The 57671-nt window shown below is 33.6% G+C and carries 56 protein-coding genes and 1 tRNA gene (2 of these 57 cut by a window edge); 27 read left to right on the forward strand and 30 right to left on the reverse strand.

Translation table 11 applies throughout. The annotated features are described in order from the left end of the window. The 4 genes from C8C85_RS12440 to dnaA all read right to left on the reverse strand — a co-directional run. On the reverse strand, positions 1–291 hold the 5' portion of the coding sequence (locus C8C85_RS12440; protein ID WP_116797342.1) for a methionine aminotransferase. It extends 837 nt beyond the left edge of the window; only the first 291 of its 1128 coding nucleotides appear in the window; its start codon is at positions 289–291; the stop codon falls past the left edge of the window. A gap of 248 nt (positions 292–539) precedes the next feature. After that, on the reverse strand, positions 540–1262 hold the full coding sequence (locus tag C8C85_RS12445) for an SAM-dependent methyltransferase (RefSeq protein WP_116798478.1): 723 nt from the start codon (positions 1260–1262) through the stop codon (positions 540–542). A gap of 106 nt (positions 1263–1368) precedes the next feature. Continuing rightward, positions 1369–1836: a low molecular weight protein-tyrosine-phosphatase gene (locus C8C85_RS12450; RefSeq protein ID WP_116797343.1), complete on the reverse strand. Its 468-nt coding sequence runs from the start codon at positions 1834–1836 to the stop codon at positions 1369–1371. Positions 1837–1844: 8 nt separating this feature from the next. Then, the gene (gene dnaA / locus C8C85_RS12455) at positions 1845–3272 is read right to left on the reverse strand and encodes a chromosomal replication initiator protein DnaA (RefSeq protein WP_116797344.1); all 1428 of its coding nucleotides are present in this window, start codon (positions 3270–3272) and stop codon (positions 1845–1847) included. A gap of 183 nt (positions 3273–3455) precedes the next feature. On the opposite strand from dnaA, the gene C8C85_RS12460 reads away from it, so the two are divergent. Next, positions 3456–3860 carry an acyl-CoA thioesterase gene (locus tag C8C85_RS12460; RefSeq protein ID WP_116797345.1) on the forward strand — a complete coding sequence of 135 codons (405 nt, stop codon included), beginning with the start codon at positions 3456–3458 and terminating at the stop codon, positions 3858–3860. Positions 3861–3890: 30 nt separating this feature from the next. Here C8C85_RS12460 and C8C85_RS12465 read toward each other — a convergent pair whose 3' ends face one another. The 3 genes from C8C85_RS12465 to ribD all read right to left on the reverse strand — a co-directional run bounded on the left by C8C85_RS12465 (position 3891) and on the right by ribD (position 6341). Continuing rightward, entirely contained in the window at positions 3891–4520 is a 630-nt protein-coding gene (locus C8C85_RS12465) for an IMPACT family protein (protein WP_116797346.1), read from the reverse strand. Between the two features lie 179 nt (positions 4521–4699). Further along, complete coding sequence (locus C8C85_RS12470) at positions 4700–5305, reverse strand: HAD family hydrolase (RefSeq protein WP_116797347.1); 606 nt, start codon at positions 5303–5305, stop codon at positions 4700–4702. Beyond that, positions 5298–6341 carry a bifunctional diaminohydroxyphosphoribosylaminopyrimidine deaminase/5-amino-6-(5-phosphoribosylamino)uracil reductase RibD gene (ribD, locus tag C8C85_RS12475; protein ID WP_116797348.1) on the reverse strand — a complete coding sequence of 348 codons (1044 nt, stop codon included), beginning with the start codon at positions 6339–6341 and terminating at the stop codon, positions 5298–5300. Before ribD ends, C8C85_RS12470 begins: the two co-directional genes overlap by 8 nt. 305 nt (positions 6342–6646) lie before the next feature. Here ribD and C8C85_RS12480 point away from each other — a divergent pair, with 305 nt between their 5' ends. From C8C85_RS12480 to C8C85_RS12490, 3 genes are all read left to right on the forward strand, one after another. Next, a complete protein-coding gene (locus C8C85_RS12480) occupies positions 6647–7153 on the forward strand; it encodes a GNAT family N-acetyltransferase (protein ID WP_116797349.1) in 507 nt (168 codons plus the stop codon). Positions 7154–7162: 9 nt separating this feature from the next. Continuing rightward, positions 7163–8023, forward strand: coding sequence for a peptide chain release factor N(5)-glutamine methyltransferase (gene prmC, locus C8C85_RS12485; protein ID WP_116797350.1), 861 nt, complete (start codon positions 7163–7165; stop codon positions 8021–8023). Between the two features lie 139 nt (positions 8024–8162). Beyond that, a complete protein-coding gene (locus tag C8C85_RS12490; RefSeq protein WP_116797351.1) occupies positions 8163–9869 on the forward strand; it encodes a hypothetical protein in 1707 nt (568 codons plus the stop codon). 184 nt (positions 9870–10053) lie between these two features. On the opposite strand, the gene C8C85_RS12495 is transcribed toward C8C85_RS12490, so the two are convergent. Next, on the reverse strand, positions 10054–11298 hold the full coding sequence (locus tag C8C85_RS12495; RefSeq protein WP_165818120.1) for an ABC transporter permease: 1245 nt from the start codon (positions 11296–11298) through the stop codon (positions 10054–10056). Positions 11299–11797: 499 nt separating this feature from the next. Between C8C85_RS12495 and hisS the strand changes: the two genes are divergently transcribed. Beyond that, positions 11798–13168 (forward strand): histidine--tRNA ligase, encoded by a 1371-nt coding sequence (hisS, locus tag C8C85_RS12500; RefSeq protein ID WP_116797352.1) that lies wholly within the window; start codon positions 11798–11800, stop codon positions 13166–13168. Between the two features lie 150 nt (positions 13169–13318). On the opposite strand, the gene C8C85_RS12505 is transcribed toward hisS, so the two are convergent. After that, positions 13319–14011, reverse strand: a complete 693-nt coding sequence (locus tag C8C85_RS12505; RefSeq protein WP_116797353.1) for a prolyl oligopeptidase family serine peptidase — start codon at positions 14009–14011, stop codon at positions 13319–13321. A gap of 636 nt (positions 14012–14647) precedes the next feature. On the opposite strand from C8C85_RS12505, the gene C8C85_RS12510 reads away from it, so the two are divergent. Further along, a complete protein-coding gene (locus C8C85_RS12510; protein ID WP_116797354.1) occupies positions 14648–16411 on the forward strand; it encodes an Ig-like domain-containing protein in 1764 nt (587 codons plus the stop codon). A 77-nt stretch (positions 16412–16488) separates the two neighbouring features. Further along, positions 16489–18510, forward strand: a complete 2022-nt coding sequence (locus C8C85_RS12515) for an OmpA family protein (RefSeq protein WP_116797355.1) — start codon at positions 16489–16491, stop codon at positions 18508–18510. A gap of 119 nt (positions 18511–18629) precedes the next feature. Here the strand turns inward: C8C85_RS12515 and C8C85_RS12520 are convergent, their stop codons facing one another. Then, a complete protein-coding gene (locus tag C8C85_RS12520; protein WP_116797356.1) occupies positions 18630–18887 on the reverse strand; it encodes a hypothetical protein in 258 nt (85 codons plus the stop codon). 673 nt (positions 18888–19560) lie between these two features. Here C8C85_RS12520 and C8C85_RS12525 point away from each other — a divergent pair. Continuing rightward, positions 19561–20508: an Abi family protein gene (locus tag C8C85_RS12525; protein ID WP_116797357.1), complete on the forward strand. Its 948-nt coding sequence runs from the start codon at positions 19561–19563 to the stop codon at positions 20506–20508. 92 nt (positions 20509–20600) lie between these two features. On the opposite strand, the gene C8C85_RS12530 is transcribed toward C8C85_RS12525, so the two are convergent. The 5 genes from C8C85_RS12530 to C8C85_RS12550 form a co-directional block, all read right to left on the reverse strand. Then, entirely contained in the window at positions 20601–21422 is an 822-nt protein-coding gene (locus tag C8C85_RS12530; RefSeq protein ID WP_116797358.1) for a hypothetical protein, read from the reverse strand. 4 nt (positions 21423–21426) lie between these two features. Continuing rightward, positions 21427–22311 (reverse strand): DUF488 family protein, encoded by an 885-nt coding sequence (locus C8C85_RS12535; protein WP_116797359.1) that lies wholly within the window; start codon positions 22309–22311, stop codon positions 21427–21429. Between the two features lie 269 nt (positions 22312–22580). Continuing rightward, positions 22581–23564, reverse strand: a complete 984-nt coding sequence (locus tag C8C85_RS12540) for a DUF3644 domain-containing protein (RefSeq protein ID WP_116797360.1) — start codon at positions 23562–23564, stop codon at positions 22581–22583. A 209-nt stretch (positions 23565–23773) separates the two neighbouring features. After that, positions 23774–24337 carry a hypothetical protein gene (locus tag C8C85_RS12545; RefSeq protein WP_133243386.1) on the reverse strand — a complete coding sequence of 188 codons (564 nt, stop codon included), beginning with the start codon at positions 24335–24337 and terminating at the stop codon, positions 23774–23776. Between the two features lie 214 nt (positions 24338–24551). Then, a complete protein-coding gene (locus tag C8C85_RS12550; protein WP_116797362.1) occupies positions 24552–25154 on the reverse strand; it encodes a master DNA invertase Mpi family serine-type recombinase in 603 nt (200 codons plus the stop codon). A 37-nt stretch (positions 25155–25191) separates the two neighbouring features. On the opposite strand from C8C85_RS12550, the gene C8C85_RS12555 reads away from it, so the two are divergent. After that, positions 25192–25839, forward strand: a complete 648-nt coding sequence (locus C8C85_RS12555; protein WP_116797363.1) for a TaqI-like C-terminal specificity domain-containing protein — start codon at positions 25192–25194, stop codon at positions 25837–25839. Here C8C85_RS12555 and C8C85_RS12560 read toward each other — a convergent pair. The 3 genes from C8C85_RS12560 to C8C85_RS12570 form a co-directional block, all read right to left on the reverse strand. Next, on the reverse strand, positions 25817–29554 hold the full coding sequence (locus C8C85_RS12560; protein WP_116797364.1) for a class I SAM-dependent DNA methyltransferase: 3738 nt from the start codon (positions 29552–29554) through the stop codon (positions 25817–25819). The genes C8C85_RS12555 and C8C85_RS12560 overlap by 23 nt on opposite strands. Before the next feature lie 248 nt (positions 29555–29802). Further along, positions 29803–30063, reverse strand: coding sequence for a hypothetical protein (locus tag C8C85_RS12565; protein WP_116797365.1), 261 nt, complete (start codon positions 30061–30063; stop codon positions 29803–29805). A gap of 95 nt (positions 30064–30158) precedes the next feature. Then, positions 30159–30584, reverse strand: a complete 426-nt coding sequence (locus tag C8C85_RS12570) for a helix-turn-helix domain-containing protein (RefSeq protein WP_116797366.1) — start codon at positions 30582–30584, stop codon at positions 30159–30161. A gap of 171 nt (positions 30585–30755) precedes the next feature. Here C8C85_RS12570 and C8C85_RS12575 point away from each other — a divergent pair, with 171 nt between their 5' ends. The 4 genes from C8C85_RS12575 (at position 30756) to C8C85_RS12590 (ending at position 33770) form a co-directional block, all read left to right on the forward strand. After that, on the forward strand, positions 30756–31607 hold the full coding sequence (locus tag C8C85_RS12575; RefSeq protein WP_116797367.1) for a hypothetical protein: 852 nt from the start codon (positions 30756–30758) through the stop codon (positions 31605–31607). Positions 31608–31624: 17 nt separating this feature from the next. Beyond that, positions 31625–31993 (forward strand): hypothetical protein, encoded by a 369-nt coding sequence (locus C8C85_RS12580; protein ID WP_116797368.1) that lies wholly within the window; start codon positions 31625–31627, stop codon positions 31991–31993. Positions 31994–32014: 21 nt separating this feature from the next. Then, positions 32015–32353: a hypothetical protein gene (locus tag C8C85_RS12585; RefSeq protein WP_116798480.1), complete on the forward strand. Its 339-nt coding sequence runs from the start codon at positions 32015–32017 to the stop codon at positions 32351–32353. 940 nt (positions 32354–33293) lie between these two features. After that, complete coding sequence (locus C8C85_RS12590) at positions 33294–33770, forward strand: hypothetical protein (RefSeq protein WP_116797369.1); 477 nt, start codon at positions 33294–33296, stop codon at positions 33768–33770. Between the two features lie 7 nt (positions 33771–33777). On the opposite strand, the gene C8C85_RS12595 is transcribed toward C8C85_RS12590, so the two are convergent. Further along, a complete protein-coding gene (locus C8C85_RS12595; RefSeq protein ID WP_116797370.1) occupies positions 33778–34095 on the reverse strand; it encodes a DUF6922 domain-containing protein in 318 nt (105 codons plus the stop codon). 168 nt (positions 34096–34263) lie between these two features. Here C8C85_RS12595 and mobA point away from each other — a divergent pair, with 168 nt between their 5' ends. The 4 genes from mobA to C8C85_RS12610 all read left to right on the forward strand — a co-directional run bounded on the left by mobA (position 34264) and on the right by C8C85_RS12610 (position 38177). Beyond that, positions 34264–34701: a conjugal transfer protein MobA gene (gene mobA / locus C8C85_RS12600; RefSeq protein ID WP_116797371.1), complete on the forward strand. Its 438-nt coding sequence runs from the start codon at positions 34264–34266 to the stop codon at positions 34699–34701. A 1-nt stretch (position 34702) separates the two neighbouring features. Then, the gene (mobB, locus tag C8C85_RS12605) at positions 34703–35998 is read left to right on the forward strand and encodes a conjugal transfer protein MobB (RefSeq protein WP_116797372.1); all 1296 of its coding nucleotides are present in this window, start codon (positions 34703–34705) and stop codon (positions 35996–35998) included. Between the two features lie 449 nt (positions 35999–36447). Further along, positions 36448–36624, forward strand: coding sequence for a hypothetical protein (locus C8C85_RS18465; RefSeq protein WP_165818122.1), 177 nt, complete (start codon positions 36448–36450; stop codon positions 36622–36624). After that, positions 36621–38177: a recombinase family protein gene (locus C8C85_RS12610; protein WP_116798481.1), complete on the forward strand. Its 1557-nt coding sequence runs from the start codon at positions 36621–36623 to the stop codon at positions 38175–38177. The genes C8C85_RS18465 and C8C85_RS12610 overlap by 4 nt, the downstream gene beginning before the upstream one ends. Here C8C85_RS12610 and C8C85_RS12615 read toward each other — a convergent pair. Continuing rightward, positions 38137–38210, reverse strand: a tRNA-Met gene (locus tag C8C85_RS12615). The two genes, C8C85_RS12610 and C8C85_RS12615, sit on opposite strands and share 41 nt — an antisense overlap. 162 nt (positions 38211–38372) lie before the next feature. On the opposite strand from C8C85_RS12615, the gene C8C85_RS12620 reads away from it, so the two are divergent. Together C8C85_RS12620 and C8C85_RS12625 are read left to right on the forward strand one after the other, a co-directional pair. Further along, entirely contained in the window at positions 38373–38765 is a 393-nt protein-coding gene (locus C8C85_RS12620; RefSeq protein WP_116797373.1) for an START-like domain-containing protein, read from the forward strand. A 65-nt stretch (positions 38766–38830) separates the two neighbouring features. Then, a complete protein-coding gene (locus tag C8C85_RS12625; protein ID WP_116797374.1) occupies positions 38831–39670 on the forward strand; it encodes an aminotransferase class IV in 840 nt (279 codons plus the stop codon). Here C8C85_RS12625 and C8C85_RS12630 read toward each other — a convergent pair. The 5 genes from C8C85_RS12630 to C8C85_RS12650 all read right to left on the reverse strand — a co-directional run bounded on the left by C8C85_RS12630 (position 39667) and on the right by C8C85_RS12650 (position 44238). Further along, positions 39667–40227 carry a YqgE/AlgH family protein gene (locus tag C8C85_RS12630; RefSeq protein WP_116797375.1) on the reverse strand — a complete coding sequence of 187 codons (561 nt, stop codon included), beginning with the start codon at positions 40225–40227 and terminating at the stop codon, positions 39667–39669. The genes C8C85_RS12625 and C8C85_RS12630 overlap by 4 nt on opposite strands. Before the next feature lie 127 nt (positions 40228–40354). After that, entirely contained in the window at positions 40355–40627 is a 273-nt protein-coding gene (locus tag C8C85_RS12635) for an HU family DNA-binding protein (protein ID WP_077375548.1), read from the reverse strand. 182 nt (positions 40628–40809) lie between these two features. Then, a complete protein-coding gene (gene fmt, locus C8C85_RS12640; protein WP_116797376.1) occupies positions 40810–41757 on the reverse strand; it encodes a methionyl-tRNA formyltransferase in 948 nt (315 codons plus the stop codon). Next, positions 41757–43652, reverse strand: a complete 1896-nt coding sequence (locus tag C8C85_RS12645; RefSeq protein WP_116797377.1) for an ATP-dependent DNA helicase RecQ — start codon at positions 43650–43652, stop codon at positions 41757–41759. Before C8C85_RS12645 ends, fmt begins: the two co-directional genes overlap by 1 nt. 52 nt (positions 43653–43704) lie before the next feature. Beyond that, a complete protein-coding gene (locus C8C85_RS12650) occupies positions 43705–44238 on the reverse strand; it encodes an AAA family ATPase (protein ID WP_116797378.1) in 534 nt (177 codons plus the stop codon). Between the two features lie 391 nt (positions 44239–44629). Here C8C85_RS12650 and C8C85_RS12655 point away from each other — a divergent pair, with 391 nt between their 5' ends. The 4 genes from C8C85_RS12655 to C8C85_RS12670 all read left to right on the forward strand — a co-directional run bounded on the left by C8C85_RS12655 (position 44630) and on the right by C8C85_RS12670 (position 48045). Beyond that, the gene (locus C8C85_RS12655; RefSeq protein ID WP_111410678.1) at positions 44630–44926 is read left to right on the forward strand and encodes a DUF493 family protein; all 297 of its coding nucleotides are present in this window, start codon (positions 44630–44632) and stop codon (positions 44924–44926) included. A gap of 2 nt (positions 44927–44928) precedes the next feature. After that, positions 44929–45639, forward strand: a complete 711-nt coding sequence (locus tag C8C85_RS12660; RefSeq protein WP_116797379.1) for a DUF4290 domain-containing protein — start codon at positions 44929–44931, stop codon at positions 45637–45639. 125 nt (positions 45640–45764) lie between these two features. Further along, a complete protein-coding gene (gene murA, locus C8C85_RS12665; protein WP_116797380.1) occupies positions 45765–47081 on the forward strand; it encodes a UDP-N-acetylglucosamine 1-carboxyvinyltransferase in 1317 nt (438 codons plus the stop codon). Between the two features lie 88 nt (positions 47082–47169). Next, the gene (locus C8C85_RS12670) at positions 47170–48045 is read left to right on the forward strand and encodes a cation diffusion facilitator family transporter (RefSeq protein ID WP_116797381.1); all 876 of its coding nucleotides are present in this window, start codon (positions 47170–47172) and stop codon (positions 48043–48045) included. Positions 48046–48117: 72 nt separating this feature from the next. Here the strand turns inward: C8C85_RS12670 and C8C85_RS12675 are convergent, their stop codons facing one another. Together C8C85_RS12675 and aroQ are read right to left on the reverse strand one after the other, a co-directional pair. Then, a complete protein-coding gene (locus C8C85_RS12675; RefSeq protein WP_116798482.1) occupies positions 48118–50583 on the reverse strand; it encodes a DUF5686 and carboxypeptidase regulatory-like domain-containing protein in 2466 nt (821 codons plus the stop codon). An 88-nt stretch (positions 50584–50671) separates the two neighbouring features. Further along, on the reverse strand, positions 50672–51085 hold the full coding sequence (aroQ, locus tag C8C85_RS12680) for a type II 3-dehydroquinate dehydratase (RefSeq protein WP_116797382.1): 414 nt from the start codon (positions 51083–51085) through the stop codon (positions 50672–50674). A gap of 446 nt (positions 51086–51531) precedes the next feature. Between aroQ and C8C85_RS12685 the strand changes: the two genes are divergently transcribed. From C8C85_RS12685 to C8C85_RS12695, 3 genes are all read left to right on the forward strand, one after another. Then, complete coding sequence (locus C8C85_RS12685) at positions 51532–52134, forward strand: outer membrane beta-barrel protein (RefSeq protein ID WP_116797383.1); 603 nt, start codon at positions 51532–51534, stop codon at positions 52132–52134. Between the two features lie 77 nt (positions 52135–52211). Next, positions 52212–53108 carry a site-specific tyrosine recombinase gene (locus tag C8C85_RS12690; RefSeq protein WP_116797384.1) on the forward strand — a complete coding sequence of 299 codons (897 nt, stop codon included), beginning with the start codon at positions 52212–52214 and terminating at the stop codon, positions 53106–53108. 85 nt (positions 53109–53193) lie between these two features. Beyond that, entirely contained in the window at positions 53194–54696 is a 1503-nt protein-coding gene (locus C8C85_RS12695; protein WP_116797385.1) for a PAS domain-containing protein, read from the forward strand. 277 nt (positions 54697–54973) lie between these two features. On the opposite strand, the gene rny is transcribed toward C8C85_RS12695, so the two are convergent. The 3 genes from rny to C8C85_RS12710 all read right to left on the reverse strand — a co-directional run bounded on the left by rny (position 54974) and on the right by C8C85_RS12710 (position 57336). Then, complete coding sequence (gene rny / locus C8C85_RS12700; RefSeq protein ID WP_116797386.1) at positions 54974–56536, reverse strand: ribonuclease Y; 1563 nt, start codon at positions 56534–56536, stop codon at positions 54974–54976. Between the two features lie 207 nt (positions 56537–56743). After that, entirely contained in the window at positions 56744–57037 is a 294-nt protein-coding gene (locus tag C8C85_RS12705) for a cell division protein ZapA (RefSeq protein ID WP_116797387.1), read from the reverse strand. Positions 57038–57045: 8 nt separating this feature from the next. Next, entirely contained in the window at positions 57046–57336 is a 291-nt protein-coding gene (locus C8C85_RS12710; RefSeq protein WP_116797388.1) for a hypothetical protein, read from the reverse strand. Between the two features lie 266 nt (positions 57337–57602). Here C8C85_RS12710 and C8C85_RS12715 point away from each other — a divergent pair, with 266 nt between their 5' ends. After that, positions 57603–57671: the 5' portion of a M23 family metallopeptidase gene (locus C8C85_RS12715; protein ID WP_116797389.1), read on the forward strand. Its footprint extends 1629 nt past the window's final position; the window shows 69 of its 1698 coding nt (coding positions 1–69); it begins with the start codon at positions 57603–57605; the stop codon falls past the right edge of the window.

Consider the following 57671-nt stretch of genomic DNA (forward strand, 5'->3'; position numbering starts at 1 on the left):
GAAAATGGCTTGAGTTGCACCTGCTGTAATGAGTATTTCGGTTTCGGGGGAAATAGTGCGATTATATGACGATTTTACCAATGTTGCAATTTTTGCCAACAATGGAGGATATCCCGACATGGGCGTGTATTGGTGGACGTCTTCAAGTGTCAATCGAGAAACAATTTTGGTTAATCTTTCGTCAACTGGGAAGTTTGGGAATCCTTGGGAAAGATTGATTGCATTGTGTTCTGCTGCCATTTTGGACATTACGGTAAAGATGCTAGTTGTTACATTTGGTAATTTACTCATGTAATAAATAAATTTATTTAGGAGTATAAAAGTAGTTTTTTTAAGCCGATTTTTCCTTTTTTGAAGGAATGATGTTCGGAAAAATTAATGGTCTGGTGTAAAATGAATGTTCTTGCGAGTTGCGTGAGGGGTAAGAGCTGGTTACCTTGTAACGCGGATGACCCGACAGCATAAAAGAATGGGCCGACTCAACAGTGATGAGTAGGCCCATTTTTTTTATGGTGGCACGCCCAAAAGGACTTTGGTATTTACATTTTATGAATGATGAAAATGGTGGGGCGTTTGTGTAAATCGATTGTTTCTTTTTTCCATGCCGAAATTTTCTTTGTTTTGATGTATTCCGTAGGTAAGGTGATATCGGTAGCTATGCATAGATGTGTTTCAGGGTGCAAGGTTTGGATTAAATCTTCGAGTAATTTATTGTTGCGGTAAGGTGTTTCGATGAAAATCTGAGATTGATTTTTCTCGAAAGATATTCGTTCCAAACTTTTGAAACTAGCTCTTTTTTCGTCTTTTTCAATGGGTAAATAACCATGAAAAGTAAAGCTTTGACCGTTCATTCCGGATGCCATCATAGCTAATAATATTGAGGATGGACCAACAAGCGGAACAACTTGAATCCCTTTTTCGTGAGCTATTTTTACAATTACAGCACCAGGATCTGCTACACCTGGACATCCTGCTTCGCTCATAAGTCCCATGTCTTTACCTTCCAAAAGCGGTTTGATAAACTCCTGATGTTCTTTAGTTTCAGTATGTTTATTGAGTATGAAAAGTTTTAGTTCTGACTGTTTTTTCTCTGGATTGGTCAGCTTGATGGATTTTCGAGCGGTTTTGTCATTCTCGACCACATAGTAATCAATTAGATCTACGCATCTTTTTATGGTTTGCGGTAATACGTCCATTGGGTCGCAATCGCCCATAGTGGTTGGGATTAAATATAATTTTCCAAGAAGAGGTGTTGATTTCATTTGATTGCTTTCAATTTTTGAAATAAGATTTTTTTTGCCGTATTTGAATGACATTGGAGGGAAAAGTTGTCATTTTTAACAAAGATAAAAAACTTATTTAGTTTTCTTAGGAATGTTTGGTGATCAACCTTTGTGCAATTACTTCACAAGCTTCGTCGAGCATTTGATAAACCATATCAAAACCATTTGAAACGCCATAGTATGGGTCTGGAACATCGACATTTTCATTTGGGAAAATGGCGTCCAAAATGAGTTGGACTTTTTCTTTTTGTTTTTCGTTTTGAGCAAGGTGAATCACATCATTGTAATTGTGGTTGTCCATTACAAAAATGTAGTCAAAAGCATCGAAATCGGATCTTTGAAATTGTCTTCCTTGTTGATTGGCAATATTTAAACCATTTTTTTTGGCGGTGGCTATAGAACGATTATCTGGAGCACGACCAATATGCCAAGAACCTGTTCCTGCGGAATCTACATGGAATTTATCACTGGGAAGTTTGGAAGCTAAAATGCCTTCTGCCAGTGGAGAACGGCAGATATTGCCCAAACAAACCATTAAAATTTTAACAGGCATATTGCTTTTTATAGCGTTAATTTTGAATTAATGTCCTCGACATACTTTTTGAATTGTTTGTCGGTTGCTACTAAATTATCGACTGTTTTACAGGCATGCAACACTGTGGCGTGGTCACGATCACCTATTTGGGAACCGATATTGGCCAATGAGGCTTTAGTGAATTTTTTGGCAAAAAACATTGCCAGCTGCCTCGCCTGTACAACGTGCCTTTTTCTGGTTTTGGATTGTAGAGTCTCTAAATCCAATTGGAAATAATCGGAAACAATTTTTTGGATGTAATCGATTGAAATTTCTCTCTTTACATTTTTTACAAATTTTTCTACGACACTTTTAGCAAGTTCGATGGTTACTTCTTTTTTGTTGAAAGAAGATTGCGCAATCAATGAAATGATAGCGCCTTCCAGTTCACGAACATTTGATTTAATGTTGCGGGCTACATATTCTATAATGTCATCTGGCATCTCAACACCATCACGATATAGGATATTTTTTAGGATAGAAATTCTAGTTTCATAATCCGGTTGGTGTAATTCGGCAGATAATCCCCATTTGAAACGAGATAATAAGCGTTGTTCAATATCCTGCATGTCAACAGGAGCCTTGTCTGAGGTCAAGATAACCTGTTTTCCGTTTTGGTGCAAGTAATTAAAAATATGAAAAAATACATCTTGTGTTCCTGATTTACCAGAAAGGAATTGAACATCGTCAATGATTAAAACATCGATTAACTGATAGAAATGAATGAAATCATTTCTGTTATTTTTCTTTACCGAATCAATATATTGTTGGGTAAAAATTTCAGCAGAAATATATAAAACTGTTTTTTCAGGATATTTGTCTTTAATTTCAACACCGATAGCGTGGGCTAAGTGTGTTTTTCCCAATCCAACACCACCAAAAATCAATAATGGGTTGAAAGATGTTCCACCTGGCTTATTGGCAACTGCCATACCTGCAGAACGTGCTAATCTGTTAGAATCCCCTTCCAGGAAGTTGTCAAAACTATAATTTGGATTCAGTTGGGATTCGATTTTTAAATTTCGAATGCCAGGAATAACAAATGGGTTTTTTAATTCTGGATTTAGGTTTTTAAATGGAGCATCCACTTCTTGAGCTTTCATTGGAGCTCTATTGGCACTTGGCAACTGTTCCGTAAACGGTTGTTTGTTACCATAAGTGTTTTCCATTTTGATTTTATAGAGTAACTTTGCGTTTTTTCCAAGTTCTTTGGTTAGGGCCACTTTTAATAATTTTACATAGTGTTCTTCTAGCCATTCGTAGAAAAATTTACTTGGTACTTGAATATATAATGCATTATCGGTAAGTTCAACTGATTTAATTGGTTCGAACCAAGTTTTATAGGCTTGATCTTGAATGTTGTCCTTTATGAAGGACAAACAGTTTTCCCATACTGATTGTGCAGTCTTGTTCATATATCTAGTTAAATTTTTTTATTTGGGTACTTATTGTCTTACAAAAAGAATGTGAAATAGATTCTTTTTTCGGGATAACAAATATGTGAACAATTATCTGTAAAAAAAAATATTTTAGGTTATAATTTTTGAAAATATTGTTGTAAGGAGCTTTTTAAAATTTAAAATTTTAATTCATAATTAATGAAAGATCATCAAATTCAAGTTCGTGTTCGTTATTCAGAAACAGACCAAATGGGGGTTGTTTATCACGGAAATTACATACCCTATTTTGAGATAGGAAGAGTCGAATGGCTTAGAAACAAAGGGATTTCATATAAAAGTATGGAAGAAAGTGGTATTGCGTTGCCAATTGTGAATATGAATATCAATTATAAAAAATCGGCGCGATATGATGAGTTGTTAACGGTGCATACAGTTTTCAAAAGTCAGACGTCCGTGAAGATAGAATTTGATTGTGCAATATACAATGAAGCTAAAGAGTTATTAACAACTGCCCAATTTATGTTGGTTTTTGTGTCCTTAAAAACTGGCAAGCCAACAGCACCGCCAGATTACATTTTGGAACTACTAAAAACTTTTGAATAATAGTCAAAATGAGTTCTTTTAAATGATAATTTATAGTTTTTTTATGTCAATTTCAAACAAAGATTTAAAAGTGTCGAATACCATTTCGGCATTTTTTTTTCTGGTTTTTACTACAATTTTTCCGATTGGTAAATTTGTTTCTTCATCTATCTCCATTTCTTGAGAAGCAATATCCAGTTTTTTTTCTTTGATCACTCGCATTACTTTATTCATGTTTTTATAATCAAATGAAATTTGAAAAGCAACGTCAATCGTTTTTTCGATAATTTCGCAAGATTCCAATGTGATTTGTGCCGAGGTTTTATAAGCAGAAATTAATCCGCCCACTCCTAATTTTATTCCGCCATAAATTCGAACCACAACTACAAGTACATTCGTAAGTCCGAAGGATTGTATTTGACCATATATAGGAGTCCCTGCTGTATTACTTGGTTCACCATCATCATTGGCTCTGTATTGAATGGTTTCGGTTCCTATTTGATAGGCGTAGCAGTAATGAACAGCGTGCGGATGTTGTTTTTTTAAGATTTCTATAATGGGTTTTACCTCTTCCTCTGACTCTATCGGAAAAGCATAGCCGAAGAATTTGCTGCTTTTTTCCTTGAATAGGGATTCTTCAGAGGGAAATGCAATGGTATTGTAGGTGTCTTTCATGTTCAATATCAAATATCAATGGCAAAATTCAATGTCAATAGCAATGTCAATGTCAAAATTCAATATCAAAATTTAACTACTGGCGTTTGAATATATTAAAGAGGTTATTGTTTTTTTTTCATTGCTATTGACATTGAATTTTGCAATTGTCATTGTAATTGATTTTGCCATTGTCATTGCCATTGCTATTGTATTATTCTTTTATCAAACAAATCAACTACATCTTCTTCGCCCACTTGTAAGTTCCAAACGATAAGTCCAAGTGCCAATGCAGCATCGGTATTTTCTTTTTTGTCATCAATGAACAATGTATGTTTCGCTTGGAGTCCATTTTGATCCAGTACAAAGTTGTAAACTTCCGGATTGGGTTTTCTCATGCCAATTTCAAATGAAAAATATACTTTTTCAAAACATTGATAAAAATCACTGTAAAATGTAGTCCCCGATTTTTGTTCGAAAGTGTCAATATGAATGGCATCGGTATTGCTCAACAAAAATAAACGATACTTGTTGGAAAGCATTTGAAGAAATTCCAATCGATACAACGGGAAGTCCAGTAAGATTGCATTCCAAGCTTTCGAAATGTCTTCGATTGAAGCATTGTTGGTGTGTTTTTGAATTCCTTTCAAGAAATCTTCGTTCGACATAGCGCCTAATTCAAACTGTATGTTCAATTGGTCCAAATCTTCGTTCCATTGGAAAATGCCAAGATTTTTTAAACCATCCGTAGTGGCTTGTTTATCTAAATTGATAAACACATCTCCAAAATCAAAAATAATAGCATCAATCATGGTTTCTGATTATTAAAAATTCATCGGTGTCAATTGTGTGTTTTTCGGAATTTGTTTTTGGTATAAAAGGCGCTTTGATTCCTTTTTTCAAAAAAGTTTTTCCTGCAAAAATTCTAGCTTCATCCCAAAGATTCTCATCGATAAAGGTCTGTAAGGTTTGGAGTCCACCTTCAATTATAACCGATTGAATGTTGTGTTTGTAAAGCGAATCAACGATTTGTTGGGCTATATTTTGTTTAAAATCAATTACTTCAAAGGTAGTGTTTTCTTTGGAAATAGTGTTTTTCGAATTGCTAAAGACAATTGTCTTGGTTTGATTGTCAAAAACAGCATTCTCTTTTGGAATACGATTGTGTTGGTCCAATACGATTCGAACTGGATTATTTCCGTGCCAATCTCTTGCATTAAGTTTGGGGTTGTCGTCAATAACGGTTTTTGTTCCTACCAGAATAGCTTGTTCCTCGGTTCTCCATTTGTGAACCAATTGTCTGGAATAGGTGTTGGTAATCCAAACTGGTTTTTTCTCCAATTTTTCAATCGGGGCAATAAATCCGTCTTGACTTTGGGCCCATTTCAATATTATGTAAGGTCTTTTCTTTTGATGAAAAGTAAAAAAGCGCTTGTTGAGTTCGTTGCATTCATCTTCGAGTATTCCAATAGTGACATGAACACCTGCTTCCATTAATTTTTTGATGCCATTTCCGGCGACTTTGATATTTGGATCTACGGTTCCAACAACGACATTGGGGATTTTGTTTTTTATGATCAAATCGCAGCAAGGTGGTGTTTTTCCAAAATGGCTACACGGTTCCAAGCTCACGTAGATAGTGGCTTTTTTTAGTAACGATTTATCCTGTACTGAATTTACTGCGTTGACTTCGGCGTGGGGTTCGCCTGCTTTTTTGTGCCAACCTTCGCCTATGATTTTGCCTTCATAAACAATGACGCTTCCAACCATAGGATTGGGATAGGTCGTTCCCAGTCCGTTTTTGGCCAAGGCTATGCAACGGTTTATATATTTCTCATGTATTTTCACTTAGCAAAAATACTAATTTTGGAATTAGGAATTTGCTTCGACATATAAGATGTAGTGTATTCGTTTGAAAAATATAGATATTAATCATATTTGGATTTTTTAGAATCTGCGTAAATCTGCCAAATCTGCATGCTAATTTTTTCACGCAGATTTGGCAGATTTACGCAGATTTATAAGAGGGAATTTTGAATAATATAACTATCAGTCTTTAATGAATATTTTTTTAGAAGTGAGTGTATTGCTTTTGATGTTTTCCCATTTACAATGGCTATTTTTGTGCATCAAATTAATAATAGAGCATTTATATGGACAATTGGATTATTAGAAAAATACAAAAAGAAGACAATCAAGCGGTTGCTCAATTGATAAGAGATGTTTTTGACGAATTGAATATCCCCAAAGTAGGAACAGCTTATGAAGATCCATATCTTGATTTGATGTTTGAAGAATACAATAAGCCAAGATCGGTTTATTATGTGGTGGAAAGTGATGGGCGAATTGTTGGCGGAGCAGGAGTGGCACCATTGGCAAACGAGGCGGAAGTTTATTGTGAATTACAAAAAATGTATTTTCTTCCAGAAACTCGAGGAAAAGGAATTGGAAGCCAAATGATGGAAAAATGTTTGCAAAGCGCCCGTGAATTTGGTTTCGAAAATTGTTATCTGGAGACAATGCCTTTTATGTTGGATGCCCAAAAGTTGTATAAAAAAGTTGGTTTCGAATATATCTGTTCGCCAATGGGAAGCACTGGTCATACAAGTTGTCCGGTTTGGATGCTTTGCCCCCTAACCCCCGAAGGGGGAATAAAATAATCATTGAATATGAAAATAAAAGAATATAGAACCCAATTTATTCAAGCGCTTACTTCACAGTATGGAGAAGGCGAAGCAGAGAGTTTTTTCTATTTGATATTGGAAGAAAAGCAACAACTGAAAAGAATTGATTTGGCTTTACATCCCGATTTGGAAATTTCGGAGGAGGAAATTGTGATTTGGAATTCGATTTTAGAACAATTGAAATTGGAAATTCCGATTCAGTATTTGTTAGGCAAAACGAGTTTTTATGGATTGGATTTTGAAGTTAATGAAAATGTCTTAATTCCGAGGCCGGAGACGGAGGAATTGGTGGATTGGATTGTTTCTAATGTTCTTAAAAACGGAAGGTCTAAGAGTCTAAAAATTCTCGACATTGGGACGGGAAGCGGATGTATCGCAGTTTCGCTAGCTAAGAATCTCCCGAATGCAGAAGTTTTTGCAATTGATGTTTCCGAAAAAGCATTGTCAATCGCCAAAAAAAATGCCGAGCGCAATGAAGTGGAAGTTACTTTTATTGAGCAAAATATTCTTGAAACGCTGGATTTAGGTCAAGAGTTTGACATTATTGTTTCGAATCCTCCTTATGTGCGGAATTTGGAAAAAGAGGAAATCAAGAAAAATGTTTTGGACAATGAACCTCATTTGGCTCTTTTTGTGGAAGATAACGATGCCCTGATTTTTTATAGAAAAATAGCCGAATTAGCTCAGAAGAATTTATCAAATTCAGGACAATTGTATTTTGAAATCAATCAGTATTTAGGGAAAGAAATGATTTCGTTATTAGAAGAGTTGAATTTTAAGAATGTTGAATTGAGAAAGGATATTTATGAAAATGACAGAATGACGTTGGGGACTCGTTTGTTGTAGTTATTTCTTGTTCTTAGTGATTTGTGTGAGGGAGTTATAGTAAATAAGAATAATTGAAAAATATGAATTATGAATTCGGGATGTTTATGTTTATTTAAATCAAAAAATATAGAATAATTATGTACTATATATGTTATAGATGAAAATATCAACTAATCAAATTGAGATCGTTAAAAAGATTTTTACTGAATATTATGCAAATAATTCAAAAGTTAGGTTATTAACTATAAAAGATATTTTTGATAATTCTGAATGGAAAGGAAGTGTTGGAATAAGTAGAGTGGAATTATTGTCACGGGCTGGAATTAACCCAGATTGCGTACTTACATCACTAAAAGGCAGGTATTCAAAAGATACTTCGTTTTTAAAATCATTAATGCACGATTTATCTGAAATAGTAGGGAGAGAAAATTTGAATGACAATTCAATGAATTCTAAAGAGTTAATTGAAATCCCTAATATTTTACGATTAAAAGGTCAATTTGATTTAAGTGATAAATATTCTGTTCCATTAAGATTAGTCACGAAACAGTCCATTTATGCTTCTTTAATTAGAACTTTTGATAATTGTAGTTGGAACGAAATTTTACGTTTATCAGGTTATAATCTCAGTGAAAGAAAAAAATCAAAATTTGGAATTGATGAAATTTTGGAGCTGCTTAGGTGTGAAATTATACAAGAGTATAAAGAATTAGATTTAACTACGTTCAATTTTTTTCTAGATAATTTAAATTTAAATGATTTCAGGGAAGATAATCCTCAATTATTTAAACTAATTCATAGAATTCCTCAAAAAATAAAAATAAACTCGAATAAAGTAAATCAATTTGTAGTAGGTATTTTTTTCTTTAAGTTTTTTATTGAAGAAAACGGCAATGAAGACTATTGCGTTGAAAATTTTGAAAATTATTTTAAAAGTAACATAGATATTGTTAAAAAAATTTCATCTTCTTCAAGAACTATTAAAGATAGAAAAAACAGCAAATTTGAAATTCAAGAAAGTATTTTAAGAGCTTATTCTGATGGTTATTTTGGACATGGAGATGCTTTTGGGGATACTACGCTAATGAGACATATTCATCATGATAAAAAAAACAGCACATTATCTTATTTAGAATCAGTAGGTATTATTCAATCAAGTTTAAGAAGTTTAAAAATAATAATTGAATCAAAGTATAATTCAAAAGAAAAAATTTGGAACAGATTTAGAGAGCTTGTCAAAGAATCATTAGAATCCAATGAAAATCGTTTAACAAGAGAGTATATTTCTAAAGTTGATCCGCAATTTATTAGAGATTGCTTCAGATTAGAAAATATTAAAAATGCTAGTTGGTCGGATGTACTTCGAATTTACGGGTTAAATCCAGATATTTGGTCTAATACATATTCAACTGCTTCAAAAAGAGGGTTGATTTTTCAAGATGCTATTTATAAGATTTTTAAATCATTTTTAATTGAAGTAAATACAATTGATGAACTCAATTTAACTCCAAATTCATTTATTCATAATAAAAAATTAGGAAAAGGGATTAAGCCAGATTTTGTATTTAAAAATTTTATAATTGATTCCAAGTTTTCAGTTTCTATAGATAAAAATCAAATGATTCAGATTGAAAATATTCAAGTAGAAAAATATATTACTGAATTAAATTTACCAGTATTAGTTCTGACTTTTAATCAGAAGGGAAATGTTTTCAAAACTCAAAGTGGAATAGAAATAAAAAATATCAATTTTTTGAAAGATTTTAAAAATTGGATAAAGCATGAATTTAAAGTCGAATTATCAGATGCTGATTTAACAAAAGCTATAAAAAGAATAAATAGTATACCATTTTGGAAAAAATAAATTACATTCAGAAAAATTTGTAAAAATCCGCGTGAGGGGTAGGAGCAAGTTACCGAAGTAACGCGGATGACCCGACCGCATTAAAAAAAGGGGCGACTGGCACGTATGCTGAGTTGCCCCTTTTTTTAATGTGGTCACGCCCAAATAATTATTTTAAAAAGTATTTGTTGCTAAAAACAAAAACCTACTCATAACGCAACGCCTCAATAGGATCCAGATTTGCCGATTTTATAGCAGGATACAAACCAGAAACGAGTGCCACGATAAAGCTTACGATAAACGCCGCTATCATTGCTCCCCACGGAATTACAAAAACAAAGTTCATTGCAGTCGAAAGTCCAAATCCGATTAATATTCCAAAAATAATTCCGACCAAACCGCCTATTTGCCCAATCAGTAGTGTTTCTATAAAGAACTGAAAGGCAATGGTAGTTTTTTTGGCTCCTAAAGCTTTTCGAACCCCAATTTCACGGGTACGCTCGGTTACCGAAACAATCATAATGTTCATCAAGGCGATAGACGACCCAAGTATGGTAATAATCCCGATGAGCCACGATGCAAGTCCAAGATATTGGGTGATGCTCAGGATTCGGTTAATCAAATCATCACTTCGCACTATGGCAAAATTATTGTCTTTTATGGGGCTCAATTTTCGGACTCTGCGCATCGTGCTGTTGGCGTTGTCAATAGCTTGGTCCAATAATTCCTTTTTGCCTACCATAACACTCAAAGTATAGTTGATATTGGGAGCCGTAAATAAGGAACGGGCAACTTGTATTGGGATTAATACCCTTAAATCTTGGCTCTTTCCAAAGGTGGAACCTTTTTCTTTTAGCACGCCGATTACTTTAAATTTAGCGCCTCTTATCGAAAGGGTTTTGCCAATTGGGTTTACGTCTTTCAGAATTCCTTTTTTAAAATCGGAACCTACCACGCAAGTATAGGTATTGTTGGAAATGTCAAAATTGGTAAAATTTCGCCCCATATCGGTTTCGAGTCCCGAGTTGGTCAAAAAATGCTCGTCAACACCCAAAACATTTATTTCGGGATCCGTTTTCAGGGCTTCGTATTTTACTTCGGCGGTCGATGTCGCGGTAAATGACAGCGACGTTTCGGTCAATGGGTAATTGTATTTATTCTTGAAAGCCACCGCCTCGGGATAGGAAATGATAGGATTTATGATTTCACGTTCCCCGCCACCGCGTCTTCGAGAGGTGTTTTCGTATTGATTAATGTTGAAAGTATTGGCTCCCATCGAGGCAAAATCGGAGGACAGCGTATTCTCCAGCGCCGCAACAACGGTCAGAATTCCAACTAAGGCAGTTATACCAATGGCAATAATCATTACCGTCAAAATGGTTCGCAACAATTGAGTTCGGATGGAACCAAAAGCGATTCGGATATTTTCTTTGAATAATTTTAGCATCATAGTCGTTTGACACGAAAATACAATTTTTGTTACAAATACCATTTGAGAAATTAGCATAAATAGTTGTAAGGAGCTATTTCCAGCTATCCGCTATATCTTTTATGCCGAACCCCGGCATAAAAGGATACCGCTTCTATCTGGGCTAAGGCATTCCGTTGTTAAATCTGCTTTGCCTAATGGCACACGGATGACACAGATTTAACGGATTTACACAGATTGAAATTGGTTAATTTATTATTCTAACTTTTTAGTTTGCCCCCAAAGAATCAGTGTCGATCTGTCTAATCCGTGTCATCCGTGTCCCATTATGACGTATATTTTGTAACGACAGGGCATTTCGTCATTAAAGAAGCTTTAAATTAAATCACAAATTTTTCAAAAGGAATTATTTTAAAAGTAAGATATTTGCAGAGTGATATAGAGGATTCCGTTTTCGATTAAAAAAGTTTTACTTGAATCTAATAATCTATAAATCCAAAAATCTAATAATCTAAAATAAATGGCTTCAAAACCGAGTATTCCAAAAGGAACCAGAGATTTTTCACCTGCTGAGGTGGCAAAAAGACAATACATTATCCAAATCATAAAAAGCAATTTCGAGAAATTTGGATTCCAACCTATAGAAACTCCTTCATTCGAAAACTCCGAAACCTTAATGGGGAAATACGGAGAAGAAGGCGACCGATTAATTTTTAAGATATTAAACTCGGGAGATTTTTTGGCAAAGGCCAATGAGACTCACTTGGAAGCCAAAGACAGTACACGATTAACGTCAAGTATTTCGGAGAAAGCCTTGCGTTATGACTTAACTGTTCCGTTTGCACGTTATGTGGTGCAACACCAAAACGAAATCGAATTTCCGTTTAAAAGATACCAAATCCAACCTGTTTGGCGTGCCGATCGTCCGCAGAAAGGGCGTTTCAGAGAATTTTTTCAATGTGATGCAGATGTTGTAGGATCTAAATCTTTGTGGCAAGAAGTAGAGTTGGTACAATTGTACGATTCTGTTTTTACTGCTTTGGGTCTGGCGGGTGTTACGATAAAAATCAATAACCGAAAAATACTTTCCGGAATTGCCGAAGTGATTGGTGCATCAGATAAGTTGATTGACTTTACAGTAGCCTTGGACAAATTGGACAAAATAGGTGAGGACGGCGTAAAGAAAGAAATGATTGAAAAAGGAATTGCCGAAGAAGCGATTGCCAAAGTACAGCCGTTATTCAATTTCACGGGAACCATCTCGGAGAAAATCGAAAAACTATCTGTTTTACTTTCTGCATCTGCCGAAGGAATGAAAGGTGTTGAAGAACTGCGTTTCATTTGCGACAATGTTATCAATTTAGGATTGTCAACTGCTAGTTTAGATTTGGACGTAACATTGGCCAGAGGACTGAATTATTATACAGGCGCTATTTTTGAAGTGGCAGCTCCAAAAACTGTTGCTATGGGTTCCATCGGTGGTGGTGGTCGTTATGATGATTTGACCGGTATCTTTGGATTAAAAAATATGAGTGGAGTAGGAATCTCTTTTGGATTGGACCGAATTTATTTGGTGGTCGAAGAGTTAGGATTGTTTCCAGAAGCGGTAACATCTACTTCAAGAGCTTTGTTTATCAACTACGGTGAGAAAGAAGCTTTTTATTCGATGAAAGCCATCAAAGAATTGCGTGCCTCGGGAATAAAAGTAGAATTGTATCCTGATAATGCCAAAGTAGCCAAACAATTCCAACACGCCGATAAACGATTCATTCCTTATGCGGTAATCGTGGGCGAAGAAGAAATGAATGATAATCAATACAGTTTAAAAGACTTAGTTTCTGGAGAACAGAAAAAAGTAAGCTTAGAAGAGCTGAAAGTGATTTTAAAATAATAAAGAGTTAGACACTAATTGCACTAATTGGCACGAATTAGTTTGTGGAATTAATTTCACAAATTAAGTCAATCTCAAGGTTCGTGTTAATTCGTGCAATTCGTGTTCAAAATTGACTGTTAATTGGCTATCAAATAAGATAGCCTTTTTTTATGGAATAAATTTAATTTGGCTTAACATCCAGTTGTAGATTTTGTCTTCTCTAAAATAGCGCTCCACACTACCGTGATTTCCGCCCTTAACAATGGTAAAAGTAAGATTGGCATCGGGATTGCAAGTCTGTATGGCTTTGACCATTTTTCTGGATTCAGATAATGGTACGATATAATCTTTGTTTCCGTGAATAACCCACAAAGGAACTGTTGCCAGATTGCAGGCGTCTTTTGTGTTTCCGCCTCCACAAATGGCTACTGCTGCAGTGATTTTATCGGGATATTTGCCTGCAAAATCAAAAGTACCATATCCGCCTAAACTCATTCCGCATACATAAACTCTCGATAAATCGGTGTTGTAATTGTTTTGCACATATTCCAAAAGTTTTAAGAGCTTGTCTGGATCCCAAGCACCGTGAGCTACCTGAGGCGCAATAACTATTGCCGGTATTTCTTTTCCTCTTTCGATGGCCCGAATCACACCGTAACGTTTTACTCGGTCCAAATTGGTTCCAGACAGGCTTTTTCCGTGAAGAAATAAAATGATAGGCGCTTTTTTGTCCAACACCTCCTGATTGGGCAGATTGATCCAGAAAGGGTATTCGGTTTGGTCTGTAATTGCTTTTAGTTGCGCTTGTGCAGTAGGAACGCCACAAAGCATAAGTAGGTAAAGTAAAATATAAAATCGCATTAGTTTGGGGGTAATGTTTTGAAATGGGGTCGCAAATTACCTTTTATAATTTAAGGAGGCAACTTTTTACGGATAAAAACAAAAAAGCAAAATTTCTTCCTTTAGCCCAATGTCATTAAGTTAAGAGATTTCAGATTTTTGATTTCAGATTTGTTGTTGCTAAATATTAGATTGTCGATTTACGAAGTCTGTTACATCTTAAATCAAAAATCGTTAATCAAACATCAGCAATCATTTTATTATTTGAATCCTTAACTTAATGATATTGTTCTTTAGCCCCAATAGTAATGGAAATCCTTGTGAGCCGGGGTTCGGCTCGCAAGATTGCAATGGATTGCTTCGCCAGTTCGGCTTTCAGCCTCGTGTGCGGGACGATATTTTCTAAAATGCCACCCGAGCGATAGCGAACGGGCGAAGCAAATCTTTCTGCTCCAAAAAAATATAATTGAATGTAACTGGTGTGAACTACGGATAGTGATCTTGTCTTTAAATTATTGACGATAAATCATTTATTTGGTTTTAAAAAACAAAATAGTGTGAATAATGTAAGTCTTGTTGTGAATTGTATAATATTTTTTGAGGATAATAAAATCACCTTTGTTGAATGAAATTATTTAATTCCTAAAACAAAATAAAATGAAAGCTAAAATTTTACTATTCACCTTTGCGATACTATGTATTGCATTAATTACCGGATGCGAAAATGACGATTTTAAAGAAGTTGTTGGTGTATGCCCTATTGTCGCGTCGACTACTCCTTTGAGTAATGCATTAAATGTTCCTTTGGGGCAAGTCATTACCGCAACATTCAATGAGGAAATGGATCCAAGTTCAATTACTTCGACTTCATTCATGGTAGTTGGAGCTGCACCCATAGCGGGAACGGTTACTTATACAGACAACACTGCTTCATTCACACCAGCAGTTCCGTTGGCAGAAAACACCACTTATACAGCTAGAATTAGCACAAAAGCAAAAGACGTGATGGGTAATTTTTTGCAGGCAGAATATGTGTGGGTATTTTCAACAGGTACAGTTTTAAGACCTGTAGTGATTACAACAGATCCAATTAATAATGCCATTGCTGTGAAATTTGATAAAACAATATCGGCGACATTCAATATGGCGATGAATCCATCAACATTCAGTGGGACAACTTTTAAAGTTAATCAAGGCGTTAATGTTGTGGCAGGAGCAATTTCCTATACAGGTTCAACGGTGTCTTTTGTTCCAACAAATCCTTTATTGGCCAATAAGATCTATACGGTAACTATAACGAATGGAGTTAAAAATTCATTGGGTACCGCAATGGTTGCAGATTATATCTGGAATTTCACAACAGATATTGTGCCAACAGTAACCGCAACAGATCCAGTTAATAATGCCATTAATGTTGCCTTAAATCAAACTGTAACCGCAAATTTCAGTACCATAATGGATGCTACTACAATCAATGGGACTACGTTTACTTTGAAACAGGGAGCAACAACAATTCCTGGTACGGTTTCTTATTCGGGTACTACAGCATCGTTTAATCCAACCAATTCACTTGTGTTAGGAACAGTTTATACCGCTACAATTACAAGTGGTGCCAAAAATGTTGCAGGAACGGCATTGGCCAGTGATTATGTTTGGAATTTTACAACAATATCGACTCCTCCTGCTGCTATAGTAATAGATCTAGGTACAGCCTCTGTATTTGGTGCTTTTGGTGGAAACGCTGGAATAACAAATCAAGGATTGAATACAGTAATCAATAATGGAAGTATAGGAACAACTGCTGCTTCGACTCTAATTACAGGATTTCACGATAGTGTTGCAATTTATACAGAGACCCCTCTTAATGTCGGAAACGTGAAAGGCAGTATTTTTTCTGCGCCTCCAGCGCCCGGAAATGCTACTTCATTTGCAACAGCACAAAAAGCATTGCTTGATGCAAATGCAGCTTATTTAAGTATTTCGCCAGCTTCAAAACCAGGTGGTTCTGATCCAAATGCAGGTGAATTAGGAGGATTGACATTAGCTCCGGGTGTTTATAAATCAGCCAGTGGTACTTTCAAAATCAGTAATGGCGACCTTACGCTTGACGCACAAGGTGACCCAAATGCAACTTGGATTTTTCAAACTGCATCATCACTTACTGTTGGAATTGCAGGGCCTACAGGAGCTAAAAGTATAATAATGAAAAATGGTGCATTAGCCCAAAATGTGTTTTGGTACGTAGGTAGTGACGCAACTATTAATGGTGCAGGTGGGGGAACAATGGTTGGAACCATAATCGCTAATTCAGGTGTTACTTTTTCTACTGCTGGAAATGCAAGCCAAACCGTACTCAATGGTAGAGCAATATCTTTAGTCTCATCTGTGACTATGGTAAATACAACTATTAATGTGCCATAATAACATTTCTAAACAGTATATCCCGTTTTCGGACGGGATTCTTCTCAATAAAAAAATAACATCTAAATAGACATAAAATGAAAACTAAAATTAGTTTTAAAACGGAATCATATACAACGTGGATTTCAGAGAATATTCTCTTAAACAGCCTTTTCTTATTGACCTTGTTGTGCCTAAGTGCTCAAACAAAGCTTCAGGCACAAGAGGTTAGTTACACAAAACCTTCTTGGTACTTTGGTGTTGCAGCTGCCACCAACTATAGTTTTTACCGTGGTTCGACACATCAGCTTAATTCGAGTTTAACTCCCCCGGTGACTTTTCATAATGGAGAAGGAGCAGGGCTTTATTTGGCACCGCTTATTGAATTTTATAAACCGAATACAATATTGGGATTTATGTTTCAGGCAGGTTATGACAGTAGAAAAGGTTCTTTTGATCAGAAAGCCACTCCTTGTAATTGCCCCGCAGATTTATCTACTGAATTAAGTTATATCACTGTAGAGCCAAGCATTCGTATTGCGCCTTTTAAATCTAATTTTTATATATACGGAGGTCCGCGTTTGGCTTTCAATGTGGATAAATCATTTAAATATCAGTTAGGAATTAATCCTGCTTATCCCAATCAAGAAGCATCGCCTGAGGTAAGAGGTGATTTTGACAATATTGACGAAACGCTTATTTCAATGCAAGTTGGAGCGGGGTTTGATATTCCATTATCTTCACAAAAACATAAAACACAATTTCTTTTGTCTCCGTTTGTGAATTTTCAGCCTTATTTTGGACAACATCCACGTTCAACCGAGACTTGGAGTTTAAGCACTCTTAGGGTAGGTATGGCGCTTAAATTTGGACAAGGAAGTAAAGCGGAAACTCCAGAAGTGGTAGAATCTTCGGTTCAGTTTTCGGTCCATGCGCCTAAGAATATTCCGGGAGAACGTAACGTAAGAGAGGTATTCCCTTTACGTAATTATGTTTTTTATGATCTTGAATCAAATAAAATACCAAGTCGTTACAAATTATTGCAAAAAGAAAACGTAAAAGATTTCAATGAAGATCAGATAGGAGGAGTTACGGCTTCTGTGAATCCATCGGGTCGTTCTGCACGACAAATGACGGTTTATTATAATGTAATCAATATTTTGGGGAATCGAATGGTAAAAAATCCTTCAACAACTATTACACTTGTTGGTTCTTCAGAAAAAGGATCCGAAGATGGTGTTGTGATGGCCGAATCTATCAAAACATATTTAGTTAATGTTTTCGGAATAAATTCGACAAGAATAACTACGAAAGGGCAGTTAAAACCCAATATCCCATCTGAACAACCTGGAGGGACAAAAGAATTGGAATTGCTTCGCGAGGGCGACCGTAGAGTTTCCATCGAAAGTAATTCGCCTGAATTATTGATGGAATTTCAAAGCGGTCCTGATGCTGTATTAAAACCATTAGAGTTTGTCACTGTTCAAGAAGCACCTATAGACAGTTATGTTACCATTGATGCAACTGGTGCAGGACAAGCGTATTCGTCATGGTCTTTGGAAACTACTGATCCAGACGGGCAAATGAAAACTTTTGGTCCTTATACGCAAGAAAAAGTAAGCATTCCGGGTAAAAGTATCATGGGAACTCGTTCTGAGGGGGATTATAGAGTAAAAATGATTGGGAAAACCAAAAGTGGTAAAATTGAAGAAAAAGTAACCACTACTCATATGGTGCTTTGGACACCGTCTAAAACAGAAGAAGGTCTTAGATATAGCATAATTTTTGAATTTAATAAATCAAAAGCAATTGCCATGTATGAGAAATATTTGAGAGAGGTTGTTACGCCTAAAATACCTAAAAACGGTGTTGTCATCATTCATGGTCACACGGACATCATTGGTGAAGAGTCTTATAATTTGAATTTATCTTTGGATAGAGCCAATGAAGTAAAAGGTATTATGGAAAACGCATTGTCGAATTCAGGCAGAAGTGATGTGAAATTCGAAGTGCATGGTTTTGGAGAAGACGAAAGTATGTCTCCTTTTGAAAATAAACTTCCTGAAGAACGTTTTTATAACCGTACCGTGATAATTGACATTATTCCTGCAGCAAAATAAAAATAAATAAATTTGGTTGGTAGTACTCTTTTAGAGTTTAAAAAGACAGGGATTTTAAGTTCCTGTCTTTTTTTTGTTTAAAAGGTTTTGTCCAAAAAATAACTTAACCGGTAATTTTTTTATTCCTTCTTTTCTAAATCGATAACTTCATTAATCTGGTCAAGTATATTCGTTTGATTGGGGGAAATATAATTTTTCACTTCGCTGGTATTTTCTTTCTTGAATAGAAGATCTAACGCATTGTACAGTCTTAATAAAACGTCTCGATCGGCTGCCTCAATCTCTAAAGCAGTATTGAAATTAAAAACATAATTATTCGAATTGCGAACTTCTACTTTTATCGTTTTTGACGTGATTTTAAATTTGACTATATCCATATTGTTCCATTGCTCTTTTTAGGGATTTGACATTCTCTTTTCGAGTTCTGCTTTCTATTATATTTTTGCCGAAAATACTATTTTGATTTGATGTAAACACAAATTCTTCTATAAAAGAGTATTGTTTAGCTCGAAAAGCTCTGTCAGCTTAGGAAATTAAAGATATAGACAAAAAGCTCGATTTCATTTATATCTTTATTTTTGTTTAATATTTACATCTCAATTTATAAAATTCCTCACTTCAGTTTCTCACTCCGAGTATACAACAAATGAAATTTTAAGACATTGTACAAATAAAAAACCCTCAAACAATTGATGTTTAAGGGTTTGTTTTTTGTAGCCCTGACGGGACAATTTTCGAACCATTTTATAGGCGATTTAAAAAAAATTAACATTGATGTTGGAATTTAAAAGAATAAGAACATTTAAAGATAAAAATGCCTGTTTAAGTCAAGAATATAAGGAACTTAAGTAAATATACTTCGAAAAACAAGAGCGTAAATGTTAATAAGTCACTTTGTTTGTTAAAAAGTTTGTGTATTAAAGTGCACTTATATATATTTGCACCATACAAAACAGATACTCAAAACGTTTTTACGTTTCAACATAACGTGGTTGCCCTGCCTCTTAACAATGCACACTGGGTGACCCTTTTCAATTTTAAAAGGTAGCTATGGCAAAAAAAATATACTCAAAACTGCCATTAACTTATCAAGAACAAGTTCAGACTTGGATTGATAGAGGTCTTCAAGTTCCTGATTCGCTCCGTGCTCAAAGTTATCTTTCTCATATTAGTTATTATAGGCTTAGTGCTTATTGTCTTCCTTTTCAAACTGAAAAAGATAAATTCAATGAAAATACAACTTTTGATGATGTATTAAATTTGTATCTTTTTGATAGAGAGTTACGTTTGATAATGTTTGATGCTGTTGAAAGAATTGAAATTGGTTTAAGAACTCAAATAATTTATCAATTGGCTCATAAATATGGTTCGCATTGGCATAATGATGCAAATTTGTTTATTAAGCCATTTGTGAACAGAAATGGGTACACAATCGACCCATTTAGTGAAATGCAGAAGTTTCTTCATAAAGAATACAATTCAAAAGATCCTGAAGTATTTATAAAACACTATTTAGATAATTATCATACGCCCGTTACACCACCCTCTTGGATGTCAATTGAATTATTGACTATTGGTGGTTTGTCAAGGTTGTATAGTAATTTATCGGATGTTCAAAATAAGAAGTTAATAGCAAAGGAGTATAAGATTCCTTATCAAGTGTTTCAAAGTTGGCTTCATTCATTGACACATTTGAGAAATCTATCTGCACACCATTGTAGGGTTTGGAATAGAGAATATCATATTACTCCAATGATACTAAATAATCCGCGATACAATTGGCTGGATTCTAAATTCCAATTAAATAATCGAACCTTTTATTATTTAAGTGTTTTAAAGTATTTTTTAAATATTATCAACCCCAATAATACTTTTAAAAATAAACTGGAATGTCTTTTAGCAAAATATCCAAATACTAGAATTGAATTCTTAGGTATTCCAACAGATGCAGCGGGTAAACTTTTAGACTGGAAATCACAACCTCTTTGGAAAATATAAAATAGACTATTTTATTTTAGAACTAGGAGAAATACTAGTCTTTTAAACTGTTTTAGATTTATTGTTTTTATAAGAAATAGTGAAAATTTAGTTTAAAACAAGCTCAACTGACCTTCAAATTTTGGATGAAAAGTTCCAATAATAATGAAAGGATTTTTTGAAGCGAAGTGGTGCATCGCTGTAGTACCAAAATAAAAATGTAAATCTTTAGTTTTAGCAAAATCTTCAAAATATTTTTGTTTAACATCTTGAATTGCTTTTGCCTCATTTCCTTCGTGTCTTGCCAAACAATTCCAATATAATTGACCAGTTTCCCAGTCTTCAATCATTAAAGTGCTTGGAACTCCCTTTTCATCTTCGAATTTGAAAGAAAATTTATAGGGCAATTTCTTTACTACTTCAAATGGGTCTTCAGGGTGTTCAAATAAATTGGTTTGGTCTCTATTAGCTTTCAGTTGGTCAATTTTCTTTTTATCCCATTCTCTTTCCACGGGTTCAGCAATAAAATCAATAATTTTTGTTGGTTTAAAAACTGCTAATGATGTACAAATTGATTTATTATGAGCATCAGCAATTAATGCTTTTAAATCCGTATGGACTTTATTTAATGCAACTTTTTTTCTTTCTGACCAGCAGTTATGGGTTTCAATATGGCCGATAATAGTTATATCAGTGTCTATAGAATATGGGCGGTAACTTTCAGGTCTTATATCGCTTTTGTTTTTTACTAAATCAATTTCTATCCAATCGTATTTTTTGTATTGTTGTTCATACGACTTTTTTCTAAAAGGGATAGGGTAAATTCTAATCCAAGAGCCATCTTCTAAAAAACCAGCCGTACATACTAATTCGTCATATTTACCCGAAATAGTAGGATAGGTTTTAACAGTGATAAGTACTCTTGTTTTAGCCATATTTCTATATGTGTTTTACTTGATAATCAAATATAGGATTTTTTTCAATTGATTCAGCTAAAGGTTTTCTATGGCATTGACAAATATCAGCTTCAAAACAAGTTAATGCTATACGCTTGTATTTTACTAATAATTCTATTATATTTTCTTGATAGGTATTGGTTTCTTTTAGTGTGGTTTTCGTGTACACATCGAATAGCGCATCATAATCTTCTTGTGTGTTTAATTCTTGTCGTTGGTCTGAATTGATACCTACTTCTGGAATATGAATGTACTCTATACCTAAACTTTCACAATACTTTTTTAATAAAGTTTTGCTAAATCCAAATTTCATGCTTAGGGGATTTTTTCTAACATCAACTAATAATTTTACATCATTAGTTACTAATTTATTTAAGTATTTTTCTAAAGAAACACCCTCGTAACCAATAGTAAAAAGGATAGTTTCTGTACCTCCTTTTTTTAGATTTTTGACCTTTTTAAGTTGTGTCTCGTCTAAAACGGTGTCAACTATTGTACTATTTATTGCGTAATAAGGGAAATTAATATAGGTGTGTTTTATGAGGTTGCCACTATTCATTTTACCATATAGTTGTACAACTTCATTAAGTATTTTTTTGTCTTCGACTTTTAAAGTTTTTATAAAATCATCAGCAATGTTTTTAATATAGAAGTTTTCATTTTCCAATAAACTACTATTTTTGACCATTGTATTTAGGTCTGCATTTGCCGAAAATGAATAGCAACCGAATTTATATGGAATAAACTCGTATTCAGGATTTTTCTTTTTTTGACTGTATAGGAATAACAATTTTTGGATACGAATTTTTTCTAATTCTCCACCCAGCATTTGTATTAAAGCTAATATAATTTTTCTTCTGTAAAACATTTTGCAAATTTAGGCAAAACGACACTTAAAAGAATCATTCTGTTTTTTTATTTTAACTCAAAGATAAATTAGAGAATTTTCTTTTAGTTTAGTTAAATATATCAATAAATGTATGGATTAGCCAAAGTTCTGTCTTTGTCTTGGTTTGTTAGATCTTTACTTAAAATCAACTTGTGCTATTATTTATTTGTATTTAGCTTTGTCTATTAATGTAGAAAAACTATCTTCTTTTATCTTGTAGTGTTCACACGCTTAAAAAATGTTTTAATCTATTTAGTTTTTTTGGTGTAAAATGAATCTAATTCTTTCCATATATTTGAACTATAATAGGGTTTTCCTAATGATTTTGCATTAGCGGAATCGAGTTTTCTGTAATGAAAAAGATTTGGATTTTCCTTAATTTTTTTCATTCGATTATTAAAGATTTTATCTCTTTTACAATCAATATACCTCTCCTTAATTTTTTGCGTTATTTGTTCATAAGTCAAAGGGTATTTATTTCTAACGTCTTCTTCTGTTACATTTATAGAAACGCCATTTGGGTCATACTTCATTCCAATTCCTTCAAAACTATTAGACTTGTTAAAACTAATATCAATAGAAATTGCAATAGTAAAATCTTCATCAGTTTCTTCGCTTTTTGAAACTTTATTTTTTACAAAATCTAAATATTTTTTAACTTCATCAGTAATAATTGAATCTACTTCTATTTTAGAATCAACATAAGCCAATGGCATTAGGTAAAAGTTATAGTTGCTTAAATTAATATCGATATTCCATATTTTGATGATTCCCATATAGTTTTTTATACATGCAAATCCTAATTCTTGTAATTCTTTAGAAATCTGTTTTTCATTGTGAAAATGAATGGCATTATCTCTTAATTCAATTATTGATTCAATACTAGCTTTTAAATTTTCACTGAACTTAATGTTTAATTCTTCTAATTTATTAATTACATCAAAAATTCCTATTGTTGTTGGATTACCAGTTCTATTTAATTTAGGCTTTTTCCTAGTTGAGTTTTCTCCATTCTTTTTTTTAACAAATTCCATTTTATACAATGCATCCATTTTGTAAGAACTAGATTTAAGTAAATATGCTTTGAGCAACAACTCCCAAGAATTGACTGCTAAAATTGCAAATGTTTCTTCTCTATATGAAAAATTAGGCTTGTTATAAATTTCAATTGCTGATAACATTGAATTTATAGATTTATCCAATAGACTTCTGTATGTTTTATTTATTTTCATAATCCCTTCCACATTCTTATTTTTTCCTCGCTCAAAGCCTAAATTTTTTAATCTTAAATCTATTTTATATCCTTAGGTTTAACTATAATCTTTGGCTTCAAGATGTTGGCAGTACCCTTCCTGCTGTAACTTTAGGCTCTTCTTTTTCGGTCTTAAATATCATATTCATTGAATCTAAAAGCTTATTTGTTTTTTCATTCATAATAGAGTTATTTTTTCGGATTATTAGAGGGTTTAACTTGCGGAGGCGCTGGTGTTGTTCTACCTCTATTTTTTTCCTCTGTTGAGGGTTTAGGTTGTTGATTGGGATTAGAATTCGGCTTTGGATTATTGTTCATATTATAAATATTAATGGTTACAAATAGTATTATTGATAAAACTCCAGTAATTAATGAAGCTAATGATATAGAATTTAGAGTGTCAATTATTTTATTTCTTCTTTCGACATTAATAAAAACAGCATCATAATTTTTGTTATTAATTTCCGAAATTGTTAGTTCTGAAAATTTAACTGATTTAAAATGTGATAATAAATTCATCAATAAAGTAAAAGCCAATAAAAACCATCCTAAAACAATAATCCATAAGCAAATAGCAATGTCAATTTGAACAATTTTGTCAAAAAAGGCTATAGTCAATCCCAATCCGCCTGAAGCAATAAGATTGATGTATTTTTCAAAATCGTCTTGGCTTTTACTTTTTATTTCATAGACAGATTTACTAAACTCTAGCCATTCATTTTCTATTCGCTCCGCATCTTTTTTCTTCCCCATTTTTTTTTGTTTATCACAATCAATTACCATTCCCTTTCTTCTAATCACTTTATTAGGTCTCTAAAATTTGGGGCTATATTAGTCATTATAATCTCACTTTTATATTTAACAAAGTTTGTAATTATAAATTAGAATTGAAAGGCAGACTTATGCACATTTACTATGAGTTCTTAACATTAATGTTTATATAACTAGCTACATAAATTTTTGTAATTCAATTTATTAAAATTCTTTCTTTGGCAAATTTCGTTACTGTAATCCTATTAACTCCTAGAATTCTTCCAATCGCACTATAAGAGATATTTTTATTCAAAAGTTTTTGAACTTGTAATTCTTTACCTGATAATTTTACTTTTGAAGATTTACTACCAATAGGTCGTCCTAAAATTACCCCTTCGGCTTTTTTTCTAGCCAGTGCTTCTTTTGTTCTTTGAGAGATTAAATTTCTTTCAATTTCAGCTGAAAGACCAAAAGCAAAAGCCAAAACTTTGGATTGAATGTCTTCGCCCAATCTATAATTATCTTTTATGGTCCAGATTTTAACTTCTCTTTTCATGCAAAAATTTAAAACTTCCATTATCATAAAAAGGGAACGCCCCAATCTTGATAATTCTGAACAAATTAAAATGTCATCTTTTTTTGTTTTTTTTAGAAGCTTTCCAAGCGTTCTCTTATCCACTTCTTTTGTTCCAGAAATTGTTTCTTCAATCCACTTCTCAATAACTAAATTATTTTTCAAGGCGAATTGATTAATTTCAAATCTTTGATTTTCTACTGTTTGTTTGTCAGTACTAACTCTGATGTATCCGTATATCATTTTTTTTGTAAAAATAGTTAATATTAAATGACCGTTATTGAGAGGACGTGATGTTAAGCGATATTCTCATGAATTTGCGGATTTTTACATTATTGCAACATTTCCAAGTTTAAAAATTGACATTGAAGAATATCCGTCTGTGAAACAGCACCTTATGAGTTTTGGATATGATCGAATAAAACAAACAGGAGAAGCAGGAGCTAGAAAAAAGACTAGTAATAAGTGGTTTGAAACACAAGATAGTATAAGTTATTGGGAGGATTTTTCTAAACAAAAAATTGTGTGGGCAGAAACAATGCGTATTCATAAAGACACGTCAATCAAGTTTCCTCGATTTGGCATTGATAATGGAGGTGAGCTGTTAACCGATAAGACTTGTTTTTTTGCAACAGGACAAAACATTAAATATATAATGGCCATTTTAAACTCCACATTAGGGCGTTATTTATGCTCAAAATATGTTTCTATTTTAGATGATGGAGGATATTTAATGCAAAAGATATATCTTGAAAAAATTCCTATACCAAAGGAAATTCCCAAGGTTTTAGAATTAATTGATGAACTTTTAACTAAAAGTAACTGCAAACAAATTGATGAAATCGAAGACGAGATTGATTCTATTATATTTGCTGCAATTCAGCTTTCTATAGAAGAAATCGACTTTATACGCTTAACCCTTCAATAAAATTAATCTCTTCTTCATCTAATTCATAAAGTTTGTAAATGAGATTGTCAATCTCTTTTTCTATTTGAAAAGTATTTTTATTTTGTTTGATTGCATTTATTACAGCATCAGTTAAAGAGATGAATTGTAATTGTAAATTTTCCGTCAAGAGGGGAACTGGTAGTTTTTCAATAAACATAGGCTTATATTCAAAATATCCACCGTTACGTGTCACTCCAAGATTTCTTATATAGTAATCAGCTAATTTTGAGTTGAGAGTTGCTAACAAGTATTTGTTTGCTGGAACTATTATTGGACTTGGTGCATTAATAAACATACCGGGTTCGGCAATTGTGTATGAAGCTCTCAAATTTAGATTTCCCCACACAATTTTTTGTTTAGAAAAATCCTCCATATAAGCACAGTTCCTTAAATTATATGGAGTTTCTCCTTTGTCAGATCGTTTTTCAAGATCCATGTAATACTTGTCAAGATGTTGTTTAATGACTGGATAATCTTCTATTTTTATTGATTTTAAGCCACTTTCCTTAATGCCATTGTGCGTGTTAATGAGCCACAAATCGCCAAACTCGTATCCATATCTTTTTATATCCCTGCCACGTAAAATCGGTCTAATAATCTCTACACTTTTTGGGTCTTCCTTAATTAATTCGTCTCTTTTTTTTCCATCAATGATAAAAGCCTCATTGTAGCCTGTCAAAATCCCTCTATAAATATTAATATCCCAGTCTTTTAAAGGAGTTCCTATCTTTTCAATTTTCTCTTTTATATTTTTTTCAATAGGTGAGAGAATAACCCAACTATTACTTTTGAAATAAGTAGGAGTGGAATTGTTTTTGACAAAATCTTCCAATAGATCTGATTTGAAATCTTTGTTTAATAAGCATGCATATGTTTTCTTTTCATATTTTGTTTTCGTTCCCATGAGTATATTGGTGTCAACTGTAGCGGAATCAAATACTTGTACTCCGCCAAAATCAATTAACAGGATCGGATTTGTTTTTTCTACAAAATAGTTACGCAAACTTTCTCCATATCCAGCCCGCATCCATTTGTTTGAAGTAATAAAAGTTAGTATTCCTTTTGTGCTAAGAATATTAAAACCTAATTCATAAAAGAGACTATAAATATCCCCTGTCTTGGCATAAGTTTCAAAATTCATTTTTTCTAAGCTACCACTATCTTGTCCCATTTTTTGCAGTTGTACATAAGGAGGATTACCGATTATAGCATCAAAACCAACGAAATCCCCACTGTCATTCAAAATATCAGGAAACTCAAAACGCCATTCAAAAGCATTTTCATATATTTTGTTGTTTTTTATATCTTCAATATCAGTATCTAGTTTTCTAATATCTTCTATAATTGCTTTTACTTTCTTGTTGCGTTCCGTTTCTTCTTTTTTACTTAATTCAAACAATCCCGTTTGAGATGTAAGGACAAGATGGTCTCCCTTAAGTTTATAGAGTTTAATAAGTTTAGGGTCATTGGCATTAATCTCACTTCTAAAATTGGTTTTTATTTCGCCAATTAATACTTCCATTTCTCGTTTTTGTTCCTTACTGTCTGCATTACGGTAGGTATTAACTGCCTTTTTATACGCATCTATAGAAAGTTTACTTTTCTTTAAGGCTTCTTTTAAATCTGCATTCAATGCAAAACGGCTTATTAACGAGTTGCCACATTTTATATTAATGTCAATGTTGGGTAAAGTTTCAAGCTCATTGGTATTGGGTCTGTAATAGGCGTTCTTTAATAACTCAATCCATAAACGCAAACGGCATATTTTTACAGAATTAGGATTAATGTCTACACCAAACAAACAGTTTTCAATAATGGTTTGCTTCTCATGAAACAACGTTTCCTGTATGCGCTGGCTTTCTTTGGTTTTAGGATTGTATTGATAGGGGATACCATCTTCATCGGTTACCATTAATTCATCATTAACTACTTCAAATTGGTATTCTTTCAAACGCTGTCCATCATGGTCTTGCAGTACTCTTAAATCATTTTTTATAGCAATAATTTCATTTAATGCTGATACCAAGAAATGTCCGGAACCTACTGCAGGATCACAAATTTTTAAAGTATTAATAATGTCATTAGCTTCTTTTCTATCAGAGATTTTCTCGTACAGTTCTTCAAAACTAGATACTTCCCAATTTTTGGTTTCATTAAATTTTTGTACAACAGCTCTACGCAGTGTTTCCTTGCACATATACATGGTAATGAAACTAGGGGTAAAGAAAGATCCGTCTTTGTACCCGTTAATTTTTTCGAAAATCAAACCTAATACCGAGGCATTGATTAAGGTTTTATTTTCCTCTTGAATGTCTTCACTTCCTTCGCTTGCAAAATCATAAGCATCAAGAAATGATAAGAAATAGGCGAGTGGGTTTTTTACCCCTGTTTTTTTCTTTCCCTGATTGTCCTTAATTACGGTATTCGTAATTAATGGTAGGGTAACATTATCTTCTAGTTGGGATATAAATAGTGTTTGATGCTCTAAGTCAGTAGGCTCAAAAAGAGAACTGTTTAAGTAAGGAACTTTTGAATAAATGCTTACTCGATCAGTACGCTCGTCTGCTTTTCTGGCCAAAACCTGAAAAAATAAAGTATTCAGACTATCATAGTCATTAATCAAGTCTGAATTTAAGAAAGCATAACTTTTATCTCCTTTATGATATGTTATGAGTTGTGCTTCGAGTAATTTTAAGAATAAGATACGATTAACCCATGTAATCGTTAATTCGAGTGCCACAGTAAATAATCGTTCGGTATGAGTATCTCCGTATTGTTTAACATTTTGCAAACGTGAAATTTTATCCAAACTGTCGAGTTGGTCGATAGCATTTTCTAATAATGAACCTGAATTTCTTTTTCCCTCTTTATGGCGTTGAATGAGTTTTTTTCCACCTTCTTTTACTTCATCGAGTCCAATAAGATGCAGTAACTCACTATAGAAATTTTTGTCTAATGAATTGCTGTCATTTACAAAAGACAATTTTAATAAATGCTCAGGTGAAAGTAATTTGAAAAGTGCTACCAAAGATTTATCGTCTTCTTTGTTTGTGTTTCGCAAAGGTTTGTCATACTTGCGTATATCAAAATAAGCAAATTCGATAGTACTTTGTATCCCATCTATAAAAGGTTTCGCAATCTCTTTATAGAAATAATCGGTTGTTTTTCCGGATAATCTTCCTTCTTCGAAATCAATAAATTGTTTTACAAAGGATTTGTTTTCGGCAAATATTTTATTGAACAATTGTGCATCAAATACAAACCATTCGTAAATATTGGTAACTACTAGCTGTTTTAATTCTGTGTTTTTATGGGTAATCCGTTCTCGCAGATAATACAAAACCAACTCCTGCAATGCTTTTCCGTTAAGGTTTGTAACGGTAATCATTTCGGTTTTGTTTATGGGACTTTTGGCTTCAATGATAACGCCTACGCTAGTTTTTGCATCTTTCCCATTGTGTATAACTAAATCATTACGGCCTTTTGTGTTTACAGAATAGTTAGGGTCATAATAGGTTTTCTTCAAAAAATCAATCACTAGGTTTTTATGAAACTCTTCACTTTCTTTCTCGTTTATGGAGTCTAAAATTTGAATCAAATTTGTTTTGAAACTTTCTATGAGATTTCTATTCGGTTTGATTTTAAGGAACGCTTTATTAAGTGCTTTGCGAGGTTCAAGTAGAATTGTATTCATAGATTATTTTAAGTGTAATTATCAAACTTACCAATAAAAAATGAGATTAACAATTCCTAATTAATCATTTACCTCTTAATTATTTTGTGAGATATGTTTTCTGTTTTTAGAAATCACTATTGCTTAATTGCTGTCTTTACAAAACTTTTATATTGAAATTCTGCTTCAGCATTCAAGTCAAAATTTTCAGAAAACAAATGCTTTTCTACCAACTTTAGAAATGTGTTTACATTCGCTAAAACTAGAAATTATTTATTTACCTTACTCAATAAAATAATAGTGTCTTCTAAATTATTAATAGAAATATAATCTAATATATAATTTTCAGCTTCTTTTTTGAAGTCTGTAGAAGTTGTAAAAGTGTTCAGGTAGAAATCTTCATTTTCATCTTCAATATGAATAATTTCAGTATAGCCCTTAGTAATTAATGTCCCTTTTAGTTTTAATACTTTAAGCTCACTTTCCCTGTCAATTTCTTTTCTTACTCTCAGTTTTATAGTTTTATTCATGGTATTTCATTTTATAATGTATGAATTCAAATATTTAACAGCAAAAAAGAGACTCGAAAGTCTCTTTTTGGAATTAATATATCTTTTATAAAAGCTTATTTCGCTTTTAGCAATTTTTCCAAATATTCGATTTTATCTTTCTCGGACTGCAGTAATCTTTCGTAAAGTCTTTTATTCTCGTCTACGGATTCCATTAGCTTATCAAGTGGGTTGAAAGTACATGTGTTATTGTTTCCAAAATTAGCACCTTGACTATTACTGAAATCATTTTCAGTGAAAGTATTAAAGTAATTAAACACGCCTTCCTCTGTAAAGTTCTTTATTGCTTCCACACTCACACCTAGTGCCTTTGCTACTTCCATAAGTTTTTCTTCTTCTATTGTCTCGCTGTTTTCCATAATAGAAACAGCCTGCTGATTTGTTCCCAAAGCCTGCGCTAATGCTTCCTGTTTCATGTCTTTTAATTCACGAATACGACTGATTTTTCGTCCTATGTGATTTGGTTTTGTTAATGTACTCATAGCTCAAAGATAATAATTAAGAATAAAAAAGTAAGTCCTATGTATGATATAGAGATAGTCTTGTACGGTACGGGATAAATTGATACTGTACTGCACAAGTAATCACTTACTTGCTGTGTGTTAAACAAAAATACAATTTTTCAAATAATTATTAACTAAAAATTTAAAATTATGAATGCAATTGAATTTTCACAGCAAAAAGAGTTGAAGGAAGTAATTACCGAGCACATTAAAACATCTGCTATTTATTGTTTTGGCAGGCAGAAAACAACTTATAGTTCGAGCAGGAAAATTTATCCTGATAAAGAACTACAAAAAGAACATAGTCATTTATACCTCTTAGTTTTTGTATATGAAGCCAAAGAAAATGCAGGTAGTGATATAAGTGATAAGATAAAAGCAAAGACTCAGGGTTCTTTGACCGCTACTGTTCTTATACACCACGTACAGAGTCTTAAAGACCTTTGTCAAGACCAGCAGTTTTTCTTTTGGCAGATCATGCAGAAGGCAGAGCTGTTATTTCAAGATATTAACAAGCCTCCTTATTTAAATATTAGCGAAACTCCGAAAAGAAATTTAAAATCCACATCGCATTATATAGCATGGAGGAATAATAATATTGCTACAATCTGGGGCTGGGTGTATAATGATGATGATGCTTCTAGTTCAGATGAAGTAAAAATGTCCGCTCTTCATCAAATAGTAGAGCAAATCTGTTTGTCTTTGATCCGTGCCTTTATAGGCTATACTCCTAATCATTTTGCATTAGAGTATTTATTTAATCTCTGCGAATACTTTACTACCATAACTTCAGACTTTTTCCCTCGACAAACCTGGGAAGACAAATCCATATTTAAACTCCTTAAGCAACAGCCTAACACGTTGCGTTTTAGTAAGGCTAACGATGTTGATTATTTATATTATCAGGTAGTGGAAGAGAGATGCAAAAATTTTAAAAACCAAGCGGAAATTTTGATACAAAATGAAATAAACCGACAAAATGAAGTTGAAAATGAACCTTAGAAAATAAAATAAATAATATGGAAACACATAAAAATAAAGACCTAGACGATTTCATTGAAGAAATAACCACATGCGGTTACTTTACTACTTTGAAACCTGATGATAGAAAAAATTATCTGTTTAATGCAAAGATAGGCTTTGACAGATACTCTTCTATGCTTATTGCGGTACAGGATTTATTAAAAACCTGTCTGAATACTATTTATAATCATGAGAATGGAAACGCAACAGAGGTTGAAAATCCTATAATACACCTTAAAACTCTTTTGGAAATCGCAGTGCAATTATTGCCTATTAACGAAGGAGAAGCATTTGATGCAGTTCATAAGTTTGTTTTAAAAGCGAAAGAGTTTGAGAAGAATGATACATTATCACTGGATAAATAATTAATGATAAAAATAAAGATTATGGAAAAAGATAAAATCAAATTAAACGAGTTCATAGAGAACCCAGAGCATTATTTTGTACTGCTAAAACCAGCATTAGAAACAAGAAATGACATACACGTTATTGAAATTAGTGTGCAAGGATATAGAGACCTGTTTTGTCTGATAATGGATTTACTTAAAACAGCAAAATTTGCTTTAGACGGAATTGAAGTCAGTATTGAGAGTACTATTAATACTGAAAGATATGTTGGAAGTCTTTTAAGAATAATAGAAATGCTGATTCCATTGGAAGAGGCAGAATTACTGGACATAATTTATGGAAAACATTTAAATGAAAAAAATAAGAACGCTTCCTAATTGACTATCCATTTGAAATTTTAATAAAACGGCGACTTTGGAGACGTTTTTCAGCCCCCTGCAAGGGCAAGTGGTTTTGAGATGCAGAAAGTATTTCAAGCATCTCAAAACACAACTTGCTATTTTCTTTCGAAAATATTCTTACTGATGGTTTTAATTGAAAGGGCTTGATGCCCTTTTTTTTGTTTTGCGGATATTTAGGAATGTTATGTATTATGATTAGTTTGATCAAAACTAGCCTTGATGAGACCGTGCAGAAATAGGATAGTATTGGCAGTCCAGGCTTTTAATGCATTTACCTCCGTAAATTCCAGAGAAACTTAACTTCAATTCTCTGCCGAATTGGAAAATATGCAGATGTGTACATTAAAGTATAAATATTTAGATGCATATTCTAATGCATATTTGAGCATAAATGCAGTTCTGTATGGACGCACTGATTTAAAGAAGTATTTAATCCCATAAGTAAATGCGCCTGTATGGTTGTATTTATGTACATACGTTTTTACAATTTTACTCTTTTACATAAGTATGCTTTTACGCATAGACATGAATGCTCCTTTATCTAAATAAGTAAATAGGTTTCCAGATACAGACGTATATCCATATCTAACAACATAAATATATTTTCAAAAGAAACAGAAAAACCGAAAAAAAGAAAAAGAAAGCAATTTTACAGGACGGGATGCAGACAGACCAAAAGGAAACGGAATAAGTCCCGAAGGGTGGTTTGTGAGGCACGAGCAAAACATTATGCCGTAGTCTTTTGGACAGGCTGATCCAGCACGTCCTACCTTGGTTTTCTTTTTATTATTTCTTTGGGTAAAATATAAAGTCCAACCCGTTCAAAGTCTGACATGTACTGCCAATCAAAGATTTAAAGTGCCGGAATGAACAATTTAAAAGTTTGATAATTACCTTTTGCCGTAAAATCAAAATCATGAAAAAAGATAACCACAAAAATAAAGCACTGAAAAAAAAGGAAAAGCCGTTGAAACCGCCAAAACCTGAGGACGAAAAAAAGAAGGAAATTAAAAAAAAGAATAATAAGGAAATTCCATTTATGCAGGTAGACAGGGGTGGAAACATCTTTACCAATTTCTTCTCTAATTTTCTCAAACAGTTTAAAAATCCAACAAAAACAGGACTGGGTAGATTGTTAGATAAACTACTGGTTATTAAAATTGAGGAAAGTGAAAAGAAGCCTGCACAGAAGCCTGAAAAGCCTTTGGATGTAATGGGGTCTGTAAAAACGGTTTTTCGTTATGTAAACAATAATAGCAGGGACAATTTAACTCCAAGCGAAAAAGAATCATTGAGACAGCGTACAAACCAGCCACTCAATATTGGTGTTAAGACGGAACAAAGTAAAGACGAGGAATTAAATAAACCAAGAAAAACCCGTTTAGGGATTTAGGTATTCACTAAATCCAGTCATAGGGTTTGTCCTTACGGTTCAGGTAGCAGTACATCTCTTCCTTTTTGAGTTCGGGAAAGAATTTAAGGGCATCTTCAATGGCATAGTTGGGCAGAAAGTAAATCTCGTCACGAACAGCCGTAATCACTTTTTCACGACCATAAAAACGGACGATTTCGTCAATTTGATCCTGACCTCCACGCTCAATAATACGAGCAATTACCATTTTATACGAGCGTTCCCAATTAATTTTATCAAATATAAATTCCCAAAAGAATTTGGGATGAAGATTGGGGATTTCTTTGTGTTTTTTTGTCTTTTCCATACTTTAAATTTAATGATTTCCAGTGACTTATGCAAAGGTTTGCCTGTGTAAATCAGTCCTTTTCTTTAAGAAATAAGAAGCCGATTACTTCCAAATGCTTCCACATTTGAGCGTCAATGCTGATAATAAAATATATTGGTTTTTAAATAATGCCAAGCAATAAAAGTCATGGAAAACAATAGTAAAACCAACCCGCACAAAGGAGGCAGGCATCCCAAAAAAGATCCAGCTGTTCACCGCTATTCGATCAGTCTTACCGCTGAAGAAAATGCCCACTTTCAGACTCTTTTTGAAACATCGGGCATGACTGTAATGGCGCACTTTATTACGGCATGTATTTTCCAAAAAGGCATCACAACAATAAAGATTGACAAGGCTTCAATAGAATATTATGTACGCCTGACTTCTTTATTTGGGCAGTTCAGGGCTGTCGGGGTAAATTACAATCAAATAGTCAAGATTTTATACCGAAATTTTTCCGAAAAGAAAGCTTCGGTGTATCTGTACAAACTGGAAAAACAGACAGCAGAATTAGCTGTGTTATGCCAAAAGATAATACAGCTTACAGGGGAATTTGAAGAAAAGCACCTTAAAAAAAAGTCTTAACATGATAGCGAAAATCGCAAGAAGCAGTAATTTATATGGAGCATTAACATATAACTATCAAAAGGTTGAAAAAGAAAATGCGCAGGTTTTGTTTACACAGAAGATTATCGAAGCTCCCGACGGGAGTTATTCCGTAGAACAGCTGTCCCGTTCTTTTGAATTATATCTGCTGACCAATCGAAGAACGGAAAAACCGATACTTCATATTTCACTAAATCCTGACCCGAAAGATAAAGTAAGTGATGCAGATTTTAGAGATATGGCACAGGACTATATGAAGCAGATGGGTTACGCAAATCAGCCTTTTGTAGTATTCAAGCATACTGATATTGAGCGTACCCACATTCATATCGTGTCGGTCTGTGTAGATGAAGACGGCAGGAAAATATCCGATAAATTTGAAAAAAGGCGTTCGATGGCTGTATGCAGGACATTGGAAAAACAGTACAGCCTTATATCCGCTGTGGAAAAAAAGCAAGATCCGCAGAATCAAATATTCAAACCCGTTGATTATAAGGCAGGCGATATAAAAAGCCAAATGGCATCAATACTGCGTCATTTACCCAAGCATTACCAGTTCCAAACTTTTGGGGCGTATAATGCTTTGCTTTCCCTTTTAAACATTACCGCTGAAGAAGTCAAGGGCGAATATAACGGAGTTCAGAAACTGGGAATGGTATATTTTGCGTTGAACGAACAGGGAGAAAAAGCAAGTAATCCCTTTAAGGCTTCGCTGTTTGGCAAAAGTGCTGGATTCGCACAACTGCAATCTCTTTATGAGCAAAACACAATAAAACTAAAAGGTCATCCTGCTAAGGGATCAGTTAAAGACAGGATCGAATCAATAATGCAGACTGCATCAAACGAATCGGAATTTAAGAAAAAGCTGTTGGAACAGGGTATCAATGTTGTTGTGCGCCGAAATGCTGAAGGGCGTATTTATGGCATCACTTTTATTGACCACAAATCCCGTTCTGTTTGGAACGGTTCACAATTAGGAAGGAACCTTTCGGCAAATGTATTTAATGACTGGTGGAATAACGGTAATAAAACAGATCTGCAAGAAAAAGAAAATACAGCTTCACAGAAAATTACCCATGTGGGGAACGAGATCAGACCGCCACACAGCCTGTTTGACTTTTTAGGCAAAGAAGAGACCTTTTACAGCGGGCAGGAAAACAATCTTATTGAAGCGTTTGGAAGCTTATTGCCCGAAACGCAGGGAGAAGATTATCAGGAAACTAATTTTGCCAATCAAATGAAGCGAAAGGGGAAACGCAGGAAACCAAAGCTTTAATTCTCTTTTTGAGCACGTCTGAGTTACATCAAATGTATGAAACATGATTTTCAATGTACCATACATAAAGAAATGATAGGATACATTATTGTGTTTTTTTTAATTGCTTGTTATAAAAAAATGCAATTCCGCAATTATGTTTCACAGCACCTCTTTAATTAATCCAATAAGATCTCCATCCTATGATTTTTCGCAATTATGAAAGCCTACTGTTTGGTTCATTCATTAATAGAACTTCAAGATTGCTGGGGTTTTCTCAGCTCTAAAAAATAAATTGTCTTGGACATTATGACATCAAAAGACAAAGAGTGCCGACAGTGATGACACTGCAATTACTTCAAATACGCATTTTTATATTTGTTACTTTCTATATTAAATAGAAGTGAAATGAATGTAAAATTATCAAAGACCGTCATAGCGGTCTTTGGGTTACTAACGGAGAAAGTCAAATGAGAAGTGATGATGATGATGATAATGGAAAAGGAAAGCTGAGTCCCGAGCAGGTATTGAAAATGCTAAAAGAAGAAGGGATGGATGTTACCCTTGAACAGGCGAAACTGATTTTAGAGTTTTTACGAAAGCTTGCAGGTATTACAGTATCTAATTATTTAAAAACAAAACAATGAAAAAAACAGCAGATTTATATGTACGGGTGAGTACCGACGAGCAAGCAGACAGAGGATATTCTCAAAGAAATCAAGAAGAGGTTTTAAGAAAATATTGCCAAATCAATGACATCACGATAAGGGATGTGATTTATGAGGATCATTCCGCTAAAACATTTATTAGACCACAATGGAATAAACTACTGGAAAAGTTAAGAAAAAATAAAAACAAAACTGATCTAGTTCTGTTCACAAAATGGGATCGATTTAGCAGAAACGCTGGCGATGCCTATCAAATGATAAATATACTTAGAAAACTTGGTGTTGAGCCACAAGGAATAGAGCAGCCTTTAGATTTATCAATTCCTGAAAATAAGATGATGCTGGCCTTTTATTTAGCCGCTCCAGAAGTGGAGAATGACAGAAGAGCTTTAAATACTTTTCATGGAATGAGAAGAGCGAGAAAAGAAGGTCGTTACATGGGTTTAGCTCCAGCAGGGTATATTAACAGAATTCGTGAGGATGGCGCAAAATACATTGCCTTTGATGAGCCGGAAGCTTCTATTATTAAATGGGCGTTTGTAGAGCTTGCAAAAGGTGTATTTAATACAGAACAAATATTTTTTAAAGCAAAGAAGAAAGGATTAAAATGTTCAAGAAATAATTTTTGGAGATTAATTAGAAATCCTGTCTACTGTGGAAAAATCACGGTGCCTAAATATAAGGATGAAGAAGCAAAATATGTTACAGGACAGCATAAGGCTTTGATTACGGAAACTCTTTTTAATGAAGTGCAAGAGGTATTAGATGGCAGAGGAAGAAACTTTCGCCCAAAAATTGTTACGAAAGAACCTTTTCCTTTGAGAGGATTTTTTATGTGCCCTGAATGTAATAAAATACTAACAGGAAGTATTTCTAAGGGAAGAAATAATTATTATGCTTACTATCATTGTTCTGCTGGATGCAGATTTAGGATTAATGCAGATAGTGCAAATACTGTTTTTATGGATAATCTCAAGATGTATATACCGATAGCTGAAATAGGAAATGTCTACAAAAATTTAATTATTGAGGCTTATAAAGAGAGCGATAAAGTGAATATTGATTATAAAATAAAGCTAGTTGAAGAAATTAATGACTATAAAAAGAGAATTGCATACATCAGAGATTTATTGTCAAAACAACAAATTGATGTATCGGATTACAGTGAAATGAATTCGAATTACAAAAATGAAACCATTAAACTTGAACAAAAGCTATCAAATATAAGTGAGAGTAGTCAAGATGTAAAGGATCTACTTAGTAAAGGCGTGTTAAGGCTTCTTGAATTGAATCAATGCTATAAAGACGGGGGTTGGATAGGATGTAGGGAACTAATTGGTTCGATATTTCCAGAAAATTTCACTATCGTAAAAAATACGTTTCGAACCGCTCGAGTTAATGAAGTTTTGGAGCTAATCTATATGATTAACAGGGCTTTGTTTGAAAATAAAAACGGGATAAAGAAAGATTTATCTTCTTTATCCCGTCAAGTAGCGAAGACGGGAGTTGAACCCGTGACCTCAGGGTTATGAATCCTGCGCTCTAACCGACTGAGCTACCTCGCCATATTTGGGATATATCCTATCCCTGAATGCGGGTGCAAATATAAAACAATAATTAGAGTTTGCAAGCGAAAAACAACAAAAAAAAATTTTTTTTGAAAACGTTTTTTTTTTGAGGTAATAATCTATATATTTCCAGAATATTAGACAAAATTAGACAGATTCATGGATTTAAAAGTGCGTTACGAAATAGAATTCCCCATAAATTCTTCTCCTCAATTGTTGTATCAATACATTTCGACACCTTCGGGTTTGTCTGAATGGTTTGCCGATAATGTAAATTCTCGTGGTGAGTTTTTTACTTTTATCTGGAATGACTCCCAAGAGAAAGCAAGATTGGCTTCCAAAAAATCAGGGGAGAAAGTGAAGTTTAAATGGGTTGATGACAACAATAAGGATACCGAATATTTTTTTGAGTTGAATATCTTGGTCGATGAATTGACCAAAGATGTTTCTTTGATGGTGGTTGATTTTGCTCATAAAGAGGAACTTGAAGAAGCGACCCAGCTCTGGGAAAATCAAATTTCAGATCTAAAACATGTTATAGGTTCGGTGTAGTAGAATTGTATATTATAACTTATATTTGTCACGCTTTTTAGCGTGACTTTTTTTTGAAAAATAGTATGATAAATTTTAATGGTTCGATAGTGTCTGAGGATGCAAATGTATTAGTGCAAAATAGAGGCTTTTTGTATGGTGATGCAGTTTTTGAGACTGTGAAAATTGTAAATGGGAAAATTCTCTTTTTAGAAGATCATTACTTCAGGCTTATGTCATCAATGCGTGTGATTCGAATGGAAATTCCAATGAATTTTACGATGGAATACCTAGAAGAACAAATTCTTACTTTGGTTAAAAATAATAATATAGAATCGTCTTCAAGAGCTAGAATTACGGTTTATAGAAATGATGGAGGATATTATTTACCACAAAACAATACGGTTTCTTTTTTGATACATGCTATTCAGCTCGAAAATACAGCATATTTGTTTAATGAAAATGAATATGAAGTTGATTTGTACAAAGATTTTTACGTCACTAAGCAATTATTGTCCTCAATTAAAACGACAAACCGTCTGATAAACGTGACAGGAAGTATTTATGCTAGTGAAAACGGATTAGATAATTGTATTCTATTAAATGATGCGAAAAATGTTGTTGAGGCTTTACAGGGTAATATTTTTATGCTAAAAGACAATAAGCTAATCACTCCTCCAGTTTCAGAAGGTTGTTTAAATGGGGTTATGAGGAAACAAATTTTAGAATTGGCAAAAAAAATGACTGCTATTGAAGTAATAGAGGGAATTATTTCGCCTTTTGATCTTCAAAAAGCGGATGAATTGTTTGTGACAAACGTTATTAAAGGCGTACAACCAATTACAAAATACAGAAAAAGAGAATTTTCGATTGAAGTTTCTAAAACTTTAGTTGCAAAACTGAATGAATCTTTAAACTTGGTTTAGTTTAGATAAGGGTTTTCGGGAGCGTTGGACCAAATAAGGTATTCACCTCCCAGTTCTATGATTTGTTCTTTCCAGAAATGAGCAGTTGATTTTCCGATTATTTTATTCTCGTAATTGTTTTTGGTGATAATCCAAGAATTGGCTTCCATTTCTTTTTCAAGTTGGTGCTCTTCCCATCCTGTGTATCCCAAAAAGAAACGAATGTTCTCTTTTTTTATTTGACCTTTATTAATGAGTTCTTTTGTTGATTCAAAATCACCTCCCCAATAAATTCCGTTGGAAATCTCGATACTATTCGGTATTAATTCGGGGATGTTATGAATGAAGTAAAGATTATCCTGTTCTACAGGTCCACCATTAAAAATCTTAAAATTGGCATTAATTTCAGGAATCAAATCATTGATGGTGTATTTCAATGGTTTGTTCATGATAAAGCCTACAGAGCCATCCGCATTATGATCTGCCAAGAGGATTACTGATCGATTAAATGATAAGTCTCCAATTATTGATGGTTCAGCAATAAGTAAATATCCTTTGTTTAATTTTTCTGAAATCATAAGGCGATATTTTTAATTAAATTTAAGAAAATTTAAATTGACTAACCAAATTTTTTCGATTTTAATCGTTTAAAAGCAAAAAAAAACCTTCCAATCGGAAGGTTTAATTATATAAGATAAACTATAGTTAGTTTACTGCTCCTTCTAAATCTGCTCCAGCTTTGAATTTCACAACATTTTTTGCAGCGATTTGAATAGTTTTTCCAGTTTGAGGATTTCTTCCGTCTCTTGCAGCTCTTGAAGATACTGACCATGATCCGAATCCAACTAAAGATACTTTACCACCTTTTTTCAAAGTTCCACCTACATTTCCTAAAAATGATTCTAATGCTAATTTTGCAGCAGCTTTTGTGATTCCTGCATCAGCAGCGATAGCGTCGATTAATTCTGATTTGTTCATAATAATTTGATGTTAATTGTTGGTTAAAATAATTGTTAATTAGAACAAAATTAACAGGAAATACGGTCTTTGCAAGTGTTTTATACATTTTTAGTGTATTTTGTTAATAACTTACAATCTTTGTTCATAAAGTTGGCTAAAATTCTGAAAAAAATAGCACTTAACTCCTGTTTTTATTGACATTAATAGACTTTTGCGCTTTCTGAAAAAGTAATACCGTTTAATAATTCAGCAGTAGTCATTTTCTTTTTTCCTGGGAATTGAAGGGATACTATTTGAATATAACCTTTATTTACTGCAACTTTCATTTCTTTTTTGGTGCAAAATAAGCTGCCAATAGTGTGATTATGTTCTTCTGTAATAGCTTTAGATTCGTAAATTTTTACATTCCATTCTTCGCCTTTGTCGCCAAAAAAACACCAAGCAGCGGGGTATGGACTTAAGCCTCGAATCAAATTGTAAATTTCTGTAATCGATTTTGACCAATCAATTTTGCAATTTTCTTTATTTAGTTTGTATGCCGTTTTGATGTCTGAAGAATCATTCTGAATTGTAGTTGTTGCATTTCCGCTTTCAATTACTTTCAATGTGTCTATTACAGTATCACATCCTAAATGCATTAATCGATCGTGCAATTGCCCAGCATTTTCAGTGTCATCGATTGCTGTTTCGGAACTTAAAATCATCGCTCCGGTGTCTATTTTATCATCGATAAAAAAAGTAGTCACACCAGTTTTGGTTTCTCCATTGATAATTGCCCAGTTAATCGGCGCTGCTCCTCTATAATTAGGAAGCAATGAAGCATGCAGGTTGAATGTTCCCAATGATGGCATTTCCCATACTACTTTTGGTAACATTCTAAAAGCAACAACAATTTGCAGATTAGCGTTTAATGATTTTAATTCTTCAAGGAAGCTCTCGTCTTTTAGATTAGTAGGTTGCAATAAGTTTAAATTATTTTCCAGTGCATATTCCTTTACCGCCGAGTATTTTAGTTTTTGTCCTCTTCCTGCAGGTTTGTCAGCGGCTGTGATTACACCTACCACTTCATAGTTGTTTTTGATTATGGTGTCCAGAATGCCAACGGCAAATTCGGGAGTTCCCATAAATATAATTCTTAATTTTTCCATTAGGCTTTTAAAGTGTATTTATTATTTTTTTGAATTATTAAAAGATCGTCTTCCAGTAATTGTTGCAATACAAAGGTAACATCGTCTGAAGTGTTTTTTGTCTTCTCTTGAATTTCTCTTGAATTTAAATCTTCGCCTTGCAATAAAGTCATAATTTTTTTAGAAAGAGCATTGTAATCTTTTTTAGGTTTAACCAGTGTTATGCAGTAGGAACAAATGCCGCAATTGGTAGTTGCTTTTTCGCCAAAATAATCCAAAATCATTTTGCTCTTGCAAACATTCTTTTCCTTTACATAATTAAGTACCGATTGCAATTGTTCTTTTTTGAGTTCGTTTTGTCTTGATAAATATTTGGAAACTTTATTAATCGTCCTTTCGTCTTCCCGAATTTCATTGAAAATTAAAGTTGCATCATTGTTTTTAGAATGATACTCTATAATTTCTTTGTCTTTTAGTTTGTGCAATACGGCTAGTACTTCGACTTCGGAATGATGGGATTTCTTGGCAATCATTGGTAAATTGAATGCGGTTTGCATTTCATAAACTCCAGGATAATTCCTGAGTATAGTCAAAATGATTTCCTCGTCATTGGGATTCAAACTCGTATAACGAATGACTTCTTTGGATGGAATTAAAAATTGTAATGTGATTTTTTCGGAAAATTCTTGGGACAAAGTCAGAACGCCCTGTCCGTCCAAAAAACGCATTGCATTGAATGTTTTCTGTGTCGGAAATCCGTATTTTAAACAAAAATGATGCAAATTAAAAGAGAATTCCTCGTTTATCCCTTCTCCATAGGCTATGCGAAAATAATTGCAGAGTTTTACATACATGGTGTTCAAAAAGGCTTTGTCCGGCAAAACGTTTATGAACTGACTTTCGGTTTGGATAATATCCGATGGGCTAGTCAATAAAACGGCATACGCTTTTTCGCCATTTCTTCCGGCACGTCCCGCTTCCTGATAGTAATTTTCCATATTCTCGGGTAACTGAATGTGAACAACGGTTTTGACATTAGGCTTGTCAATTCCCATTCCAAAGGCATTTGTGGCAACAATAACCTGTGCTTTTTCTTCCATCCAGAGTTGCATGTTTTTGTCTTTTTCTCTGGATGTAAGTCCTCCATGATAATAAGTGGCTTGAAACCCTAACGTTTGTAATTGGGTAGAAATGTCTAGACACGATTTTCGGTTTCGAACATAGATGATGGAAGGCTGGGGATTTTTTTTAAGAATTTGCTGTATTCGAAAAAGTTTGTCTTCCACTTCAAAAACCATGTAGGCAATATTTTTTCGGGCAAAAGACTTTTCAAACTGCTTGGGATTGTGCATCCCTAGTTCGGTAATGATATCTTCTTTTACTCTGGGCGTGGCAGTTGCTGTCAAAGCTAAAAATGGAACTTTTGGGAAATAGGTTTTCAACGCCGAAATCTTCAGATATGCCGGTCGAAAATCATGTCCCCATTGTGAAACACAATGCGCTTCGTCAATAGTTATCAAGTTTATTGGAAGATTCTTTATGCGTTCCAAAATCCAATCTGATTGCAAACGCTCTGGAGATACGTACAGAAACTTATAATTTCCAAATTGACAATTGTCCAACAAGTCAATCATTTCTTCAGATCGTATACCTCCAGTTAAAGCAATGGCTTTAATTCCTCGATTTTGCAAATTGGCAACTTGGTCTTTCATCAAGGCAACCAGCGGAGAAATAACCAAGCAGATCCCTTCATTCATCATACCCGGCACTTGAAAGCAAATCGATTTCCCGCCACCTGTGGGCATTAAGGCAAAAGTATCTTCGCCACTCAAAACAGAATCAATAATTTCTTTTTGTAGCGATCTAAAGGTAGTATGTTGCCAATATTTTTGAAGAATTGCTAATGCTTCTGGCATTATTTCTGGTTTAGATTTTTAATAATTTACAATCTTGATTTTCAAGAAATTGCTAAATTTTATCTAATATAAAAAGAATTCTGTTATCTACACTATCTTTTGGCACTTCAATTAGATTATATCCATAATCTGTGTACGTTTTAGTAAGGTGTTTGTAGATGGTTTTTGCCTGTTCAAAGTTTTCATAACGCTCACTGTCACTTTCATAAATCTCCTCCCAAGGCGGAAGCATAAAAATTTTGGTATATACATTTTCGCGACAGGCATTATCAAAATGCTCTGGAAAATCATCACCAATATAATCTAGGTAAGCAACAACGTCAGGGATTCCACGGTCAATAAATACCCATTTATGAGGTTCATTTTGGGCGTTGTTAAATTGTTTTATTCTGCCGTCAAGCAACATTTGGCTAAACAATAAAGGATCTTCCAGAAACAATTGTTCAATACCTCTTTTCTGTGCTTCCAGTGTAACTTCACGAGAAATTTCGGGATAACAGCAATAGCCTTTCGTTTCGAGGCCTTTAATAATAGAGCTTTTCCCAGTACCAGGGCCGCCAATGATAACAATAATTTCTTTCTGCACTTTCTGTAATTAAGCGGCAAAAATACTCAAACTTATTGGAAATTAAAAAGTTTATTGATTGCTAATTGCAGCCGAATATTTTGGAGCGAAAGATGGGGCTTTTTCAGGAAAAATAGTTCCTGCTGTCCGCTATATTTCCCGATTAACAAAAACTACGGCAAAAAGCCTTGTTTTTCTAAATCGGGAGATGCCGCTTCCATCAGGGCTAAAGGAGAGGCATAGTGTGTTTTTGTAAACATAATTTTGATTGAAATTTATCTTAAAATAAAAGAAAAATGTTAGAAAGGCACTTCTTATTTTGAAAATCTTAAAACGATACTTATAATTCCTAAATCTAAAATCTAAAATCTAAAATCTAAAACGTATATTTGCCTTTATTTTTAATTTAAGAATGGACAACGATAAAGAAAAAGAGACTGCAGAGTTTTATGAAAGACTGAAGGCTGAGTTAGATCTAAGTAATTCTTGGCCTGCAGAATATTTGTTTAAATTTATAGTTCCCACAACCGAGGAAAATATCCTGAAAGTAGAAGATGCATTCAATTGCATGGGGGCAGTAATCAAAACAACAAAATCCAGAACAGGGAAATTTACCAGTATTTCGGTGGATTTAATGGTTAAGGATTCGCAAGAAATAATTGACAAGTACCAAGAATTATCCACAATAGAAGGTATAGTTTCCTTATAATTATGATCGAAAAATATAAAAAAGAAAACGCGAACGATGTTGTTTTCAATTTGGAATACAATTCCGAAAGAAAGCATTTAATCATTCCGGAATATGGTCGTCATTTGCAAAAATTGATTGAGCAGGCTACTATTATAGAAGATGATGCAGAACGCAACAAAGCTGCAAAATATATCATTCAGGTAATGGGAAGTTTGAATCCTCACTTGAGAGACGTACCCGATTTTCAGCACAAACTTTGGGATCAGCTTTTCATCATGTCTGATTTTAAGTTAGTAGCCGATTCACCTTATCCGATTCCGTCAAGGGAAGTGCTACAATTGAAACCTGATGTTTTAAAATACCCGCAAAATTACCCAAAATACAGGTATTATGGTAATAACATCAAATACATGATTGATGTTGCCAACAAATGGGAAGAAGGAGAAATGAAAAGCGCATTGGTCAAAGTAATTGCCAATCACATGAAAAAGTCCTATTTGAGTTGGAATAAAGATACTGTAAAAGATGACGTGATTTTTGAGCATCTTTATGAATTATCAGACGGGAAACTGAATTTGCTGCAAAGTTCAGAGGAATTATTAAACACCACCGATTTACTAAGAACCAATAAAAGGGTTTCCAATAAAATTGGTCCGGCTGGACAACCAAAAATTCAAAGCAACAAGAATAATAAAACGGGAAAACCAAAACCGTTCCAAAAAAACAAATAAAAAGAGATGCTAAGAAACTGAGACTCTAAGTTTCTGAGATATTGAATGAAAGTTCACGGAAATCTTAGAAACTTAGGGTCTTAGAAACTTAGAATCTTTAAGTCAAAGAATCTTAAATCAAAAACATGGAAGTTTTCAAAATAGAAGGAGGAGTTCATCTAAAAGGGGAAGTAATACCGCAAGGAGCGAAAAACGAAGCGTTACAAATTTTGTGTGCTGTACTTTTAACGCCAGAAAAAATAACAATCAACAATATTCCTGATATTATCGATATTAACAAATTGATAAAACTTTTAGGGAATTTGGGAGTTAAAATTGAGAAACTAGGACATGGTTCTTATACTTTTCAATCCGATGAGGTAAATGTTGAATATCTGGAAACCGAAGCTTTCAAGAAAGAAGGAGGATCTCTTCGTGGTTCCATTATGATTGTTGGACCGCTTTTGGCACGTTTTGGAAAAGGATATATCCCGAAACCGGGTGGTGACAAAATTGGACGCCGTAGATTGGATACCCATTTTGAAGGATTCATCAATTTAGGTGCTAAATTTAGATATAACAGAGAAGACCATTTTTATGGAGTAGAAGCTCCAGACGGACTTGTTGGTGCCGATATGTTATTGGATGAAGCATCTGTAACTGGAACTGCCAATATTGTTATGGCTGCCGTTTTGGCCAAAGGAAAAACAACTGTTTACAATGCTGCCTGTGAGCCATATTTGCAACAACTTTGTAAAATGTTGAACTCTATGGGAGCTAAGATTACAGGAGTTGGTTCTAATTTATTGACTATTGAAGGAGTTGAAAAATTAGGTGGTTGTGTTCATAGAATTTTACCGGATATGATCGAAATTGGTTCTTGGATTGGTCTTGCGGCTATGACAAGAAGTGAAATTACAATCAAAGATGTAAGCTGGGAGAATCTAGGAGTGATCCCAAATGTATTCAGAAAACTAGGAATTACATTAGAGAAACGTGGAGATGATATTTTTATTCCAGAACATAAAGATGGATACGAAGTAAAAACCGATATCGATGGTTCAATCCTTACTATCGCCGATGCACCTTGGCCAGGATTCACACCCGATTTGCTGAGTATCGTATTGGTAGTGGCGACACAAGCCAAAGGTGATGTTTTGATTCACCAAAAAATGTTCGAAAGCCGTTTGTTCTTTGTCGACAAATTGATTGATATGGGAGCCAAAATCATGTTGTGTGATCCACATAGAGCTGTGGTTATAGGTCATGATTTTAAATCGGTTCTAAAAGCAACAACAATGTCTTCTCCTGATATTCGTGCAGGAATCTCATTATTGATTGCGGCATTATCTGCAAAAGGAACCAGCACAATTCAAAATATTGAGCAAATTGATAGAGGATATGAGCGCATAGATGAGCGTTTAAGAGCAATAGGAGCAAAAATAGTTCGAGAAAAACAATAAGAAATAACAATTTAAAATCGCTTAAATAAATTTAATTTTCATTTGAAATTAGTTTGTTTAAGCGATTTTTAGCATTATAAAATGGAATATGAGGGATAACACTAATGAGCAAAAAGCCATAAAAGCGACCTATTTTAGTATAATTGGGAACACTTCCCTCGCTCTTATAAAAGGATTGGCTGGCTTTTTCGGAAATTCCTATGCTTTAGTGGCTGATGCAATAGAGTCTACAACAGATATTTTTGCTTCTCTTTTGGTTTTATTTGGGATAAAATATTCCAATAGACCAGCTGATGACAATCATCCCTACGGGCACGGTAGAGCCGAGCCATTGATTACCTTTTTGGTAGTTGGTTTTTTGATTACATCGGCTACGATTATTGGTTATGAGAGTATCATAAATATTCAAACTCCCCATGAATTACCAAAATCTTGGACGCTTTATGTACTTGGCGCCATCATTCTTTGGAAAGAGTATTCGTTTCGATTGGTGATGAAAAGAAGTAAAGAAACCAACAGTTCTTCTCTCAAAGCCGATGCATGGCATCACAGAAGCGACGCTTTAACTTCAATTGCTGCATTTATAGGGATTTCGATCGCTTTGTTTTTAGGGAAAGGATATGAAGCAGCCGATGATTGGGCGGCATTGTTTGCCTCAGTTTTTATTTTGTATAATAGTTACCTGATTTTTAGACCAGCCCTTGGCGAAATTATGGACGAACATTTATACGATGATTTGGTTGAAGAAATAAGGGAGGTCTCTCATCAAGTGGATGGAATTATTGATACCGAAAAATGTTTTATCAGAAAAGCGGGGATGAAATACCATGTTGATCTTCATGCTAGAGTGAAAGGTTCAATTACGGTAAAAGAAGGGCACGATTTATCCCATTTACTAAAAGACACACTACGGGAGAAAATACCGGAATTGGGTCATGTCTTGATTCATATTGAGCCGGATTAGAAATAATTATAAAAAGCAAAACCAATACTGTTCAAAAAGTATTGGTTTTTTTATTGCTATTTGGAATTAAATTTAATTCAAGAATTTTATTCCAACAATTACACCGTCTTTTTGAAATCCATTTTGATAAGAACGAACATAATCCAGTCGGAACATTTTGAATTTTCCAAAACCGAGATTATCCAAGCCTATACTATATTCGGCATACGGATTCATATTGGGTATAGCCAGTAGGTGATAACCTAAAACCAAGTTTGATTTAAGAAGATTCAACAACGGAATTTTATTCATGATATAACCTTTGTCGTTGTGTTCTGTATGCAGTTCAAAATAGCTGTCGTTGGTGCTGTTGGTGTAATAAGGCATCAAATTGAATACGTTCAAATAACTTTCAGAGAACCCGATATAGGTTTGATTGCCATTAAAATGTTTGTAATCTACGAATGAAATTTGATCGGCATTAAAGAATTTGCCTCCTTTTGCATTCAAGGATAAAATGCCTTTGTTTCCAAGTTTTGCATCATATTCAATCTTGGCTTTAAAATGATCAAATTCATATTTTTTTTCGCTCCCAGCAAATCCTTTTTCATAACCCAATGTCAAAATAGGATAATTTCCGTTTGAAAAATTATACTTTCCGTCTGGACGTGTGATATAATCTTGGTCAAAATTGATTGTAGCTTCCACTTTGGCTTTTACCAAATTGTATTTTTCGAATGCAGGAATTGTATAATCTTTCGGTGCCCAAGGATTATTGGATGTGTAGTTTTTTTCTTTTGGAAAAAAGGTTTGGTCTGTGGTGTTTGATAACGGTTTGTTTTCAAGATAATCGACTTTGGCTTTCATGAAAATCCCATTAGTTACTTCTCGTTGATATAAAAATGAGATAAAATTATTTTCATAAATCTTCATGAAATTTTCTTCGAAAAACAAAGTGGTAACGGAGTTTAATAATTCTTTTATAGGCTTTTCTTCATTGAACTGGGCTACACGATTTCCGCCTGAAATTTGAATTTCACTTTTGTTCGTATTATTGAATTTATGGATAAAGCTTCCCGTTGACCTAAATTTGTCTTCGGAGAAACCATAATCAAAATCAGCTCCAAATCGAGTGTATTTCCCGTTTTCACGATCGTTTTTTGTATAGGACAATCCAGTAGCAATTTTCCAGCCCTGAACCGTGTTGAAATTAACACCTGTTAGTATTCCAGCATAGTTTGCAGACCATTTTTGAAAGGAATTTTTATAAGTATAGCCAGTAATTGGATCTAAAAAGTGGAATTTATTATTCTTTTTGTCGATAGAATCTAGGTATACCTGTGATTTCTTTTTGGTCTGCAAAATATCTTTCTTGGTGTAATCGGTACTTTCTTCGATGGTTAGAGGGATTGGACGAATGGTATTCCAATATTCGTCTCCTTTTTTGTTGGCATTTTCTTCAAAAGTCAGAACTTCTTTTGTGAAGGTTTTTTTTGTGAATGTTGGTTCAAATTCAAAATTTGAAAAGACATAAGTGAATTTTCCCGAAACATTAATACTTAATATTCCGAAGATGAAATCGATAGTTTGAGTATTCTTTACCCAAATTTTGCTTTCTGAATTGTAACTGAAGTTTTGTTTTAAAGTCAATAAGTTCAACGCGGGATTTTGCATTTGTTCTCCTTTAATGTTAACATCAACTGCATATATTGCCCAACTGTCATCTACAATATAAATGTAGCCTTCCATGACGGGTTCTGATTCTCTTTTTGGAGTGACTTTTATTTTATTGATTTGTTGGTTGTTTTCGTTGTAAAAGGAACCTTCCAGTTTGTATTTATAGTAGTTAAAAGCATTGTCAGCAATTGGAGAAACTACATTTACATCAAATGGCAAATAATTATCATAAAAATCAAAATTGGCTGATGCAGCATTGTTAAAACTGAATCCACTATCGTTGCCGCTTACTTTGGATGCGATAATGGTCTCTTTCATTTTGTCTGGCTTCTGGAAAGCGATTTTTGAAACGGTTTCCGATAAATAGAGTATACCACTGCGGGTGGAATCCAGTACTTCATCAAACATGTCTAATTTCTTCCCTAGAATCTTTTTCGGGGCGTCTTTGATTCGGAAAATACCTCGAGAATAAAAATCGGCCTTGTATTTAGCTGTTTTTTCAATGTTTACTTTTTTACTGGCAATGGCATTCTTTATAATTTGATTGGCGGGATTGTCTTTAGGATTAATTACAACTTCATTTAAAGTAAAACTTTCCTCTACCAATTTTACATCCAAATTATAAGGAAAAGAGGTAATGTCCAAATCTAGTTTTTGAGTTTTGAATCCTAAAAATTGAAATACAATTGTGTGTTTTCCGAGCTTTTTTGTGCTTAATTCATAGAAGCCTTGCTCGTTGGAAGTTGTTCCATTATAGGTGTTGTCTTCATAAATGGTAACGGATGGCAAAGGATTTCCTTTATCGTCGGTTATTTTGCCTTTAATTTGGGCAAAACTGAAAAGGCCATTAACTAAAAAAAAGAACAAAAAAGCATTTTTCATAAATTGTAGTTTTAATGTTGGACGCTTTTTTGTAAGATTGTTACATGTAAATAGAGCTGGTTTATTGTAAAGATTTGTTAAAAAAATACTATAAAAATGACTGAATAGCCAAATCATAACTTTTTAAACCGAACCCTAGAATTACACCTTTGGCATTTCCAGAAATATAAGATTGATGTCTGAAACTTTCACGCGCATAAGTATTTGAAATATGAACTTCAATTACTGGGGTGGTTACTGCTTTTATGGCGTCTCCAATTCCTATTGAAGTATGAGTATAAGCGCCAGCATTAAGGATAATACCATCATAATTAAAGCCTAGTTCCTGTATTTTACCAATTAATTCTCCTTCGATGTTGCTTTGATAGTAAGTTAATTCTATTTTGGGAAACTTATTTTTTAAAAGTTCAAAATAATCTTCGAAAGTTTGGGTTCCATAAACTTCAGGTTCTCTTTTTCCCAGTAAATTTAAATTTGGACCATTAAGGATGGCTATTTTCATATGTTGATATTTATTGTTTTTTATAGGTCATATGTAATTGATGGGAGCTATTATTTTATTGGAGCCATCGAACTACGTTTCGCATATCATAATTGGTACTAGTGACCAATTTAGAGTCATGCTCATTTCTTAATTTTTTTGTTTTTGTAAAAATAAATAATCCCTATAGATTAAAGATGTATTTTTTGTCAAAAAGCCATTGTTTTTTTTAATAAAACGAAGTATCGTTGTTTTGTTAGGAATAAAAGTCTCTTTTTGGATTCTACAATGTGATTTGTTCTTTTAGTTTTTCTTAAACTGTTTTTGTTTAGTTATTTAATTTTTTGTTTTATTTTAAGAAATAGAAGTTTAAGAAGTTATTTTAAGATTAAATTAAGTTTTGGTTGATTAATGTTAGTCGGTATTTCGTACATTTATTCACGTATTAACAAACAAAACAAAAAAATATGAAAAAAATTATTTTATTATTGGTAGCAGTTTTTGCTTTTAGTTTTGCAAATGCTCAAGAATCGGGAATGACTAAGGCTACTTTTTCAAAAGGAGATATGTGGCTTGAAGGCGGAATTACTTTAACTACTGGAGACAGCAGTAACGATTATTTTGCGTTAACACCTAAATTTGGTTATTTTTTGGATGAAAAATGGGCTGTAGGTGCTGATTTTAATATCTCAACAGTGTCTTATTTGCCTAACAGTAATAATCTTGACAAATCAAGCTCGTATGGAATCGGAGTATTTGCAAGATATTATTTTTTGAATTTAGGAAATTTCAAGGCATTTGGAGAAGCGGGATTGGGTTACAACCATACAAAATTAGAGTATATTAATGGTTCAACTAATATGAATAATGGTATCAAAGCCAATATTGATTTGGGAATCAATTATTTTTTCACTCCCAAATGGGCTGCAACATTTACGCTAGCTGAGATTTTAAGTTATAATAATGCAAACCCTGAAAATGGTTCAAGTACTAGCGACTTAGTGATTAATGTGAATTTATTCAACAATGTCTTTGCTCAACCTAAATTTGGACTATTATACAAATGGTAGTTTAATTATTTCGATTTATCAAAACCTCTCAACTCGAGAGGTTTTTTTTTACCTAAAAAAGTTCTTACTTTGTTCAAATGAATTGGGAATCGTATCTAAAGAGTTATCAGTCCTATCTTAAGATTGAAAGAGGTTTATCAAAAAACACCATTGATAATTATTCTTTCGATATTGAGCGGTTGTGTTTGTTTTTGAATCAAAATTCGATTCAAGTTTCGCCTATAACCATTAATGAAGAAACAGTGCAGCAATTCATTTATGCGGTTTCCAAAGAAGTAAATCCTAGATCACAGGCCCGAATAATTTCGGGTTTGAAAAGCTTTTTCTCATATTTAATATTTGAAGATTTTAGAAATGACAATCCTTTGGAATTGATCGAATCTCCGAAAACAGGACGCAAACTGCCTGATACCTTGGCAGTCGAGGAAATTGACGCCATTATTTCGGCAATCGATTTGAGTTCCAATGAAGGGGAGCGTAATAGGGCATTGCTGGAAACTTTATACGGTTGCGGACTTCGGGTTTCCGAATTGGTAGCCTTAAAGATATCCGATTTGTTTTTTGAGGAAGGATTTATCAAAATTACCGGAAAAGGGAATAAACAACGTTTTGTTCCAGTGGGGGATTTGACCCAAAAATACATTGGAATTTATAGAAATGAAGTGCGCGTTCATTTAAATATTCAAAAAGGTTTTGAAGATACTTTGTTTTTGAACCGAAGAGGGCGACAATTGACTCGCGCTATGATTTTTACTATTATCAAGGATTTGGCGGTAAAAATCAATCTGAATAAAAAAATAAGTCCGCATACTTTCAGGCATTCTTTTGCCACCCATCTGTTGGAAAATGGTGCCGATTTGCGCTCGATTCAATTGATGCTTGGTCACGAATCCATTACTACGACAGAAATTTATGTGCATTTGGATAGAAAATTTTTAACAGAAGTAATGAATGCTTATCATCCTAGGAAGTAATTTTTGTATTAAATCTAGTATTTTATGTTAATATCTGTTTTGGATTCAATATTTTTGTTAGTACATCAATGAAGTATCATAAGTTATGATTTTTACAGCCAATAAAAACCCAGAAGACTTAAATAAATTATACGAAAGTTTAATTAAGCAGCTTCCGAATATTATTTTTCAGATAAGGGTGAATTCCCAAAAACAAATTTCAGTTGATTTTTTGAGTAAACCTATTGAGTTTTTGAATGAGTTTTCCATAAATGAATTTCTGGAAGACTCATACAAATTATCGAATTATAAAATTTATGAACCAGATTTAAAAGTCTTTTTGGATTCTTACGAAAAGGCTATTACAAGCAATGAAAAGTGGGAGATTGATTTCAGACTGCTAATGCCAGAAAGCGGTTATAAATGGATTCGTATTGATGCCACGCCGAAGAAAAATGATAATGAGGAGGTGGTTTTTTACGGCCTGATTTCAGACATAACGGTTGTAAAAGAACAGGAAATCAGATTAAAGGTAGCGGACGAAAGGTATCATTTTGCGGTACAAGCATCGGATAGGGGAGTCTGGGACTGGGATTTGATAACCAATAAAGTCTATTATTCCTCAGAGTCGATGAAAATTTTGGAATTGACAGAATCAGATTTGGTTGCCGCTCCCGAAGAATGGGACGAAAGAGTACATCCAGACGATAGAGATGAATATTATGGTAACATAAATCTGCATTTTGACAATAAAATTCCTTTTTATGAGACCTGTCACCGCGTTCTCTGTAATGGTAAATACAAATGGATTTTGGACAGGGGTAAAGTCATAGAAAGAGACGATGATGACAAGCCAATGCGAATCGTAGGTACACATACCGACATATCTGCCCAAAAAGAAAAAGAAATTGAGCTGGCCAAAATGCTCGAAATTGTAAATACCCAAAACAATAAGTTGCTGAATTTTGCCCATATTGTATCCCACAATTTAAGAACTCATAGCGGTAATATAAAATCACTGCTGGATTTGCACCAGGAAGGGCTTCTCTCGAACGAAGATACGTTTAGTAATATTCAGATCGTTTCGGATGAATTGTTCTCTACAATCGAAAATTTAAACGATTTGGTTAGTATATACACCGAGCGGGAAAACAATATGCAATTGTTGAAAGTCAATAGTTTTATTGATAAAGTTTTGGACGTTTTGAATGAGTCAATTAAGCTAAAAGGAATTCAGGTTATGAATTATGTTCCTGGCGGAGTAAAAGTATTTTGCGTGCCGGCCTATCTGGAAAGCATCATGTTGAACTTGGTTACCAATGCAATCAAATATTCCGATCCTAACAAAGAACCCAAAATCATTTTTACAGCTGAGGCAAATGATGATTTTGTTGTCTTGAACGTAAAAGACAATGGCTTGGGAATTGATCTCGAAAAGCATAAAGACTCTATTTTTGGATTGTATAAAACATTCCACAGAAACAACGATGCGAGGGGAGTTGGTTTATATCTTACCAAAAACCAAATTGAAAACATGGGAGGTAAAATTGAGGTTGAAAGTACTCTCAATTTTGGATCCACCTTTAAAATTTATTTCAAGAAAGGCTAAAAAAAAACAATAAGGAGCGAAACAATAGGTATTATCGGGAAATATAGTTCCTGCTGTTCGCTATATTTCCCGATTAACAAAAACTACGGCAAAAAAGCCTTGTTTTTCTAAATCGGGAGATACCGCTTCCATCAGGGCTAAAGAGCCAGCAATAGTGTGTTTTTGGAAACATCATCTGACTTTAAAATAAAAAAATCCAAATTCCAATTATTGATAAATTGGGATTTGGATTTTTTTGGTATTTTACTCTCTGTTGCTTTGGCAACGTATAGTGGCTTTATTTTGCGATATTAACAGCTCTGGTTTCTCTGATTACGGTAACTTTTACTTGACCAGGATAGGTCATTTCAGTTTGTATTTTCTGAGAGATTTCAAATGATAAATTAGCCGCATTTTCATCAGATACTTTTTCGCTTTCTACAATTACACGAAGTTCTCTACCAGCTTGGATAGCATAAGCATTTTTAACGCCATTAAATCCGTAAGCCACTTCTTCAAGATCTTTTAAACGTTGAATGTAAGAATCCAAAACTTGTCTTCTTGCACCTGGTCTTGCACCCGAAATAGCATCACAAACCTGAATAATTGGAGATAGTAACGATTTCATTTCTATTTCGTCGTGGTGGGCTCCAATTGCATTACAAACTTCTTCTTTCTCACCATATTTTTCAGCCCATTGCATACCCAATAATGCGTGTGGTAAATCGCTTTCCGCATCCGGCACTTTACCAATATCGTGAAGTAAACCGGCTCTTTTGGCAAGTTTAACATTCAATCCTAATTCGGCTGCCATGATTCCACAAAGTTTAGAAACTTCACGGGAGTGTTGCAATAAGTTTTGTCCGTAAGAAGAACGGTATTTCATTCTACCAACTACTTTTATCAATTCTGGATGTAAACCGTGGATTCCTAAATCAATCACGGTACGTTTACCTACTTCGATAATTTCATCATCAATTTGTTTAGTTGTTTTGGCAACTACTTCTTCAATACGTGCTGGGTGGATACGTCCGTCAGTAACTAATTTGTGTAGTGCCAAACGGGCAATTTCTCTACGCACAGGGTCGAAACAAGAAAGAATAATTGCCTCCGGTGTATCGTCAACGATAATCTCAACTCCAGTTGCTGCTTCAAGAGCTCTAATATTTCTACCTTCACGTCCAATGATTCTTCCTTTTACATCATCCGATTCAATGTTGAAAACAGATACACAGTTTTCTACAGCTTCTTCGGTACCAACTCGTTGAATAGTGTTGATGATGATTTTTTTGGCTTCCTGTTGTGCTGTTAATTTAGCTTCTTCAATAGTGTCTTGAATATGAGACATTGCCTTGCTCTTCGCTTCACCTTTAAGGCCTTCAATAAGTTGTTCTTTGGCTTCATCGGCAGATAGTCCAGAAATAACTTCCAGCTGTTGCAATTGACTTTTGTGTAGTCTGTCAACCTCTAGTTGTTTTTTCTCTAAATTTTCAATTTTAGACTCGTATTCTGCAGTTTTTGCTTCAAAATCATCATTTACTTTTTTAGCTTTTGATAATTCATTTGAAATTTGGGATTCTTTGTCACGAACTCTTTTTTCTACTTCAGCAACTTTTTTGTCTCTGGCTAGAATTACTTGTTCATGTTCCGATTTTAATTCAATGAATTTTTCTTTTGCTTGAAGGATTTTATCTTTTTTGATGTTTTCGGCTTCAAGATTAGCGTCTTTTAGTATTGAGGCTGCTTCTTTTTTGGCACTTTTAATTAAATTAGAGATATTGCTTTTTTCGATGATTTTGGCGATGCCAAATCCTAATGCAATACCTGTAATTCCTGAAATAATTATTGTTATGATGTCCATGTTTGTTAAAAATTTATATATAAAAAAAGCCTACATTAGAAGTTGTATAAACTCGAAAAGACAAGTTTTGAGCTAACTCACTGTTCAAGTTTCCTCGCCGAAGCGTGGCATGCTTTAGTAGTGATGATTTGCTCATTCTAAATTGTTAGTGTTGAGTTTACCAATATGAACTAATGTAGGCAGTATCTTAGTCTTTGTAAAGAACGTTTAATTTTCGAGATATTCGTCTAAAAGCAAATTGATTTTGTTTAATCTTTCAATGGTTTCTTCTCCATTTATAGCATTATCAATCTGTTTTTGTTCTGCTTGAGAAGCAAATTGTAAGGCACACATCGCCAATACATCTTGTTTATCTCGCACAGCATAATTTTCTTCAAACTGCTTAATCATCGCATCAATTTTTTTTGAAGCACTTCTAAGTCCTTCTTCCTGAGTGAAATCTACCGTTAGCGGGTAAACTCTGTCAGCAATTGATATTTTAATTTTAAGCTTTTCGTCCATATTTTTTACTAATCTGATAGCTGGGCTATACAGTAATCAATTTCACGAATTATTGAATTTATTTTAAGCTTTGTATCTCTTTTGTTATCGTCACTGCCTAATAATGCATTGGCTATTTTGAGTGTTTCTAATTGTGTTTTTAACGCTTCAATCTCTTTGGATTGAGTTTGTATTAACACTGCAGCGTTCTTTAACTCTAGATATAATTCTTGATTGTTTTTTTCTAAACTTTTTATTTTCAAAAAAAGTTTTCCAATCTTATTTTCAAGAGTATCAATTATTTCTGCAATCACACTCATTATAATTCCTATTCATTACTTAATCTTACAAAGTTAGTATTCCTTTTTATTATTGCAATATTTTATCGATTTTTTTACGTTAAAATAATCAATTATTTAAAAATCAGTTTATTGTATTTTGGTTTTGTTTTGTCTTGTGGGTATTAGTTGCTTTTTTTATCTTAGCAAAAATGTATTCCATGAAATGAGCATGATTGTAAATTGGTCGCAAACACCAATGAAGTTATGCGAATTCCATATTCCAATGAAAAAAATATTATCCACATATGAAATTTTCTTTTTTTTTGCTAGTATTCACTACGACACTTTTTGCTCAAACAGATTATCCTAAAAAT

This window comes from Flavobacterium sp. 103, from assembly GCF_003096795.1.
Taxonomy (GTDB): domain Bacteria; phylum Bacteroidota; class Bacteroidia; order Flavobacteriales; family Flavobacteriaceae; genus Flavobacterium.

Excerpts from the sequence above, each read along its gene's own strand:
- C8C85_RS12445 (WP_116798478.1), bottom strand. The coding sequence starts at position 1,262 with ATGAAATCAACACCTCTTCTTGGAAAATTATATTTAATCCCAACCACT.
- C8C85_RS12450 (WP_116797343.1), bottom strand. The coding sequence starts at position 1,836 with ATGCCTGTTAAAATTTTAATGGTTTGTTTGGGCAATATCTGCCGTTCT.
- dnaA (WP_116797344.1), bottom strand. The coding sequence starts at position 3,272 with ATGAACAAGACTGCACAATCAGTATGGGAAAACTGTTTGTCCTTCATA.
- C8C85_RS12460 (WP_116797345.1), top strand. The coding sequence starts at position 3,456 with ATGAAAGATCATCAAATTCAAGTTCGTGTTCGTTATTCAGAAACAGAC.
- C8C85_RS12470 (WP_116797347.1), bottom strand. The coding sequence starts at position 5,305 with ATGATTGATGCTATTATTTTTGATTTTGGAGATGTGTTTATCAATTTA.
- C8C85_RS12480 (WP_116797349.1), top strand. The coding sequence starts at position 6,647 with ATGGACAATTGGATTATTAGAAAAATACAAAAAGAAGACAATCAAGCG.
- prmC (WP_116797350.1), top strand. The coding sequence starts at position 7,163 with ATGAAAATAAAAGAATATAGAACCCAATTTATTCAAGCGCTTACTTCA.
- C8C85_RS12490 (WP_116797351.1), top strand. The coding sequence starts at position 8,163 with ATGAAAATATCAACTAATCAAATTGAGATCGTTAAAAAGATTTTTACT.
- C8C85_RS12495 (WP_165818120.1), bottom strand. The coding sequence starts at position 11,298 with ATGATGCTAAAATTATTCAAAGAAAATATCCGAATCGCTTTTGGTTCC.
- hisS (WP_116797352.1), top strand. The coding sequence starts at position 11,798 with ATGGCTTCAAAACCGAGTATTCCAAAAGGAACCAGAGATTTTTCACCT.
- C8C85_RS12505 (WP_116797353.1), bottom strand. The coding sequence starts at position 14,011 with ATGCGATTTTATATTTTACTTTACCTACTTATGCTTTGTGGCGTTCCT.
- C8C85_RS12510 (WP_116797354.1), top strand. The coding sequence starts at position 14,648 with ATGAAAGCTAAAATTTTACTATTCACCTTTGCGATACTATGTATTGCA.
- C8C85_RS12515 (WP_116797355.1), top strand. The coding sequence starts at position 16,489 with ATGAAAACTAAAATTAGTTTTAAAACGGAATCATATACAACGTGGATT.
- C8C85_RS12520 (WP_116797356.1), bottom strand. The coding sequence starts at position 18,887 with ATGGATATAGTCAAATTTAAAATCACGTCAAAAACGATAAAAGTAGAA.
- C8C85_RS12525 (WP_116797357.1), top strand. The coding sequence starts at position 19,561 with ATGGCAAAAAAAATATACTCAAAACTGCCATTAACTTATCAAGAACAA.
- C8C85_RS12530 (WP_116797358.1), bottom strand. The coding sequence starts at position 21,422 with ATGGCTAAAACAAGAGTACTTATCACTGTTAAAACCTATCCTACTATT.
- C8C85_RS12535 (WP_116797359.1), bottom strand. The coding sequence starts at position 22,311 with ATGTTTTACAGAAGAAAAATTATATTAGCTTTAATACAAATGCTGGGT.
- C8C85_RS12540 (WP_116797360.1), bottom strand. The coding sequence starts at position 23,564 with ATGAAAATAAATAAAACATACAGAAGTCTATTGGATAAATCTATAAAT.
- C8C85_RS12545 (WP_133243386.1), bottom strand. The coding sequence starts at position 24,337 with ATGGGGAAGAAAAAAGATGCGGAGCGAATAGAAAATGAATGGCTAGAG.
- C8C85_RS12550 (WP_116797362.1), bottom strand. The coding sequence starts at position 25,154 with ATGATATACGGATACATCAGAGTTAGTACTGACAAACAAACAGTAGAA.
- C8C85_RS12560 (WP_116797364.1), bottom strand. The coding sequence starts at position 29,554 with ATGAATACAATTCTACTTGAACCTCGCAAAGCACTTAATAAAGCGTTC.
- C8C85_RS12565 (WP_116797365.1), bottom strand. The coding sequence starts at position 30,063 with ATGAATAAAACTATAAAACTGAGAGTAAGAAAAGAAATTGACAGGGAA.
- C8C85_RS12570 (WP_116797366.1), bottom strand. The coding sequence starts at position 30,584 with ATGAGTACATTAACAAAACCAAATCACATAGGACGAAAAATCAGTCGT.
- C8C85_RS12575 (WP_116797367.1), top strand. The coding sequence starts at position 30,756 with ATGAATGCAATTGAATTTTCACAGCAAAAAGAGTTGAAGGAAGTAATT.
- C8C85_RS12580 (WP_116797368.1), top strand. The coding sequence starts at position 31,625 with ATGGAAACACATAAAAATAAAGACCTAGACGATTTCATTGAAGAAATA.
- C8C85_RS12585 (WP_116798480.1), top strand. The coding sequence starts at position 32,015 with ATGGAAAAAGATAAAATCAAATTAAACGAGTTCATAGAGAACCCAGAG.
- C8C85_RS12590 (WP_116797369.1), top strand. The coding sequence starts at position 33,294 with ATGAAAAAAGATAACCACAAAAATAAAGCACTGAAAAAAAAGGAAAAG.
- C8C85_RS12595 (WP_116797370.1), bottom strand. The coding sequence starts at position 34,095 with ATGGAAAAGACAAAAAAACACAAAGAAATCCCCAATCTTCATCCCAAA.
- mobA (WP_116797371.1), top strand. The coding sequence starts at position 34,264 with ATGGAAAACAATAGTAAAACCAACCCGCACAAAGGAGGCAGGCATCCC.
- mobB (WP_116797372.1), top strand. The coding sequence starts at position 34,703 with ATGATAGCGAAAATCGCAAGAAGCAGTAATTTATATGGAGCATTAACA.
- C8C85_RS18465 (WP_165818122.1), top strand. The coding sequence starts at position 36,448 with ATGAGAAGTGATGATGATGATGATAATGGAAAAGGAAAGCTGAGTCCC.
- C8C85_RS12610 (WP_116798481.1), top strand. The coding sequence starts at position 36,621 with ATGAAAAAAACAGCAGATTTATATGTACGGGTGAGTACCGACGAGCAA.
- C8C85_RS12620 (WP_116797373.1), top strand. The coding sequence starts at position 38,373 with ATGGATTTAAAAGTGCGTTACGAAATAGAATTCCCCATAAATTCTTCT.
- C8C85_RS12625 (WP_116797374.1), top strand. The coding sequence starts at position 38,831 with ATGATAAATTTTAATGGTTCGATAGTGTCTGAGGATGCAAATGTATTA.
- C8C85_RS12630 (WP_116797375.1), bottom strand. The coding sequence starts at position 40,227 with ATGATTTCAGAAAAATTAAACAAAGGATATTTACTTATTGCTGAACCA.
- C8C85_RS12635 (WP_077375548.1), bottom strand. The coding sequence starts at position 40,627 with ATGAACAAATCAGAATTAATCGACGCTATCGCTGCTGATGCAGGAATC.
- fmt (WP_116797376.1), bottom strand. The coding sequence starts at position 41,757 with ATGGAAAAATTAAGAATTATATTTATGGGAACTCCCGAATTTGCCGTT.
- C8C85_RS12645 (WP_116797377.1), bottom strand. The coding sequence starts at position 43,652 with ATGCCAGAAGCATTAGCAATTCTTCAAAAATATTGGCAACATACTACC.
- C8C85_RS12655 (WP_111410678.1), top strand. The coding sequence starts at position 44,630 with ATGGACAACGATAAAGAAAAAGAGACTGCAGAGTTTTATGAAAGACTG.
- C8C85_RS12660 (WP_116797379.1), top strand. The coding sequence starts at position 44,929 with ATGATCGAAAAATATAAAAAAGAAAACGCGAACGATGTTGTTTTCAAT.
- murA (WP_116797380.1), top strand. The coding sequence starts at position 45,765 with ATGGAAGTTTTCAAAATAGAAGGAGGAGTTCATCTAAAAGGGGAAGTA.
- C8C85_RS12670 (WP_116797381.1), top strand. The coding sequence starts at position 47,170 with ATGAGGGATAACACTAATGAGCAAAAAGCCATAAAAGCGACCTATTTT.
- C8C85_RS12675 (WP_116798482.1), bottom strand. The coding sequence starts at position 50,583 with ATGAAAAATGCTTTTTTGTTCTTTTTTTTAGTTAATGGCCTTTTCAGT.
- aroQ (WP_116797382.1), bottom strand. The coding sequence starts at position 51,085 with ATGAAAATAGCCATCCTTAATGGTCCAAATTTAAATTTACTGGGAAAA.
- C8C85_RS12685 (WP_116797383.1), top strand. The coding sequence starts at position 51,532 with ATGAAAAAAATTATTTTATTATTGGTAGCAGTTTTTGCTTTTAGTTTT.
- C8C85_RS12690 (WP_116797384.1), top strand. The coding sequence starts at position 52,212 with ATGAATTGGGAATCGTATCTAAAGAGTTATCAGTCCTATCTTAAGATT.
- C8C85_RS12695 (WP_116797385.1), top strand. The coding sequence starts at position 53,194 with ATGATTTTTACAGCCAATAAAAACCCAGAAGACTTAAATAAATTATAC.
- rny (WP_116797386.1), bottom strand. The coding sequence starts at position 56,536 with ATGGACATCATAACAATAATTATTTCAGGAATTACAGGTATTGCATTA.
- C8C85_RS12705 (WP_116797387.1), bottom strand. The coding sequence starts at position 57,037 with ATGGACGAAAAGCTTAAAATTAAAATATCAATTGCTGACAGAGTTTAC.
- C8C85_RS12710 (WP_116797388.1), bottom strand. The coding sequence starts at position 57,336 with ATGAGTGTGATTGCAGAAATAATTGATACTCTTGAAAATAAGATTGGA.